The following is a 57,671-nucleotide window of genomic DNA, read 5'->3' as shown; positions in this document are numbered from 1 at the left end:
CGACGCCGTACGTGTGCAGCAGAGCCATCAAGTCGGGGACCCGCACCGGCACGCGGCCGTTTTCGATACGACTGATCTTCGCCTTGGTGCAGTCGAGCGCTTCGGCAGCGGCTGAGGTGGACAGCCCGGCAGCTTCCCGGTACTGCCTCAGCTCATCACCCAGCTGCCGGCCCAGGACGGTGGACGGCTGAACGGTGGAGCGTCGTGCGGACATGCAACCTCCCCTGGCGAGCGGCCAGTTTGGCCAAGGCACAGCGCGGGCCGCAACACAACTTCACTCTTTCGTGGCACCAAGAAACGTTGCTCGAAGTAATTGGATGGGTGCAGTCTGCTGAAGGTCCGTTCTCGCACCCTCTGAGGGGTTCGCCATGATCGAGCGTTCGCTTCGCCCTGCCTCCGTGACCCACCGCTTCTCCCGGAACAGGCGAAGCCCCAGCCAGGCGCGGCGGGCCTTCCGAGATTGGGCCGCTGCACAGAAACTCGGTCCCGCGACCGTCGAGGCCGGGGAATTGTTGCTCGGCGAGCTGGCCTCCAATGCGGTCCTGGCCGCCACCGGGCCCGGGCGGCGGATCGAAGTGCGGTTCGCATTGGGCGACGACACCCTGCGGATCGAGGTCTCGGACGCAGGGGACGGCACGCCCATCATCCGGTCACCCCAACCACTCGACGAACACGGCCGGGGCATGGTGCTCGTTGACGCGCTGGCGGACGACTGGGGAGTGACGGGCCGCCCCGGGCCGGGTAAGACCGTCTGGGGTGCTCTTAAAGTCAATGGTCCAGACCCATTGACGTCCTGCTGACGTGGCGCTTACGTTCCTGTGCATCGATTGGAAACTTTCCTAACAGATCGCAGCGGAGCGAGAATCGGGGCGGGCGTGATGGCCACAGGGCAGGGCGGGCAGGGGACTCCTGGTACGCCGCGGGTGTTGCGGGCCATGAACGACCGGGCCGCGCTCGATCTGCTCGTGGCGCAGGGGCCGTTGACCCGGACGCAGATCGGCGCGCTGACCGGGCTGTCCAAGCCCACCGCTTCGCAGTTGCTGGGGCGGCTGGAGGCGGCCGGGCTGGTGCGTACGACGGGCAATGTCACCGGGCGGCCGGGGCCGAACGCCCAGTTGTACGAGGTGAACCCGGACGCCGCCTACGTGGCCGCGCTCGCCGTGGACCAGTGTGGGATCACCGCCGCGGTCGCCGACGTCACCGGGCGCGTGCTCGGTGAGGAGCGGGTCGGTACGGATGCCGTGGAGGAGGACGCGCCGCCCAAGACGGCGCAGCTGGTGGCCTCGGCCGTGGACGGGGCGCTGGACAAGGCCGGGCTGACGCGGGAGCGCCTGCACGGGGCGGTGATCGGAACGCCCGGCGCGCTCGACCCGCAGACCGGTGTGCTGCGGTACGCCCCTCACCTGCCGGGCTGGCACGCGCGGGCGCTCAAGGACGAGCTGGCCGGCGTGCTGGGCGTACCGATCGTGATCGAGAACGACGTGAATCTGGCGGCGGTCGCCGAGCAGCACGGGGGCGCCGCGCAGGACTTCGACGATTTCGTGCTGGTGTGGGCCGACGAGGGGGTCGGCGCGGCCATCGTGCTCGGTGGGCAGGTGCTGCGTGGAGCCACCGGAGGCGCGGGCGAGATCGGCTATATGCCGCTGCCGGGCGCGCCGCTCGCGCGCGGCGGCGACCGCGACGCGGCCCGGCCGGACGCCGGCGGGGGCTTCCAGCGTCTCGTCGGCTCGCCGAGCATCGTGGAGCTGGCGCGGGAGTACGGCGGGGCGGATGTCCGTACGGTCGACGAGGCGCTGGACGACGATCGGGTGCGCGCCGAGGTGGCCCGGCGCCTGGCGACCGGGCTGGCGGCCGTGGTCGCCGTCGTGGACCCCCGGCTGGTGGTCCTCTCCGGAGAGGTCGCGCAGGTGGGCGGGGAACCGCTGCGGGAGCTGGTCGAGGAGGAATTCACGGGACTCGCGCTGCCGCGGCCGGAGATTCGGATCAGCAATATCGAGGGGAATCCGATTCTCACCGGCGCGCTGCACACGGCACTCGCCGAGGCTCGTAACGCCGTGTTCGACACGGCGTGATGAGGCGGTGCGGAGGGCCGGTGACGGCCCGGACGGCCCCCATGGCCCCCACGGCCCCCACGGCCCCCACGGCCCCCACGGCCCCCACGGCCCCCACCGGTCGATTATCCGGCGGTCAGCGCATCCGCCAGACCGAGAACACCAGCATCATGAGCCCGAAGGGCTTCCCGCGTGCCGTACGCGCCCGGGCCACCACCGGCGTCGAGAACTCCGTACGCCCCCGCAGTCGCACCACCCCCTGCCATCCCCCTTGCCGTAAAGGAAGTTCGCCATGCCGCGTCTGCGCATGCGCATCTGCCTGTCAGCGGCGCTCGCCGGGGCCGGTCTGATTCTTTCGGGCTGCGCCAATCCGAGCGTCGGCAGCGATCGCGACGACCCGACCCAGCCCGTCACGCTGAAGTTCTGGCACGGCTGGTCCAATCCGGCCGAGGTGAAGGCGGTCGACGACAGCATCGCCCGGTTCGAGAAGCTGCATCCGAACATCAAGGTGAAGACGGTCAACAACGTCACCGACGAGACCGTGAACCAGGCGCTGCGGGCCGGCGGGGACGACGCGCCGGACGTCGTGTCGTCGTTCACCACCAACAACGTGGGGCAGTACTGCTCGTCGGGTATGTGGGTGGATCTCGATCCGTTCATGAAGAAGACGGGTGTGGAGAAGGCGAAGGTCTTTCCCAAGACGTTTCTTGATTACACGAGTTATCAGGGGAAGCAGTGCGCCCTGCCGCTGCTCGCGGACGCGTACGGGCTGTACTACAACAAGGACGCGTTCAAGGAGGCCGGTATCGAGCGGCCGCCGCGGACCATGTCCGAGTTCAAGCGGGACGCGGCCAAGCTCACGAAGCGCAAGGCGGGCGGGTCGTACGAGCGCGCCGGATTCATGCCCAACTTCCGGCTGTACCAGAACAGTCCGGACCGGCTTTTCGCGCAGTGGGGTCCGACGTACTTCGACAAGAAGGGCAAGGCGCAGCTCGCCAAGGACCCGCGGACACGACAGTTCCTCGCCACGCAGCGAGAGTTGATGGACGCGCAGGGCGGGTATGCCGCGCTGGAGAAGTTCCGTACGACGTTCGGGGACGAGATGTCGCCGCAGAGTTCCTTCATGTCGCAGAAGGCGGCCATGCATATGGACGGTGAATGGCGCGGGCTGATGCTGAAGGAGGGCAAGGCGAAGTTCGACTGGGGGACGGCGCCGCTGCCGGTGCCGGACGACCAGGCGGACACATACGGGCGGGGCTATCTGACCGGCACCGTCGCGGGCATCGCGCACAACAGCAAGCACCAGAACGCGGCGTGGGAACTGGTGAGGTTCCTGACCGTGGACACGGACCAGGTGGTGCGGTTCGCCAACGCGATCCACAATGTGCCGTCCACGTTCGCGGCGCTCACGTCGCCGAAGCTGGATGCCGATCCGTCGTTCCGTACGTTCATCGACATCGCTCGGAATCCGCACAGCCAGGCCATGCCGCCGTCCATCAACGGCGGGCAGTACATCACGGCGTTCCAGGATTTCGCGTACAACGCCGAGGCCGGGAAGGTACCGGATCTCGGCAAGGGGCTGCGTGACCTCGATGCCCAGATAGACGCCGACAATCTCCAGTCCGTGAACTGACGGAGTCCTGCCATGTCCCTCGTCGAATCCCCCGAACGCCCGGCGGCCACCGCGCCGCGCCCGAAAGCTCCCGCGCTGCGCCGTAAACACCGCGGGCAGCGGCTGCGCACCCTCGGTTTCCTCTCCCCCTGGCTGGTCGGTTTCAGCGTCTTCTTCGGCTATCCGCTGCTCGCCACCGTCTATTTCTCGTTCATGCACTACAACCAGATCCAGCAGCCGTCCTTCGTCGGCCTGCGGAACTGGAAGTACGTCTTCACGCAGATGCCGCTTTTCGGGCCCGCGCTGTGGAACACGCTGTGGCTGGTCGTGGTGATGGTCGCGCTGCGCGTGGTCTTCGGGCTGGGCATCGGCCTGCTCGTCACGAAGATCAAGTCGGGGGTCGGCTTCTTCCGTACCGCCTTCTACCTGCCGTATCTCGCGCCGCCGGTCGCCGCGACGGTCGCCTTCGTCTTCCTGCTCAACCCCGGCACCGGGCCGGTCAACGAGATCCTGGAGGCGCTCGGCATTCCGGCGCCCGGCTGGTTCAACGACGCGGCGTGGGCCAAACCGTCGCTGGTCATGCTCTCCCTCTGGGGCATCGGCGACCTGATGGTGATCTTCATGGCGGCGCTGCTGGACGTACCGAAGGAGCAGTACGAGGCCGCCGAGCTGGACGGGGCCGGCGCCTGGGCGAGATTCCGGTACGTGACATGGCCGTCGATCACGCCGATCGTGCTGTTCGCGGTGGTCACCGGGGTGGTACAGACCATGCAGTACTACACGCAGGCGCTGGTCGCCGGGAAGCTGGCCTCCGGCGTCACCATCGGGCCCGGCACGGTCATCCAGCCCGGCTACCCGGACCACTCCACCCTCACCGTGCCGCAGCTCGTCTACTCGCTCGGCTTCCAGAACTTCAACACCGGCGCGGCGTGCGTGCTCTCGCTCGTGCTCTTCGTGATCGCCATGGCCGTCACCACCCTGCTGATGCGCAAGCGCGCCGGCCTGCTCCCGGCGGAGGACTGAACCGACATGACCACGACGACTCTGAGAGCGGGCAGTGCCCCCGCGCGCACCGGCACCACCGACCGGGGGCCCGCCGCGTCCCGCGCCCGCCGCAAGCGGCTGCTGCACTGGATAGCGGTGCATTCCGTCGCCGTCGCGGCCGCGCTGTTCTTCGTCCTGCCGTTCGTGTTCGTCTTCCTGACCTCCGTCATGAGCGACGACCAGGCGATGAGCGGCGAACTGTGGCCGCACGAATGGAACTGGTCGAATTACGCGACGGTGTTCGCCACCCCCGGTTTCCTGGACTGGTGGCGGAACTCGCTGATGTACGCGGGGCTGGGCACGCTGTTCACCGTCGGTTCGGCGATACCGGTGGCGTACGCGCTCGCCAAGTTCCGTTTCCGGGGCCGGCGTATCGCGATGCTGCTGGTGATCTCGACGATGATGCTGCCGCCGCAGGTCATCGTGATCCCCATGTACCTGGTGTGGGCGCAGCAGCTGCACCTGTCCGGGTCACTGTGGCCGCTCATCATTCCGATGGCGTTCGGCGACGCGTACTCCATCTTCCTGCTGCGGCAGTTCCTGCTCACCATTCCGCAGGAATACATCGAGTCGGCGAAGGTGGACGGCTGCGGTGAGGTCCGTACGCTGCTGCGCATCGTCGTCCCGATGGCAAAGCCGGGCATCGCCGCGGTGGCGCTGTTCCAGTTCTTCTACTGCTGGAACGACTACTTCGGACCGCAGATCTACGCCGCGCAGAACCCGGCCGCCTGGACGTTGAGTTACGGCCTCGAATCGTTCAAGAGCGCGCACAACGTCAACTGGAACCTGACCATGGCCGCGACGCTGCTCGTCATGGCCCCCGTCATCATCGTGTTCTTCTTCGCGCAGAAAGCCTTTGTCGAAGGCGTCACGCTCACCGGAGTGAAGGGCTGATCGATTTCATGCTGTCGTCCACCGGGGAGACCTCCCCGTCCACCGGGGGCACGCCCCCGCACCCCCGCCTGAAGATCGCCGTCGTCGGCGGGGGCTCGACCTACACCCCCGAGCTCATCGACGGGTTCGCCCGGCTGCGGGACGCCCTGCCGCTCGCGGAACTGGTCCTGATCGACCCGGCGGCCGACCGGCTGGAGCTGGTCGGCGGCCTGGCGCGGCGGATCTTCGCCAAGCAGGGCCACCCGGGCCGTATCTCGTGGACCTCCGACGTCGACGCGGGGGTGGACGGCGCGGACGCGGTGCTGCTCCAGCTGCGCGTCGGTGGGCAGGCGGCCCGCAATCAGGACGAGACCTGGCCCCTGGAGTGCGGTTGCGTCGGGCAGGAGACGACCGGCGCGGGCGGTCTCGCCAAGGCACTGCGCACCGTCCCGGTCGTCCTGGACATCGCCGAGCGCATCCGCCGCCGCAACCCCGACGCGTGGATCGTCGACTTCACCAACCCGGTCGGCATCGTCACCCGCGCGCTGCTGTCGCACGGCCACAAGGCCGTAGGTCTGTGCAACGTGGCCATCGGATTCCAGCGCAAGTTCGCGCGGCTACTGGGCGTCGCGCCTGAGCGCGTGGAGCTGGAGCACGTCGGGCTGAACCATCTGACGTGGGAGCGCGCCGTACGGGTGGACGGCGAGGACGTACTGCCCCGGCTGATCACCGAGCACGGTGCGGCCATCGCCGAGGACCTGCACATGCCGCGCTCGCTCGTGGAGCGGCTCGGCGTCGTACCGTCGTACTACCTGCGCTACTACTACCAGCACGACGAGGTCGTGGAGGAACTGCGCAGCAAGCCGTCGCGGGCGGCGGAGGTGGCCGCCATCGAGAAGCAGCTGCTGGAGATGTACGGCGATCCGTCGCTGGACGAGAAGCCCGAGCTGCTGGGCAAGCGCGGCGGCGCGTTCTACTCGGAGGCGGCGGTGGCGCTGACCTCCGCGCTGCTGGGCGACACCGGCGACGTACAGATTGTGAACACGGTCAACAACGGAACCCTGCCCTTCCTGCCCGACGACGCGGTGATCGAGGTGCCGGCGACGATGGGGGCCGGCGGGGCGAAGCCGCTGCCCGTACGGCCGCTGGAGCCGCTGTACTCCGGGCTGATCGCCAACGTCACCGCGTACGAGCACCTCGCGCTGGAAGCGGCCCTGAAGGGTGGCCGGGACCGGATCTTCGAGGCGCTGCTCGCCCACCCGCTCATCGGCCAGATCGCGTACGCGGACCGGCTGACCGACGAGCTGATCGCGCACAACCGGGAGCACCTCACGTGGCTCTGAGCAAGGGTGAGGGGGGTGGGGCGGTGCCTTACGGGGGTGATGAGGTGGTGTCTTACGAGGGTGGCGGAACGGTGTCCTCCGGGGGTGGCGGAACGGTTCATCAACCGGCCGGGCCGACCGGAGCCGATACGCATGCCGGCGGGCTGATGCTTGCCGTCGACGCGGGCAACAGCAAGACCGACGTGGCGCTGGTCGGCGCGGACGGGACGGTGCTGGCGACGGCCCGCGGCGGCGGTTTCCAGCCGCCGGTGGTCGGCGTCGCGCGGGCCGTCGGCGACCTGGCGGCGCTGGTGGAAGCGGTACGGGAACGGGCCGGCGTCACCGGGCCGGTGAGCCAGGTGTCCGCCTACCTGGCCAACGCCGACCTGCCCGTAGAGGAGGCGGAGCTGGCCGCGGAGATCACCTCGTACGGCTGGGCCCGTACGGTCACCGTCGCCAACGACACCTTCGCGCTGCTGCGCACCGGGCTGTCGGACCGCGGCGAACCGGTCGGCGTCGCGGTGGTGTGCGGCGCCGGCATCAACTGCGTGGGCCTGGGACACGACGGCCGCACCGCCCGGTTCCCGTCCATCGGGCGGATCTCCGGCGACTGGGGCGGTGGCGGGCACCTTGCCGAGGAGGCGCTGTGGTGGGCGGCGCGGGCCGACGACGGGCGCGGCGAGCCGAGCGCGCTGGCCCGCGAGGTTCCGGCCCACTTCGGGCTGACCACCATGCCGGAGCTGATCGAAGCGCTCCACCTGGGGCGCATTCCCCGGGAGCGCCGTTTCGGGCTGACGCCGCTGCTGTTCGAAGTGGCCGCGTCCGGCGACGCGGTGGCGCGGGCCCTGGTGCAGCGGCAGGCGGAGGAGATCGCGCTGCTGGCGTCGGTGGCGCTGGGCCGGCTGGACCTACTGGACGAGCCGACGCCGCTGGTCCTGGGCGGCGGCGTACTGGCCGCCCGGCACCCGCTCCTGCACGACGAACTGGCCCGCCTGCTGGCGGAGCGGGCCCCGAAGGCGGAACCGCGCGTGGTCACGGAGCCCCCCGTACTGGGCGCGGCCCTGCACGCACTGGACCGGGCCGGAGCGGGGGCGGAGGCGTATGAGCGGGTCCGGGAGGGGTTTGGCGGGGGTGGGGCAGGGGGTTGAGGAGCGGGCGGTGTGGGGAGCTGAGGAGGGGCTTGGCGGGGGGATCTTTCCGGCTGGCGGGGTTCTTCCGGCCGCCGGGGCCCTTCCGCCTGCCGGGCCCTTCCGGCCGCCGGGCTCCTTCCGCCTGGCGGGATCCTTCCGCCCGCCCCGATCGTTCCCCCACTCGGGGGAGTTGTCAGGCGGGATCGTTTCGGCGGCGGGAGCGTTGCCCAGCGCCTCGGCCCCCGACGCGACCGCCGTCCGCCCTCCCACGTACAGGCCGGGTGGGACCCGTCGGGGGGCGGGTTCCGCCCTCGCCTTCCGGCCGCTGGCGGGTGCTGCCCGCGCCTCGCGGCCGGGAGCGAGCTCGGTCCGGGCCCCGCGGCCGAGGCGGGTTCCGCTCACGCCTCGCAGTCGGGAGCGGGTTCCGTCCGTGCCCAGCGGCCAGAGTCCGGATTCCCCGCCGTATACGGCGATTTCCGTACACGCGTGTCCTTTCGGGAACCGTTACCGACGAGCCGTGCGTGGTGGAGGGCGGGGGAACACGGATGCCCGCCGGGCGGGAGGGTTCGGCGGGGCCCGATCCGCACATGATCCAGGCAATAACGGTGTGGTTGTCAGTCCCTGCGGCCATACTGACTGCTGGCCGTGCAACTGTTCCCGTGCGCCCGTCGCACGGGGCCGGGGCCGCCGTCCGCGACCAGGGGGAGGTTCCGTGTCCAACCCGCAGACCGGCACTGCGCCGCCGTCCGGCCACGCCCCCGTCCCCGGCCCCTCCGCCGCCGGTTCGGGCACCTTCGCGGGGCCCGGTTCCGCCCTCTCTTCGGGTACGGGCGCGGGTGCGGGTGCCGTCCGGCGGCGTACGGCATGGGCCGACGGCGTGGACCAGCTGCGGGCCGCCGCCACGACCGAGCCCGGCCGGCTGCGGATCATCGGGGCCGTACTGGCCTTCCTGGTCGTGGCGTTCGGTGCCGCGACGGCCTGGCAGGTCACCGACCGGGCCGCTGCCGCGCGCGACGTGGTGGAGCGCAGCCAGCCCCTGAGCGCGGACGCCGCGGACATCTACCGCTCCCTCGCCGACGCCGACACCACCGCCGCGAGCGGCTTCCTGGCGGGCGGCAAGGAGACCCAGGCCACCCGCAACCGGTACGAGGCCGACATCGCCATGGCCGCGCGGCTGCTGGCCAAAGCAGCGTCCAACACGAGCGGTTCGGACACCGCCGCCCGCCAGATCGGGAAGCTCAACAGCCTCCTCCCCCGGTATACGGGCCTGGTCGAGACGGCCCGCACCAACAACCGCCAGGGCCTCCCCCTCGGCGGCGCCTACCTGCGCTACGCCAACGCGCAGATGCGCGGCGAACTCCTCCCGGCGGCTCGTGAGTTGTACGTGGCCGAGACGGCGCACCTCAGGGCGGACTACGACTCGGCGAAAGCGTGGCCCTGGCTGGCGCTCTCCGCCGGCGTGGTGGCGCTCGGCGCTCTCGTCTGGGCCCAGCGGCGCAACTATCGCCGCACGAACCGGGTGTTCAACCACGGCCTGCTGGCGGCCACGACCGCGTCCGCCGTCGTCCTGCTGTGGCTTGCGGTCGGCCATTCCGTGGCCCGCGCGGGCCTGAACACGTCGTACGAGGACGGCGCCCGCTCGCTGAACGTCCTCAACGAGGCGCGCATCGACGCCCTCCAGGCCCGCGGCGACGAGAACCTGACCCTGGTCGCGCGCGGCGCCGTGGTCACCAAGGACCAGCAGGACTTCTACGAGGTCGGCTACCGCACCGGCATGAAGGACCTGGCGGGCGCGGGCCGGAGCGGCGCCGCGGCGGCGGACAGCAAGCTGGGCTCGGCCCTGGCGCTCGCCGACGACGACGCGGGCCGGCGCCCCGTACAGGAAGCGGTCGAGACCGTACGGCAGTGGCAGGCGCGGCATGCCGAGGCCCGCGCCGCCGATGACCAGGGCGACTACGACCGGGCGCTGGCCAAGGTGATCGGCGGCGGCGCGGCGACCGGGCAGTCCTTCGACCGGGTGGACACCCAGCTGGCCGGCGCGCTGGACCACGAGCAGCGACAGCTCAGACAGGCGGCCGACGACGGGCGCGGGGCGCTGACGGGGCTGGTGACGGGCGCCGTGGTGCTGGCCCTCCTGGGGGCGACGGGCGCGGTGCTGGGCATCGGGCGCAGGCTTTCGGAGTACCGGTGATGGGGCGGCCTGGTGATGGGGACATGACGACGCGGGCGAGAGGTTTGCGGAACCTGCGGGCCGCGCTGGCCCCGGTGGCGGCCGGGGTGTGCGTGATGGCGGCGACGGCCGCCGTCCTCATCCCCGTCCTGGGCGGCGGCGACGGCCCGGCGCCCCGCCCCGCGCCGTACGGGACGCACAGCGCCCGCGCCGACGCCGCGGCGGCGGACTGCACCCCCGCCAACGCCGCCGCGAGCCTGCGGCCCTCCCCTGAGGGCGGCCCGGCGGTGGACCGGATCAAGGCCCGGGGGCGGCTGATCGTCGGTGTCGACCAGAACACCTACCGCTGGGGCTACCGCAACCCGGCCACCGGCGATCTGGAGGGCTTCGACATCACCCTGGCGCGGGCGATCGCCGAGGACATCCTCGGCCCCGACCCGAAGATCACGTTCCGGGCGATCCCCACCAGCCAGCGCATTCCCGCGCTCCAGAAGCGCACCGTCGACCTGGTCGTACGGACCATGACGATCAACTGCGCCCGCAAGCGGCAGGTGGCCTTCTCGACCGCGTACTTCCAGGGCGGCCAGCAGGTGCTGGCGCCCATCAACGCGCGGATCACGGGCTTCGACGACTCACTGAAGGGCAAGCGGGTCTGCACGGCGGCCGGTTCGACGGGCGAGACCCGGCTGGCCGAGGAGCGGCACGGCGCCCGGGTCGTGACCGTACCGAACCAGCTCGACTGCCTGGTGCGCCTCCAGCTCGGCGAGGCCGACGCGGTGGTGACGGACAACGCGCTGGCCGCGGCGCAGGCCGCGCAGGACCCGACGGTGCAGCTGAAGGGGAAGCCGTTCACCGACGAGCCGTACGGCGTCGCGGTCAACCGCGCCGACACCGACCTGGTGCGGCGGGTCAACCAGGTGCTGGAGAACTACCGCGAGGGCGGCGGCGGGAGCCGGTGGATGGCCGCCTACAGGCAGTGGCTCCAGGCGGACCTCCCCGGCATATCCAAGGCGCCCGAGCCCCAGTACAGCGACTGATCCGTGCGGGGGCCGGGCGAGCGCCGCGTACGGGGCGGCGCGTGGCGGGACCGGCGATGTGCCGCGTCAACGGGCGGCGCGCGGCGGTGCCGTCGGCAGATGGCGGGGCGAGGCGCCCTGCCATGGAACGGCGTTCGCCCGCCGGTGGCGTCACCATGGACAGAGCCCGCGGGGCACGGAAGGGGGAAGGACGTGAGCACGGGAGGACAGGCGACGCCGCCGGAGGCAGCAGTGCCGCCGGACCGCGGGCGCCGCGACCGCGGGCGCCGCGACCGCAGCCGTACCGCCGTACGACCAGCCGCGACGGACGCGACGGCCGCCGCGCACCACACGCACTTGGAGAGGTGATCGATGGGGGTCCCCGGATCCTTCCCCGGCTCGCCGGGGAAGCCCCACACCCCGGTGATGGACCGGGAGGAGGTGGACCGTGCCCTGGGCCGGCTCGCTGCCGAGTACGAGGCGATCGAGACCTCGCTGCTCGCCCTCCAGGACCACGCGGGCCGCCGCCTCCTGGAGGGCGCCGAACTCACCGGCGTCACCAAGGACCGCTGGGCCGCCACCGAACAGTCCATCACCGTCCTGTGGGCACACTTCGACGCGTACACGGCAGCCCTCACCGCCGCCCGCGAGCTGCGCGCCCGCCGCCGCTGGCCGTCCCCCGACGACCTGGCCGAACTGACCGAACTGCTCCGCGGCGCCCGCGTCACGGTCCCCGGCGCGGCCACCACGGGCACCGCGCAGTTCGGCGGCCCCGCCCGGCTGAGCGAACAGTTCAGCCTGGAGGAACTGGTCGGGCGGATGAACACGCTGTACGCGGCGGCGCTGGACGTCATCGTCTCCGCCGACGCCGTATGGTCCGCGCTGCCCGCCCGGATAGACCTGCTCGCCGCCGAACTGCGGCGCACACTGTCCCTGGCGCGGTCGGTCGGCGTACGCCCAGGGGAGCACCCGGCCGGCGACGACCTGGAGCGGATCACCTACGAACTGACGCAGCTGCGCGCCCAAGTGATCTCCGACCCGCTGGCCTTCTGGTCCCCGGACGCCGACCGCAGCGCCGCGCCCGGCGGCGGCCGCCCGGACACCGCCCGCTACGACCGCGCGGCACGCGCCCTGGAGGACGCCCGGCGGGAGATCGAAGCCGTACTGGACGTACGGCAGGACGCGGAGCGGCGGCTGATGCAGCTGCGCGACGTGCTGTCCCGGGCGGACCGTACGCTCACCGAGGCGCGGCAGGCGCGCGGCGAAGTGCTCGCGAAGATCGCCGCATCCGAGGTGCCCGCCGTCAGCGGCCCGCCCACCGCGCTGCACGAGCAGCTGACCACCGCCGCCGAGTACCGCCGGCACGCCCAGTGGCACCGCCTCTCGCCCCTCCTCGACAGCCTGGAACAGCGCGCCGAGGACGAACTGCACCGCGCCCGCGAGTCCCTGACGGCGGTCACCGCGCCGCTGGCCGTACGGGCCGAGCTGCGCGGGCGCCTGGACGCGTACAAGGCCAAGGCCGCGCGGCACGGCCTGGCCGAGGACCCGCTGCTGACCGAGCGGTACGACGTCGCGCGGCGCATGCTGTGGAGCGCGCCGTGCGACCTGCGGGCGGCCGAGCACGCGGTGCTGCGCTACCAGCAGGCGGTGGCCGAGGCACTGCTGCCGCCGGACCCGGGCCCCGGACCGGCGGACGGACCACAGGGGGAAGCATGACCGAGGAGCACACCGGCGGCGCCCCGTGCCAGCGGCGCGACTGCCCCGGCACATACGAGGACGTGGGCGCCGGCGAACTGTACTGCGACACGTGCGGACTGGCCCCGGTCGTGTCGCCGGACGGGATGGTGGGGTCGCCGCCTACGGGGGTTACGGCGGGGCGGAGGGGCCGGGACTGGGGTTCGGGGGGTGGCGGTTCTCAGGGGTCTGAGGGCTCCGGGGGTTCCGCGGGCTCCGGGGGCACAGGCCCCGACGGCTCCGGATCCACCGGCTCCGCCTCCGGCGAAGGCCGGACCTCCGCTTCCGCGCGTTCCGCGACCTCGCGCCGCTCCGTCTCCGGCCGGCTCTCCCGCTCCCTGTCGGGCACCTCGACGCGCTCGATGCCGGTGTCCGTGCGCAGCGCCGGCCGCGGCAGCGGCTCCGGACCGGCGCGCGGGCGGCTGGGCGCCGGGCTGGTGTCGGTGCCGGAGGTGCCGCGGCCCGATCCGCGTACGGCCGTCCTGGAGAACCCGGAGGTCCCCGAGCGCAAGCGGTTCTGCAGCCGTAGCGACTGCGGCGCCCCGGTGGGGCGGGCGCGCGGCGACCGGCCCGGCCGTACGGAAGGTTTCTGCACCAAGTGCGGCCACCCGTACAGCTTCGTGCCCAAGCTGCGCCCCGGCGACGTGGTGCACGGCAGCTACGAGGTCGTCGGCTGTCTGGCGCACGGCGGCCTGGGCTGGATCTACCTGGCCATCGACCGCGCGGTCTCCGACCGCTGGGTGGTCCTCAAGGGCCTGCTGGACACCGGCGACGAGGAGGCGCTGGCGGCGGCCGCGTCCGAGCGCCGCTTCCTCGCCGAGATCGAGCACTCCAACATCGTCCGCATCTACAACTTCGTCGAGCACCTGGACCGTACGACCGGCAGCCTGGACGGCTACATCGTCATGGAGTACGTCGGCGGCAAGTCCCTCAAGGACATCGCCAACGAACGGCGCACACCGCACGGGCGCCGCGACCCGCTGCCGGTCGAGCAGGCGTGCGCGTACGGCATCGAGGCCCTGGAGGCGCTCGGCCACCTGCACAGCCGCAACCTCCTGTACTGCGACTTCAAGGTCGACAACGCCATCCAGCAGCACGACCAGCTCAAGCTGATCGACATGGGCGCGGTCCGCCGGATGGACGACCACGAGAGCGCGATCTACGGCACGATCGGCTACCAGGCGCCCGAGGTCGCCGAGTCGGGCCCGTCCGTCGCCTCCGACCTCTACACGGTCGCGCGCACCCTCGCCGTGCTCACCTTCGACTTCCAGGGCTACACGAACGTCTTCGTGGACTCGCTGCCCGACCCGGACCACATCGAGGTCTTCCGTACGTACGAGTCCTTCTACCGCCTCCTGGTACGGGCCACCGACCCCGATCCGGCGCGGCGCTTCTCCTCGGCGGAGGAGATGGCGGAGCAGCTGACGGGGGTGCTGCGGGAGGTCGTGGCGCTCCAGACGGGCGAGCAGCGGCCCTCGCTGTCCACGCTGTTCGGGCCGGAGCTGCGCGTCGTGGACACGGATGTGGTGGCGCGGGCGGAGGGGGACACCTCCCTGCTGGGTGCCCGTACGGTGGCGGCCGGACGGCGCCGGGCGGGCGCCAACGGGCGTACGGCGTGGCCGTTTCGACCGGGCCGTCGCTCCGGGAACGCGGTCGTCGGTCCGGCCACCGGCATCGGTGCCCCGGGCGAGATCGGCGGCGGGGGGCCTTCCGGCGTCCCGGCCACCGTCGGCGGTACGGGATCCGGCAGCGGTTCGGGCATCGTGGCCGGCCCGGTCGCGGCCCCGGCCGGGCGGGGCACCCAGCCCGCCGTTCCCGCCCAGGTCGCGTACGAGATCACCTCGGCGACCGGCCCGCGGGCGGAGGCCGGCGGGGCGCGCGGTGCGCCCGTGCTGCGCCCGCTCGACATCGGGCTGGCCGTCCTCGCCCTGCCCGTACCGCGCGTCGATCCCGCCGACCCGAACGCGGGCTTCCTGGCCGGGCTGCTGGCCGCCGCCCCCGCCGAGCTGATCGGCGCGCTGCGCGCGGCCCCCGCCGACACCATAGAGACGCGGCTGCGAAAACTGCGCGCCCACTTGGAGATGGGCGACGGCGCAGCGGCCCTGCGCGAACTGCACGCCATCGAGGCGGAGCCCGACCGGGACTGGGCGGCGGACTGGCGGGTCGTCTGGTACCGCGGCCTGGTGGCGCTGACGAACGACGACCGCGAGACGGCGGCGCTGTCGTTCGACGCGATGTACGACGCGTTCCCCGGGGAGTCCGCGCCGAAGCTGGCGCTCGGCATCTGCGCCGAGGTGCTGGGCCAGCTCGACAACGCGGCGGAGTACTACCGGCTGGTGTGGGCGGCCGACCACAGTTATGTGAGCGCGGCGTTCGGGCTGGCGCGGGTGCGGCTCGCGGAGGGTGACCGGGCCGGCGCGGTGGCCGCGCTCGAATCCGTACCGGAATCCTCCATTCACTACACTGCCGCGCGCATCGCGGCGATCCGGGCCCGGCTGCGGCAGCGCTCCGCCAAGGACGCACTCCTGGAGGACCTGCGGGCGGCGGCCGGGGAGGTCGAGCGGCTGGCGGAGTCCGGGCTGGACGCGGAGCGCCGCGAGCGGCTGACGACCGAGGTGCTGGGCTGCGCGCTCGACTGGGTACTCTCCGGTAGCCGCGGTGCCGAGCAGCGGGGGCGTACATTGCCGTCCGGGGCTCAGGACCCCGGTTCCGGCGGCACCGCCGCCCGGCCCGGTCTGCTCGGCAGCGCACTGGACGAACGCGGCCTGCGCTTCGGCCTGGAGCGGTCGTTCAGACTGCTCGCGCGGCTGGCGCAGCGCGGCGAGGAAAGGATCGAGCTGGTGGAACGGGCCAACCGCTTCCGCCCCAGGACGTGGGTGTGACATGGGTGTGACAGGGCCGTTCCGGTGTGCGAGCTGCGACGAGCCGCTCGAACCGGGGGACAACTACTGCGGGTTCTGCGGCGCCGACGTCGTGGCCCCCGCCGGACCGGACGGTACCGGTGACCGCCCTACGGTCCCGCTGGGTGACGCCGCGGGACATGCCGCGCCCGGAGCGGCGGGACCGGCGGGGTCGGTGACGCTGCCGGCGGGGTTCTTGATGCCGGGGGCGGTGGAGGCGGGAGGTTCGGGACAGGCGGCCGGTCCGGGCGAGGTTTCGGGGCCGGTCCAGGCTCCGGAGCCGGTCCAGGCCCCCGGCCCGGTTCCGCCGCCCGTGCCGGTGGCCGCTCCCACGCCGAGCCCGGCTCCGCCGTACGCGCACTCCGCCGCGTACGGTGCGCAGACGCCCGCGTACGGTTCGCAGACGCCCGCGTACGGCGCCCGGACCGCCGCGTACGGTACGCAACCCCCTTCCGCACACGGCGCCCAGGCCGGGCATGACGGCAACGCCCCATACGCGCCCGGCGCGACCGCCCACCCGAACGGCGCGGCGCCCGGCCCGCACGCCCCCGTACCACCACCTCCGCCCGGCTACGCGCCCGGTGGACCGCAGGCGGACGCGCAGTCGCGGCCACCGCACGCGGAGGCGAGCGTTCCGCCGTCGTCCGGCCCCGCGCCGGGCCCGCACGGTGACGCGCCGGATCCCCGGGTCGTCGGTTACGGCGCCGGTGCCGAGTCTTCGCACGGCCCTTCGGGCGACCGTACGCCCGGCGCGTCGGGGGAACCGGTGCAGCCTCCCCAGTCACCGGGGGCACCGCTGCCGACCGGTCCGGCCTCCTCCCCCGAGCACCAGACCCCCGCCCAGGGCACCCGTATCTGCTCGGTGTGCCACGCGGGGACGGTCGCCCAGGACGGCTACTGCGAGAACTGCGGGCACGCGCAGCCCCGCGAGCGCGACCACATGGAACGGGAACTGCCGGGCGTGGCGGCGGTCAGCGACCGGGGCCACCGCCACCACCGCAACGAGGACTTCTTCGCGATCTCCGAGGGGACGCTGCCGGACGGTTCGCCCGCGGTGCTCGCGGTCGTCTGTGACGGTGTCTCCTCCGCGTCCCGGCCCGACGACGCGTCCGCCGCCGCTTCCGGGACGGCGGCCCGGTCGCTGCTGGCCGCCCTGCCTGCCGGTACGCATCCGCAGCGGGCCATGCACGACGCGATCATCGCCGCCGCCAAGGCCGTCAACGCCCTGGCCGCCGCGCCCCACCAGCCCCAGCAGCACGACCCGTACCGTCAGCAGAACGCGCCCGCCTGCACGTTCGTCGGCGCGGTGGTCGGCGGCGGGCTGCTCGTCATCGGCTGGGTCGGCGACAGCCGCGCGTACTGGATCCCCGACGACCGCAGCGCCGCCCCCGTCCGCCTCACCGAGGACGACTCGTGGGCAGCGCAGATGGTCGCCAACAACCTGATGTCGGAGGCCGAGGCGTACGCCGACGACCGCGCGCACGCGATCACGGGCTGGCTGGGCGCGGACGCCTACGAACTGGAGCCGCACACCGCTTCCTTCAAGCCCGACGGACCGGGTGTAGTGGTGGTGTGCACGGACGGGCTGTGGAACTACGCCGAGGCCGCGGAGCAGCTCGCCGCGGTGCTGCCGGCCGACGCCCACGACCGGCCGCTGCACAGTGCGCGGACCCTGGTCGCCCACGCGCTCGCGGGTGGGGGCCACGACAACGTAACGGTGGCGGTAGTGCCGTTCCCGGCGCCACGGTGACGGGCAGGATCGGCCTGAGCATGTGACGTGAGCGTGCCGCCCGCCCGCGCGGCGGCACCGGCGGCCGGAATCCGGGGAGCTTCCGGCCGCGTCCGGACGTTCCATAGAGGCGACCGCCACCGCACCACCACGAGTACGGCGCCAACGGGGGGATGATCACGGGGACTTCCGCCCGACCATGTGTCTCGTCACCGCCGGGCGGCCTCCGCACCGGAGCCGCGCGGCGGACCGAAGGAGCGGAACAGATGGCCAATTTCGCCAAGTCCAGCGTGCCGCGGTTCTCCGCAGAGGTGTACCAGAACGAGTATCTGCCCGAGGGCGGGCGCGAGGTGAACGCCATCGTCACCGTCACCGCCACCGGCGGCGGCACCAGCGGCGGCCTGCCGCTCTTCGCCGCCGGCACGGACGCGGGCGGCCTCGGCGCCGCGCGCGGCCCGGAAAGCGCCGGAGCCGCCCGGCACGCGGGCGTCGTGATCATGGTGGACTGCTCCGGTTCGATGGACTACCCGCCCACCAAGATGCGCAACGCGCGCGAGGCGACCGCCGCCGCGATCGGGACCGTACGGGACGGTGTCGCCTTCGCGGTGGTGGCCGGCACCCACCAGGCCGCCGAGGTGTACCCGGGCGGCGGTCGGCTCGCCACCGCGGACCCGACCACCCGCGCCCAGGCCAGGGAGGCGCTGCGCAAGCTGAGCGCCGGGGGCGGCACCGCCATCGGCACCTGGTTACGGCTGGCCGACCGGCTGCTGACCGACGCGGACGTCGGCATCCGGCACGGCATCCTGCTCACCGACGGCCGCAACGAGCACGAGTCGCCCGAGGACCTGCGCGCCACCCTCGAGGCCTGCGCCGGGCGCTTCACGTGCGACGCCCGCGGCGTCGGTACGGACTGGGAGGTCAAGGAGGTCACCGGCATCGCCGCCGCGCTGCTCGGCACGGCCGACATCGTCGCCGATCCGTCCGGGCTGGCCGCCGACTTCACGCGGATGATGGAGGCCGCGATGGGCAAGGAGGTGGCCGACGTCACCCTGCGGCTGTGGACACCGCAGGGAGCGGAGGTCGCCTTCGTCAAACAAGTGGCACCGTCCGTGGCCGACTTGACCGGCCGCCGTACCGAATCCGGCCCGCGGACCGGCGACTATCCGACAGGTTCCTGGGGCGACGAGTCCCGCGACTACCACCTCTGCGTACGGGTTCCGGCCGCCGGGGTGGGCCAGGAGATGCTGGCCGCGCGGGTCTCCCTCGTCCTCCCCGAGCCCGGCGGGTCCGCACCGCGGACACTGGCGCAGGGTCTCGTACGGGCCGTCTGGACGGACGATATGGCCGCTTCGACCACGATTAACCCCCAGGTCGCCCATTACACGGGACAAGCCGAACTGGCACAGGTCATCCAGCAGGGGCTGGATGCCCGCAAGTCGGGTGATGCGGACGGCGCAACGGCCAAGTTGGGACGAGCCGTACAACTGGCGAGCGCGTCCGGGAACGAGGACACTGCGAAACTGCTTGCGAAGGTGGTGGACGTCGTCGATGCGGCGACCGGTACTGTGCGACTGAAGGCGAAGGTCACGGAGGCGGACGAGATGACGCTCGAAACGCGCTCGACCAAGACAGTTCGCGTCAAGAAATAACAAACTAGACGTACTACCGAACACAATCGGTACTGAGGGGGAAGATCCGACATGCCGACCTGCCCGAACGGCCACCAGTCGGTGGCCGAAGACTGGTGCGAGGTGTGCGGCCACCGGATGGCGGGCGCTGTTCCCCCGCCGCCCTCCCTGCCCGCGGGATTCCTCAACACGCCACCGGCCGGCCAGCCGGCCCCGCAGGGCGGGCCGGGGGCGCAGGGCGGATCCGGCCCTCAGACCGGTCCGGGGCCCCAGGGGGGTCCGGGGCCCCAGGGGGGTCCGGGGCCCCAGGGGGGTCCGGGGCCTCAGGGGGGTCCCGGCGAGACGGGTGGTTCCGGGGCTCCGGGCGGCTTCGGTGGTCCCGGTGACTCCCAGGGCGGGCAGGGTTTCCCCGGCGGCTCTCAGGGTGGGCAAGGTTTCCCCGGCCCCGGCCGGCCCCCGGCACCGGCGCCCCAGAACGCAGCACCTCAGAACGCGGCACCTCCGGCTCAGGCCCCTCAGGGACCGGCGTCTCAGGGACCCGCATCCCAGGGCCCGCCGCCCGCGCCACAGGGTGGGCCCATAGGACAGGGTCCGGCGGCGCAGGGGCCGATGGGCCAGGGCGGCCCCGGCCCGGCGCCCGCGCCCGGTCCGCAGGGCGGCTCCGGCAGCCAGGGCGGACAGGGCGGTTACGGCTTCCCGCCCCCGGCCTCCGGCCCGAGCACCCCGCCGCCTCCCCCTCAGGGTTTCGGCCCCGACCAGTCCGCCCAACCGGGCCCGCCCCCGCCGCCGAACCCGCAGGGCCAGCCCGGTCAGCAGGGCCAGCCGGAGCTGTGCCCGCAGTGCCGTACGCCGCGTGAGGCCATGGCTCCGTTCTGCGAGGAGTGCCGCTACAACTTCCTGACGCACTCGGCGACCTCGTACGCCCCGCCGCCGCCCGCCCCGCACGGCGGCCCCCAGGGCGGGCAGGGTGGTTACGGCTTCCCGCCGCCGCAGCAGGGTCCGCCGACCCCGCCGCAGCAGTACGAGTACCAGGGCTCGCGTCCGTCGCAGATCAACCGTCCCGCCGAACCGCTCGCGCCCGAGCAGTCCGGCCAGTTCGGCATGCCCCCGCAGGGGGGCCAGCAGGGACCGGCCGGCCAGACTGGCCACCCCACTCCGCCTCCCCGGCAGCAGCAGCCGGGCCAGCAGCCCGGCGCGCCCACAGGGCAGCCCGGCCCGACGCTCCCGCCCCGCGCAGCCGACGACGACTGGCCGCTGCCGCCGCCCAGCGCGCAGGCCGCACCTCCGCCGCCCGCGCAGCCGGGTCCGCAGGGCGGCCCGGTGCACAGCCAGGGCGGGCGGGCCGGTCAGGGCACTGGCGGGCAGGGCGGTTACGGCTTCCCGCCGCCGCAGCAGGGCCCGCCGACCCCGCCGCAGCAGCAGGGTCCGTACGAGTCTCAGCAGCCTCCCCAGCAGCAGCCGCAGGCTCCGTTCGAACCCCAGCAGGCCGCGCAACAGGGCCCGCCGCAGGCTCCGTTCGAGCCGCAGCAGACCGCACAACAGGCTCCGTCGCAGGCCCCATTCGAGCAGCAGCAGCCCGGCCCGTTCGGCCAGCCGCCGCAGCAGCCGGGCCCGCAGCAGCAGCCCGAGCAGCAGTGGAACGCCCCTGCTCCGGGCCCTGCCGCGCCGCCCGGTCCGCCGCCGGTCGTCGGTGACGGCTGGGTCGTGGCGATCGCACCGGACCGCGAGTACTTCATGGCCATGATGGGCCGCAGCGGCCCGGAGGCGGCCGGCCTCAACCTGCCCGCGTACTCCCCCGAGCAACAGGTCCCGCTCGCCGGCGGCCAGATCACCATCGGCCGCCGCCGGCACAGCACGGGCGAGTCCCCGGACATCGACCTGGGCCGTCCCCCGGAGGACCCGGGCGTCTCGCACCAGCACGCCCTCCTGGTCCAGCAGCAGGACGGCAGCTGGGCGGTGGTCGACCAGAACTCCACCAACGGCACCACCGTCAACCTCGCCGAGGACCCCATCCAGCCCTACGTCCCCACCCCGCTCCACGAGGGCGACCGCGTCCACGTGGGTGCCTGGACCACGTTGACCGTCCGCCGCGCGTAACAGCGGCACTGGAGAGCGTCGGCAGCAGCACGCGTGCTGCTGCCGACGCTCTTTGATGTCCGGCGAGCGCGCGCCGCGTACAAGATCACCCTCCACCCAACTGCCACCGATGGGGCCCGCCCGGCGAGTCAAGCCAGGCGTACTGCTCGCTCCCGTCCACCGTGACGCCGAAACGCTCACGCCGCGGACGGTCTTCGCGCCGCCACAGGCCGAGGATCTCGTCCAGGGGGAGGCTGCCGGCGGCCAGCGACCACAGGAAGTGGAACCGCTCGTCGCGGAGCGCTTCGCGCGGCAGAGCGTCGCGCGGGGCCCGGCGCCTTCCGCCGGCGGGGGCGGGTTCCGTGCCGGTGGGGGTACGGACAGGGGTGCGCAGCGGTACGAAGTACGCGGGCGTGGCCAGGAAGCGGCCCTCCGCCCGTACGGCTTCGGGCTCCGTGACCCGGAGCGCGATCAGCCCGGTGGCGAGCGGGGCCAGGACGAGCGCACCGGCCGTGCACTGTTCGATCCACGCGGTGGGGACGGACGGCAGCGCGCAGGTGGCGATGATCCGGTCGTACGGTGCCCGCTCCGGGCAGCCGAGGGCGCCGTCGCCGGTCACCACGGCGGGCCGGTATCCGGCCGCGGCCAGCCGGTCCCGTGCCGGGCCGGTGATCTCCTCGTCCAGGTCGACCGTGGTCACCCGGTCCGTGCCCAGCCGGTGCGCCATCAGGGCCGCGTTGTAGCCGGTGCCGGTACCGACCTCCAGGACGCGGCACCCGCTGCCGGTCCCCTCCCGCTCCCCGACCCGCAGATCCTCCAGCATCATGGCCATCAGCGACGGCTGGCTGCTGGAGGACACCAGCTCGCCGTCCCGCATGTACGTCGCCAGCGCCGTGTCCGTATAGACGCCCTCCAGCCAGCGCGCCCGCCGGTCCGGATCGTGGTCGGAGCCGGACAGCCGCTGGTAGCCGCGGGCCGTGGCCACGAAGAAGTACGGCACGAACAGGTGCCGCGGCACCTCCTCGAAGGCCGCGCGCCACCGCGGGTCCCCCAGGTGACCGCCCGCCCTGATCTGCCGGACCAGCTCGGCGCGTGCCGCGGCCGTCGGTTCGCGGTCCGACCGGGGACCGGGCTCTGTACCGCTCATGTCCCCACTGTCCTACGTCGCAGGTCCTCGGCCGAGCCGTCCGGCACCGCCGAGCCGTCTGACACCATGGACGGGTGAACAAGATTCCGCGCGGCACGCTTCAGGAACAGACTTTTTACGAGCAGGTCGGCGGCGAGCCGACCTTCCGCCGCCTGGTGCACCGCTTCTACCAGGGGGTGGCCGAGGACCCGCTGCTGCGGCCGATGTACCCGGAAGAGGATCTGGGACCGGCCGAGGAGCGCCTCGCGCTCTTCCTCATGCAGTACTGGGGCGGACCCCGCACATACAGCGACAACCGCGGTCACCCGCGCCTGCGCATGCGGCACGTTCCGTTCAAGGTCGACCGCGCCGCCCACGACGCCTGGCTCAAGCACATGCGGGACGCGGTGGACTCCCTGGAGCTGTCCCCCGAGCACGAGACGCAGCTGTGGAACTACCTGACGTATGCGGCGGCTTCGATGATCAATGCCGCTGATTGAGCGTTCACTGATCGATACTGACCGTTCGCTGAACGGTACGGCTGGCTGTGCTGGGCATGGGGCTCGAAGCCATCAGGGCCGGGTACGGAAGTGATCTCCGTACCCGGCCCTGACGCACGTCCAAGGCGGCTGCCCGTCCTCCTCAGGCCGGCATGACCGGCAGCGCGGCCGTCCCGCCCGTACGCACCGCGACCGATCCGTACGGCGTCCGCAGCCGCAGCCAGCCGCCCGCGGCCAGCAGCGTCAGCGACGGCGGCTCGGCCAGCGCGGCCCCGGCGGCGTGTCCGGTGCCCGGGTGGCCGTGACCGCCCGCCTGCGCTTCGGCCCGTACGGGACGCAGGAAGCCCAGGGACTGCGCGGCGTGTGCGGCGCGCAGCGGCAGGTGGGTGTCGCCCAACGTACGGGACCAGATCTCGCGCCCGATGCGGTCGCGCTCGGCGCGCGTACGGCGCTCCGGCGGCAGCGCCTCGTCCCGGGCACGGAACTCGGCGACGGCCAGCGCCACGGTCCGGCCGAGCGCCTGCGGCGACGGCAGCCCGGGCACCTGCTGCCAGCCGCCGCGCGGCGGCAGGACCCCGGCCCACGGCGGGCCGGTGACGGGGGCGGGCAGCGTCAGGCTGTCCGTCGGCTCGTCGATGCCTTCGAGCAGGTCACCGGCGGACACCGTGAGGTCGAGACCGGCGCCGGGCAGGGCCGCGGCCGGCGCCAGGCGGGCCGTACGGATCGCCAGCACCTCGAAGGACGGCGGGCGGCCGAACACCGCGAGCACGCCGTCCCCGGCCTGCAACCGCACCGCGGCGGCACGGTCGTAGTGGATCAGCCGGGCCAGGAAGGCGGCGAGATCCGCCGCCTCCCCGGCATCGGCCAGGCGCAGCGCCGTCATGCGGCGACGGCCCCCTCCTGCTGCTTCGCGTCGTCACCGGCGCCGTCGTCCAGGTACTCCCGGAGGAACGACTTCTCCTCCGCGGTGATCCGGCGGGGCCGCTGCTGGGCGAAGTCGTAGGGGACGACCACGGTCGAGGCGCGGACGTACACCGTCTCCTCGTCCTTGATCTCGTACGCGATCGTCATCGACGCGGCGCCGATCTTCGTCACCCACGACTCGACGGTCACCGGCGCGTGCCGGTGCACCAGCGGCCGTACGTAGTCGATCTCGTGGCGGGCCACCACGGACCCGCCCGAGAAGGACGCGCTGCCCTCGCCCGGCGCCAGCCGCCACATGAAGTCGATCCGCGCCTCTTCGAGGTAGCGGACGAACACCGCGTTGTTGACGTGGCCGAAGGCGTCCATGTCCGACCAGCGCAGCGGGCAGGAGTAGAGGTGTCGCACGCGGCTCAGCCCCGGGTGAGCTTCTTGTACGTGGCACGGTGCGGACGGGCCGCGTCCGGGCCCAGCCGCTCGACCTTGTTCTTCTCGTACGACTCGAAGTTGCCCTCGAACCAGAACCACTTGGAGTCGCCCTCGTACGCCAGGATGTGCGTGGCGACGCGGTCCAGGAACCAGCGGTCGTGGGAGACGACCACGGCGCAGCCGGGGAACTCCAGCAGCGCGTTCTCCAGCGAGGACAGGGTCTCGACGTCGAGGTCGTTGGTGGGCTCGTCGAGGAGCAGCAGGTTGCCGCCCTGCTTGAGGGTCAGCGCCAGGTTCAGGCGGTTGCGCTCACCGCCGGAGAGCACACCGGCCGGCTTCTGCTGGTCCGGGCCCTTGAAGCCGAACGCCGACACATAGGCGCGGGACGGCATCTCGACCTGGCCGACGTTGATGTAGTCCAGCTCGTCCGACACCACGGCCCACAGGGTCTTCTTGGGGTCGATGTTGGAGCGGTTCTGGTCGACGTAGGAGATCTTGACCGTGTCGCCGACCTTGATGCTGCCGGAGTCCGGCTCCTCCAGGCCCTGGATCATCTTGAACAGCGTGGTCTTGCCGGCGCCGTTCGGGCCGATCACGCCGACGATGCCGTTGCGCGGGAGGGTGAACGACAGGTCGTCGATCAGGACCTTGTCGCCGAACGCCTTGTTCAGGTGCTCGACCTCGACCACGACGTTGCCCAGACGCGGGCCCGGCGGGATCTGGATCTCCTCGAAGTCCAGCTTCCGGGTCTTCTCCGCCTCGGCCGCCATCTCCTCGTAACGGGTCAGACGGGCCTTGGACTTGGCCTGACGGCCCTTGGCGTTGGAGCGCACCCACTCCAGTTCTTCCTTCAGACGCTTCGCACGCTTGGCGTCCTTCTGGCCCTCGACCTTCAGGCGGGTCTGCTTCTTGTCGAGGTAGGTGGAGTAGTTGCCCTCGTACGGGTGCGCACGGCCGCGGTCGAGCTCAAGGATCCACTCGGCGACGTTGTCGAGGAAGTACCGGTCGTGGGTGACGGCGACGACGGTGCCGGCGTACTTGGCGAGGTGCTGCTCCAGCCACTGCACGGACTCGGCGTCCAGGTGGTTGGTGGGCTCGTCGAGGAGCAGCAGGTCGGGGGCCTCCAGCAGCAGCTTGCACAGCGCCACGCGGCGGCGCTCACCACCGGAGAGGTTGGTGACCGGCCAGTCGCCGGGCGGGCAGCCCAGCGCGTCCATGGCCTGCTCCAGCTGGGTGTCCAGGTCCCAGGCGTTGGCGTGGTCCAGGTCCTCCTGGAGCTTGCCCATCTCCTCCATCAGCGCGTCGGAGTAGTCGGTCGCCATCAGCTCGGCGACCTCGTTGAAGCGCTTGAGCTTGTCCATGAGCTCGCGGGCGCCGTCCTGGACGTTCTCCAGGACCGTCTTGGACTCGTCCAGCGGCGGCTCCTGGAGGAGCATCCCGACGGAGTAGCCCGGGGACAGGAACGCGTCGCCGTTCGACGGCTGCTCAAGACCCGCCATGATCTTCAGTACCGTCGACTTGCCGGCGCCGTTGGGCCCCACGACACCGATCTTCGCGCCAGGCAGGAAGTTCAGCGTCACGTCGTCAAGGATGACCTTGTCGCCGTGCGCCTTGCGCGCCTTGCGCATCGTGTAGATGTACTCAGCCAAGAGAAACCGTCCGGCAGTCTGGATCTGTCATGGTCAATGCGGCTCCGCCGCGTGGGCCGATGAGCGGCTCCGCCGCGCGAGGGCAGATACACCCCATCTTGCCGTACGGCCAGCCCACGATGGAAACGAGTACCTTACGGAGCCGGGGCCGGGGGTGTTTGCGGGGGTGTGAGCGGGGGCGCAAAAGCGGGGGTCCGGCTGGGCGTGCCGTGTCCTGGGCCTGCCGGCCGCCATGATCGGGAGTCCGCGCCGCCGCCGTGATCGGGAGGGGGTCCGGCCCTCCCTACCCTTCCCTGCCCCTTCCTTTCGCGTCCCGTCCGGGCCCGCCGCCGCATACGACGGCCGCCCTCCGTGGCCGAGGAGCCGTTTCGGCTCGGCTACGGAGGGCGGTGCGTGGGGTGCGTACGGTTACGGGTCGGGGGGGGCGTGCGGTCACGGTTTCGGTCCCGAGTCCGCGTGCGATCGCGGTTACGGTCCGGGTCCGCGTGCGGTCGCGGTTGCGGTCCGAGTTCCGCGTACGGTCTCGGGCTCGGCGGGCCGCCGCTCTCACGTGGTGGGCGGGTGTGGCCGCTCACGCCGGGGGCGGCTCGCGCTCCATCGGTCCGGGCGGCTGCTCACCCGACTCCGTCGGCCCGGCCGGCTGATCATCCCAACTCCGTCGATCCGGCCGCCGGATCACTCCCACTGCGCCGGTCCGGCCACCGGGGTGCTCTCGCACTCCGATGGCCGGATGACATCCGCGCCGTGCTTACTGGGTGACGCCCGCCTTCTTCTTACGGAGGAAGAAGACCGCGCCGCCGCCGACCACGACCAGCGCGACCGCGACGCCCGCGATCACCGGGGTGGCGCTGCTGGAGCCGGTCTCGGCGAGGTCGCCGCCGCCGGTGGTGCCGTTGGTGCCGGAGCTGCTGCCGCCGGCCGTGGCCGGGCTGGGCTGCGACGAGGGCTTACCGGGGGTGGTGCCGGCGGTCTTGCAGTCGAGGACCCCGGTGAAGGTCTTCGTGAAGCCGCCCTCGCCCTTGATCGTGATCTCGTACGCCTGGTCCTCGCCGACCGGGACGGTGATCGTCTCGGACTTGCCCGGCGCGATCACGTGCTCCTTGCCGGAGAGCTGGAAGCGGAACGGCGCGTCGCCCTTGTTGGTGGCCGTGACGTCCACGCCGCCCTTGGCGCAGTCCTTCTCCGCGGTGACGGCCGGGGCCGCGCCCTGCTTCTTCCAGGAGGCGGTGGCGGTCGCGGTCGCGGTGGACTCGCTGGAGCCGGCCAGGATCATGGTCTGGCTCTTGACGCGACCGACGCTGCCGGTGAAGGCCCGGCCGACCGACACCTTCGTGGCGGCCTGGGCGGTCAGCGACATGGCGCCGTCCTTCGTGCCGGCCGGCACGTCGAAGAAGAGCTTGGTGCCGTTGGACGCCTTGGTGACGGGCTTGCCGTCCGCACCGACCACCTTCACGCCGGCGGGGGCACCGGCGGCCGGGGAGACGGTGACGCTGCCGGCGTTGGTGTGCACCGTGACCGGGCCGAGCTTGCTGCCGGACTTGCCGGAGACGGCCGGCGGGTCCAGCTTCAGCGACGCCTCGGGCTCGGAGAGGCTCTGCGCGCTCTTCTCCAGGTAGTCGGCGAGCTTCTCGGCCGCGGGGTCGACGGCGTCGACCTTGACGTGGTCGGAGAAGCGCCAGATCGCGACCTGCGTACCGGCAGCAGCGGTCTTCTCGCTCAGGCTCGGCGCACCGGCCTTCTTGGCGAGCGAGGCCAGGTCGTTCACCTGGGGGTACGAGTTCTGCAGGATCCAGCGGATCTTGCCGGCGTCCTTGTTGTCGTGCAGCGAGGACGCGCTCCAGGGCACCTCCTGGTACTTCGCCATCTGCTGCGTCGGCGTGCTGATGTCGATGCAGTACGTCTGGAGGATGCCGCCGTGGTCGACCTTCATCTCGAAGAGTCCGGCGCCGATCTCCTGGTCGCGGCCGTTGGCGTGGAGCACCGCCTGGCCGTAGGTCTTCAGACCGTCCAGCGTCGCGCTGGCGCCCCCGTGAGCGGGCGTCGTCTCGTCCGCGGCAGCGGGACCCGCGGTCGCTATCGCACCCGCCGCGACCAGGCCCGACGCCAGGACCGCGGCGGCAAGGCGGGCTGCGCCCCGCCTCTTCACTGAAATCATGAATTTCCCCTCTGGGCGAGGCGGGATCGATTGGGGAGAAGCCTCGCCGGAATGAACCCAAGGAACTCAACAGCCGAATACATCAGCCCCCGTGAGTACTCGTGAGTACCCGTCGGATCCTAGAGAGCGGGCGCAACAGGGTCCCCCGTAATACCGTCCCATAAGCGATCCGAATCGCAATCGTTATCGACTACACCCCACTTGACCTGGCATTATCGACAAATCTCCGGGACTTTCCGGGCACTGACGCCTTCTCAGGCTTATCGCTCACCGAGGTGGCCGGGGCGGTACCGGAAGTGGTAAAGAGACGGCTCCCGGTGGCGCTCCGATCACGCATTGTCAGGCCCCGGCAACAGCGTCCTCCGAAGCGGGGATTGCGGCCGGTACGCCGCGGCCGTCCACATCCGGCGGTGACTTGTCGCCCAATTCGACGCCGGTGCGCGGGGGCGGGCTGCTGCCGCCCACAGACCCGGATGCCGCTCCGGCCGCTTCCCCGGGTTCTGTCCCAACTGCCGTCCCGGGCAGCGGGCCGACCGCCGGCTCCGGAGACGTCCAGTCAGGTTCGTTCGGTACGCGATCCAGCGGCGCCTGCGGTGCCGACCCACGCGGAGGCGGTGGGACCGGTGGCGCCGGCGCCCGAACCTCGGGCACCCACCCTTCGGCGGACGGCACCATCGCCTCCATACGCGGCCGGACGACCCGACGCCACGCGGAGGTGCCGCGCGTCAGGTCGTGCCCGACCGCCACCGCGTCGACCTCGACCGACACCCGCCGCTGTCCGCCCTTGTCCTCGGGCAGTTCCCGATCCCACACCCGCATGCGGCCGTGTACGACGAGGGGTTCGCCGCGTGAGACCGACGCGGCGACGTTGTCCGCGAGCGTCCGCCACGCGCGGACCGTGTAGAAGCTCGTGTCGCCGTCGACCCAGCAGCAGCGCTCCTTGTCCCAGCGCCGCGTGGAGGTCGCCAGGCGGAACCGCACCATCGGAACGCCCGCCGTGGTCTGCCGGTGCTCCACCGCCGTCGCGGCGTTCCCCACCAGCGTCACCATCGTGTCGTACATCGTCATCAACTCCCCCGTCACAGGCCCCCGGCGGGCCCCCGGCCCGGTCCCGGGCCTGTTCGCGTGGGACCCATGCTGCACGGATTCGCCGATGCCCGCCGGGGCCTGTGCGTTACCGCCGAGTTGTGGACAACTCCGTCACCCGACCGGGTTGCCCACCCCGACGGGCCGTCACCGTCGCGCCCCCGCTCACAACCCCGCCGCCACCGCGTACTGCTCCCGCACCTCCCGGTAGCGCAACAGCTCGGCGGCGACCGGTTCCAGCACCGCGGCCCGTCCGCAGACCGCCGCTGCCGTACGCAGCCGCCGCTCCGCCTCCTGGCCGTACCGGCGGGCCGGACCGCGCCCCGCCACGCCGCACGCCCACGACAGCGCCGGGCCGCCCGCCGTCCCGATGCCCGCCACCAGCAGCGCGGAGAACCACTCCCCCGCCTCGACCGCGCCCACCGCCACAGCCAGCAGCCACAACACCCCGGTCACCTGCAACAACGCCAGCAGCCCCTGTGCGACGCCGGCCACCGACCACCACCGCGGCCGTACCTGCGGCCCGGCCCGAAGCGCTCCCTCGGAGACCGCGGCCGCCCGGTCCAGCGCCTCCGGCAGCCCCTCGGCGCCCCGGGTCGCCGCCTCGCGCACCGCCTGCGCCCAGGGCCCGGGCAGCCCCTCCGCCGCCTCCCCCGCCACGGTCCGTACGGCCTGTTCCACCAGCGGCCGCGCCGTCGCCCGCCCGTCCACCGGAACCCAGCCGCCCACCGTCGCGCACGCCTCGTCCCCGCCCGCGTCCACCTCCGTACACGCGTCCCGGTGCCAGAGCCGCGACGCCCCCGTACGTCCCGGACTCGTACGCCCGCCGCCCGGCCGTCCGCCCCGGCCGCGCGCCCCCGCCCGTCTGCGCAGCCGTAGCCGCGACCAGGGCGTGCCGCACGCCCGCTCCGCATGCCGCAGCCAGTCGCGCTCCGCCGCGCTCCCCATCGCTCCGGCGCCGACCGCCTCGGCGAGCCAGTCCTCGAACTCCTCCCGGGCGGGTTCGGTCAGCCCGTACCGCCCGTCCGTCACGTACGCGGGCCACAACCGGCCCGCCGCCGCGTCCACGTCCGCGGTCAGCCGCCGGTCCGCGGCGCCCCGCTCCGCGACGAACTGCCGCAGGGTCTCCCGCAGCTCTCCGACGCCCTCCCCCGTGGCCGCCGACAGCGCCAGTACGGCCGCGCCCGGTTCGCCGTGCTCCCCGAGGGCCAGCCCGTCCTCGTCCAGCAGCCGGCGCAGGTCGTCCACCACCTGTACGGCGGCGTCTCCCGGCAGCCGGTCCACCTGGTTGAGTACGACGAACGTGACCTCGGCATGGCCCGCCAGCGGCCGCAGATACCTTTCGTGCAGCACCGCGTCCGCGTACTTCTCCGGATCGACGACCCAGATCACCGCGTCCACCAGTTCCAGCATCCGGTCGACCTGCTCGCGGTGCCCGACGGCTGCCGAGTCGTGATCGGGGAGGTCCAGGAGGACAAGGCCGGGCAGTGCGGGGGCGCCGGGTGCCGGCGCGTACCGGCGGCGCGCCGACACGCCGAGCCGGTCCAGCAGCGCTTCCGCGCCCGGCCATCCGCCGGACCACACACACGCCACCGGTTCCGCGGTCGTCGGCCGGCGCGCGCCCACGTCCGACCGGTCCGCGCCCACGAGCGCGTTGAACAGCGACGACTTGCCACTGCCGGTTGCCCCGGCGACCGCGACGACGGTGTGCTCACCGGACAGCTGGTACCGCTCGTCCGCCGCGTCCAGCACGCGCCCCGCCTCCGCCAGCGTGGCCCCATCCAGCCGCGTCCGGGACAGCCCGATCAGCTCACGCAGGGCATCCAGCCGCGGCCGCAGCCGCTCCGCCGGGGAACGCCGCTTCCTGGAGGGCGCGGGCCCGTACTCCTGCATCTCCGGCAGGCGGTCCCGTCTGCCCCGCGGCTCCTGTACGGGCTCCCCCGTCTCCTTCAGTACGGACAGTACGGCTTCGAGTTCGTTCTCCCCCTCATCCTCCCACTCCTGCCAGTCACGCTGCCTGCGCCACTCGTCGTCGTCCAGCCACTCGTCCTGCGCGAGCCACTGGTCCCGCTCGTCCCACTCCTGCGACTCGGCCCAGTCCCGCCACGCAGGGCGCCCTCCGCCGCGCGACTCCGCCCCCGCTTCCGGGGCGGGGCGGCGCCCAGCGCCGTGCTTCGTGTCGGGGCCGTTCGCACGGCGGGCGATCAGGCCGTCGTTCCAGGAGGTGGTGGAAGTGTCGGGGGCGCTGGGGGGCGGGGTGGTTTCCGGGGTTGGGGGATCTGAGTGCGGGGCGGTGGCCTCTGAGGTCGGGGCAGGGGCGGAGGTGTCCGAGTCGGAGGCGTCCGAGCAGGAGGCGGGGCTCGGGTGCGGGTCCGGGGCCGGGCTGGAACTCGGGTCCGGCGCCGTTCCACCCCGAGCGGACATCGTTGCGTCGGTGCCCGTCACCGCTTCGGCGCCCACCGTCACTCCGCTGCTCGTCCCCCGTTCCTGGGCAGCCGCTGCCGTCGGCTCCGCGACCCAACCCGTCTCCCGGCCGGGCTCCACAACCGGCTCGGGCTCACCCTCGGGTGCGCTCTCGTGTACGCCATCCCCACCCGAACGCCCTACAGAAGCAGTCACCGCGTCACCCTCTCCTTCTGAAGCAGAGACAGCGCGGCGATCAGCGCGGCCTGGTGTTCCGGCCGTACGCCCAGCGACTCCAGCGGCGCCAAGCGCCGCTCCCGTTCGCCGTCCAACGCGCGCTGAAGGTACGTTTCGAGCAGCCGGCCGCCCCGGTCGCGCAGCCGTAGCGCTGCCTGAGCCCCCATCAGTTCCGCGAGCGCATCGCCCGCCGTACGGGCCCGCCGGCCGCCCAGCAGCGTGGTGGCCAGCAGGGCCGCCGCTTCCTCGGGGTCGGCCGCGGCCCTGGTCCGTTCTCCGGCCCGCACGGTCCCGCGCCCCGTACGTACGCCGCGGGCCGCGCGGGCCTCCCGTACGCCCTCCTCCGCCAGTTCCTCCAGGCAGCGCCGCCAGCGCCGTACGACGACGCCCAGGCGGGCTGCCGAGGCCGCCACCTCCGCCACCTCGGCCAGGGGCGCGTCGGCCGACGCGGGGTCCCGGCGCCACGCGTCGGCGGCCCGCTCGTCGGCCTGTTCCACGGCGCAGCGCAGCAGGGAGGTGAGGCCGTGGGTGAGCGCGTCCAGGAGTTCGTCGGGGCGGCCGCCGAGTTCGTGGTCGCGCCAGTGGGCCCGCGCGTCCCCGGACAGCACCTCCCCCTGTTCGATCTCCCGCCGCACCCGTGCCGCCGCCTCCTCGTACGCCTGCTCCACCTGGTCGGCCAGCCGGACCGCGGCCGCGTGCTGGGCGGCGGAGGCACCGGCGAGGGCAGGCATACGGGAGCGCAGCGAGGCGAGGACCCCGGCAGTGGTACGGGCTGCCGCCGCGTTCCGTACCGCGGTGTCCTGGGCGTGCCGCTCCAGCCAGCGCCGCAGCGCCGCGACCGCCGTGGCGGGCAGCAGGCCGCTGCCGCCGCCGGCCGACTCGGGCAGTTCGGGGATGGTGAAGCGGGGCACGTCGCCGAGCCCGGCGCGGGTCAGCAGTGCCGCGTACCGCGCCGAGATGTCGGAGGCGATCTGGTGCGGCACCCGGTCCAGCACCGTCACCAGCGTGACGTCGTACTCCTTCGCCGTACGCAGCAGGTGCCACGGCACCGCGTCCGCGTACCGGGCGGCGGTGGTGACCAGGACCCATACGTCGGCCGCGCAGATCAGCTCGGCGGCCAGTTCCCGGTTGCGCGCGACGAGCGAGTCGATGTCCGGGGCGTCCAGGAGGGCCAGGCCGCTGGGGAGCGCCGGGTCCGTCTCGATGCGCAGGGGCGCCACGCCCGCCGCGCGCACCATGCCCACCGCGCTCCCGGCCCCCGTCGGCCCGCCGGGGCCACGGGCCACGGCCGGGCCGCTCGCGCCCCCGCCGCCTTCGGAAGCCGATTTCCCGCCCGCCCGGGAGTCTCCGCCCTCGTACGGCCCCGCCCCGCCGTACGGCCCCGCCCCGCCGTACGGCCCCGCCCCGCCGTACGGGCCCGTTTCGTCGTACGGGTGCGTTTCGACGTACGCACGCGTTTCGTCGTACGGGCCCGTCCCGTCGTACGCCTCCATGGCGTCGGGGCCGTCCTGCACGGGCACCCGCACCCGGGTGAACTGCGGCAGTACGCGCCGGTCGGCGAACCAGTGCCGGTCGTCCGGATGGCATACGAGCACCGGCGTACGCGTCGTCGGCCGCAGCACGCCGGCCTCGCTGACACGACGGCCGACCAGCGAATTGACGAGCGTGGACTTGCCGGCCCCGGTCGATCCGCCGATGACCGCGAGCAACGGGGCCTGAGGAGAGCGCAGCCGGGGCATCACATAGTCGTCGAGCTGGTCCAGCAATTCGGACCGGGTGCGCCGGGCGCGGGCGGCGCCGGGCAGTGGCAGCGGGAAGCGCGCGGCGTCGACGCGGTCGCGCAGCGCGGACAGAACGTCAAGGAGCCGGGGTTGTACGTCCAAGGTTGCCACAGGTGCAGAATGCCCAATTTTGGCGGGTTTTTGAAGCGTATAGCCCTCTGTGCGCGCCGCGTAAATCGGTACAGAACGGGATCAGCGACGCATGAGGCAGTCGCGATCAGAGGGGCGCAGGCATAACGAGTGCACAACACCCGACGCGTGAGGCGCCAAAAGCGATGCAGAATTCGTACCTGCCTGCGATTATCGGGACCGCTTCACCGAACCTCCACAACGTGCCACGGAGGTGAAGCAACCGGGACGAGGCACACGGAGCCCTATCCTTGTCGGCGGCCCGTGATCCACGCCCACCATCTGGCCCCCGTAGCTCAGTGGATAGAGCAGGTGCCTTCTAAGCACTTGGCCGCAGGTTCGAGTCCTGCCGGGGGCGCACATCCCTCACCGCCGGGCGCCCGTGGGTACGGCGGTGTGAAGACGCCTCGCCGGTCACCGCGTCTTCCGTGACTCTTCGTAGGGCCGTGGCGGCAGGTGCCGACGCGCTACCGCTGCGCGCCCCGCCACCCGCCCGGCGTACGACGTCGCCTACTTCCCCTGCTCGCGCTTCAGCGCCCGGCGTTCGCGGGCGTTGGGGTGGCGGATCACCACGCCCGCCATCCCGACGGAGCCGGTGAGGCGGATCAGCGGGGTGTCCGGGAGCCGGTCGGGGGTGGTCTTGTTCCTGAGGGCGCCCGTGCCGGTGGTGATGCCGTCGGTGTCCGCGGCCCAGCCCTCGGGGATGATCACCGTGACGCCCGCCATCTCGCCGTACACCTCCACCTCGACCTCGGGAAGTCGGCACTCGGTGCGTGTGAAGTCGAGCCGGACGCCGCCCATGCCGCCGTGCGCGGTGATGTGCGCGGGCACCCGCCAGCGTCCCGTACGGGCGGCGCCGTGGAAACCGCCCTTGAGGACCAGCGGCTCGCCCGGGTCCAGTACGGAGGCGGAGCGGGGCAGGTCGGCGGTGAGCGGGGCCAGGTCGGCGAAGGTCTTAGCGGTGAGCGCCTGTTCCAGCCGCTCCTCCAACTCGTCGAGGTCGAGACGGCCCTCGGCCGCCGCCCCCCTGAGCTGCTCCACCACCGCGTCCCGGTCGGAGTGGGAGGCGCGCAGCTCGCCCCAGGCGGCGGGTTCCGGAGTCTTGGCGGTCATGGGGCCGATGATACGAACAAAGGGGCGCCGTAGGGCGCGTGACGATTGCGCTCGCGCCGTCCCGGGGAGCGCGTGAGCGTTCGTCCGCGCCCCATGGGGTGCTGGCACCCAGGCGTACAGGAGGGTTTGCCCCACCACGATCCGGGCCCTGGCCCGACTGTGTTCCGCCGCTCCTCGCACCAGCATGGAGGTCGATCGGCGATCGCCTTCATGACGGACTTCCGGCCGGCCCGCGGCACCCCGCGGGCCGGCCGTGTGCGAGGAGAGGAATGCTGCCATGCCGCGTCCCACCGGAAGACCGGGTGCCGGAGCATGAGCCTGGACGAACGGTCCCGCCCCCGTACCCCGCGCCCCTACCCGGCCACCGGCGGCCCCGACCCGGTCCTGCGTGACCGGGCCGTCGACGGACTGCGGGCGCTGGCGCTGCTGGCCGTGCCGACCGGTCACTGGCTCGTCGGCGGGTTCGTCCGTGACGCCGACAGTTCGCTGCACAACGCCAGCCCGCTGTCCTCGTTCGCCCCGCTGGCGCCGATCACCTGGGTGCTCCAGATGCTGGGCATCTTCTTCCTCGTCGGCGGCTACGCCTCCGTCCTGTCCTTCCGACGCGCCGCCGAGCGGGGCGCGACACCGGGCGACTGGCTGCGCGGCCGCCTGGCCCGGCTGTTGCGGCCGGCCGTCGGCGTCACCGCCGTCTGGGCCGTGCTCGCCGCCGTCCTGTACGCGGCCGGAGTGCCCGTCACGACCCTGCACACGGCCGCCACCCTGGTCGTCCAACCGCTGTGGTTCGTCGGTGTGTACGCGATGGTGACGGCGCTGACCCCGTACTGCATGGCGGCTTCGCGGCGGCTCGGGGGCTGGGCGGCGGCACCGCTGGCGGCGGTCATCGCCGTCATGGACTTCCTGCGCTACGGGCCGTTCGCCGACTCCATACCGTACTGGGTCACGCTGATCAGCCTGATCCCCGGCTGGATGTTCGGCTACCAACTGGGCGTCTCCTGGGGCGAGAAGCGGCTCGGCAGGCGCGGCGCCTGGCTGCTGTTCGCCGGGGGCACGGCACTCTTCGCGCTGCTGCTCCTCGTCTTCCACTATCCGGCGAGCCTGGTCGGCGTCCCCGGCCACGACCGTACGAACTCGCACCCGCCGTCGCTGCTCGTCATCGCCCTGGCCGCGGCGCAGTCCGGCGCGGCGATCCTGCTGCGCGACCGAATAGCGGACCTGCTGCGACGGCCCGCGCTGTGGGCGCCGGTCACGGCCGTCAACCGGTCCGCGATGACGATCCTGTGCTGGCACCAGACGGCGATGCTCGCGATCGCCGTACCTGCCTCCTTCGTCGGTACGACGGTGCAGGGCCTGACCACCGCCCCGGACTTCCCCACCTGGATGGCGACCCGCCTGCCGTGGCTGCCGCTCTTCGCCGTCACGCTCGTGCTCATCGCCCGGGTGGCGAGACGGCTGGAGACGCCGTGGACTGGGGTGTCGCGGGGGCGGCGGGTGTGCGCGGGGGCGCTGGCGGTGGGGTTCGCGGCGTTCGCGCTGCGGTTGACGCTGGTCTAGCAGCGGGGGGGGTGGGGTGGGAAGAGCTGATGAAGCGTGAATGGGAGGTACCACTCCGCGCCGGAGTGGTACCTCCCATTCAGTACGCGTACTCAGTCGGCCATGGCCTCCGCCAGGCTGCGGGGCCGCATGTCGGTCCAGTGCTCCTCGACGTAGTCCAGGCACGCCTGACGACCCTCCGGACCGTACACGCTCTGCCAGCCGGCCGGGATCTCCGCGAACGCCGGCCACAGCGAGTGCTGGTTCTCGTCGTTCGTCAGGACGTGGTACTGCGCCTCCGGGTCTTCGAAGGGGTTCGTCATGCGGGTGACCTCTCGGTGAAGGAGTTACCGGTGAGATTTGGATTATGCGGGAGGAGGCGCCGGTACCGAAGCGCAAGGGAGGGATTTGGGAGTAATTGGGATGGTTCGAGAGGGGCGATGGCCGCCCGATGGCGTGCTGCGATCGCCTCGGGTTCTTCGTACCCCACGGGTTCCCCCGAACCCCTTGAGTCTCCTGCTTCCTCGCCCCCCTCACCCCCCCTGACTCCCCGAACCTCCCGAACTCCTGAACTCCCCGATTCGCAGCTTCTGCCGGGCTCGCGGGCGTCGCTCCCGTGCAGATGTAAGCGCTTACTCCTGGGCTTTCCGCTCGGCTTGTACGGCCGGCCACCCGGCAGTCGTCTCGACCCTCCACGAGCGGACGGACCGGCTCAGCTCACCGCCAGCGAATGCAGATACCGCATCAGCGTCATCAGCACGTCCCGGCTGGAGGACCGCAGCCGGGCGTCGCACTCGACGATCGGCACCTCCGGGGGCAGGTCGAGGGCGCCCCGTATCTCCTCGACGGGGTGGACGGGCGCGTCCGGGAAGGAGTTGATGGCGACGACGAACGGGACGCCGCGTTCCTCCAGGCGCCCGATGACGTCGAAGCTGACCTCCAGGCGGCGGGTGTCGACGAGGACCACCGCGCCCAGCGCGCCGTCGAACAGGCCGTTCCACAGGAACCAGAAGCGCTGCTGGCCCGGCGTGCCGAACAGGTACAGCACCAGTTCCTCGTTGAGGCTGATGCGGCCGAAGTCCATCGCGACGGTCGTCGAGGTCTTGCGCTCGATGCCGACGATGTCGTCCACGCCGACACCGGCCTGGGTCATCGTTTCCTCGGTGGTCAGCGGGCGGATCTCGCTCACCGAGCCCACCAGGGTCGTCTTGCCGACCCCGAATCCGCCCACGATCACCACCTTGACCGCGGCCGCGGCGGTCTCGGGCAGTTCGTCCTCGCTCCGCGGCCCCTGGGCGGGGTGTTCGACGAGCGTCTCAGAGCTTTTGAAGTCCATGGATCACCGCCTCAATAAGGGCACGGTCGGGAAGTTGGGCGGGCGGCACGGGCGCGCGTGCCACCACCCGCCCGTCGGCCAGCAGGTCACCGAGCAGGACGGTGACCACGCTGACCGGCAACTGCAGGTAGGCGGAGAGTTCCGCCACGGAGAGCGGGGAGTGGCACAGCCGGATGATCGACGCCTGCTCCGGCTGCATGCCCGGTTGCGGGCCGGTTTTCGACACGATCAGCGTGACCAGGTCGAGAGAGGTGGTGTGGCCGGAGGCGCCGCTGCGCCCGCCGGTGATCACGTAGAGCCGCTCGGGGCTCTGGTCCTCCCAGTCCTGGTCCGCTCCGCTCATGCCGTGTCCCCGCTTCGCCCTGCCGTGCCCCCGTGCGGCCCCGGCCGCCTGCCGATCCGTTCGCCGCCCTGGATCATGCGCCCTGTCCGTCGTGGCGCGGTGGGCTGCTGAGGTGCTCGCCGATACGGGCCACCAGGTCCCGCATCCGCTGCCCTATCAGCCCGGCGTCCACACCCTCATCGGCCAGGACCGCCAGATAAGCGCCGGCGCCCGCGGCCATCAAGTAGAAGAAGCCACCGTCCAGTTCGATCACGACCATGCGCATCCGGCCGTCGCTGTGCGGAAACTCCGCGGCCACCGCGCCCGCCAGGCTCTGCAGGCCGGCGCAGGCCGCGGCCAGCCGGTCGGCGGTATCGGTGTCCGTACCGTACTGGGCCATGCGCAGGCCGTCCGAGGACAGCACGACCACGTGACGGGTCTGCGGAACGCTCTCCGCGAGGTCCTTGAGCATCCAGTCCATGTTGGGCCGGTGCTGAATCATGGCTACTCACTCTTTTCCGACGACTCGTCACTCTTCTCACTGGCTGCACTTGCGGCACTGACTGAAGTCCCCGTACCGGCCGCGGGGGCCGGGTTGCCGGTCCGGTCGGTGACCGGGCCGGACTGCTCGGCGGGCGGGTCCGGGCGCAGGTGCCCCGGCCGACCCGACGTATCCGTGTTGCCGAAACGTTCCGGCTGGCCCGTCTGCCCCGACGCGTTCGCCTGGCCCGAGGCATTCGCCCGGCCTGACTGCCCCGACTGTCCCGAGTGACTTTCGCCGGACAGACCGCTCTGGAACGCGGCGAGCCACATGCCGGGCTGCACCGGCGCGGCGCTCTCCGTCCCTCCGGTGGAGGGAACGGCGGGCGGGGAGGCGGCGGGAGCCGCGTGCGCACCAGGGGTCGCCGGGGGCACGGGCGCGGTGGCACGGGACTTGCGGCGCCGCTGCGGCAGCCCGTTGGCGGTCCGCTCGGTCACCACGGGGAGGTCATCCTGGGTCTCCTCCCGGACGTCGTCCCGGAACTGCTGGGGCACTGCCGCTGCGGCAGGGGGCATCGACGGCGCGAACGGAGCCGAAGCCGGGGGCTGGGCTTGAGCCTGGGGCGGGAAGCCGTTCTGGGCTTGAGCCTGAGCCGAGAAGCCGTTCTGGGACTGGGTCGGGAATCCGTTACGGGCCTGGGCCGCCGGTACGGACGGGGCCGGTGCGGCGTGCCGGGGGCCGGTGGCCTGCGGGGCCGCGCTCACCTCGCGGCGCTCCGTACGGGCCGTACGCGGGCCGGAGGACGCGCCGATGCCGTGCGCGCGGCCGGTCGCGGCGGCCGTGGTGATCAGGTCCTGCGGAACGATCAGCACCGCGCGCACACCGCCGTACGCGGAAGGCCGCAGCGAAACCTGGAAGTTGTACGCCTGCGCCAGCCGACCGACCACCGCGAGGCCGAGCCGCGGAGTCTCGCCCAGGTCGTTGACGTCGATGCCCTGCTGCGCCTGCTGGAGCATCCGCTCGGCCCGCTTGCGGGCCTCCTCGCTCATGCTGACGCCGCCGTCCTCGATCTCCACGGCGATACCGGACTGCACCTCGACGGCGGTCAGGTGCACCCGGGTCTGCGGCGGGGAGTAGCGGGTGGCGTTGTCGAGCAGCTCGGCGAGGGCGTGGATCAGCGGCTCGACGGCGGTACCGACGACCGCGACCTCCGACACGGAGTGCAGCTCGACGCGCTGGTAGTCGATGATCCGGGACATCGCGCCGCGCAGCACGCTGAACAGCGGAACCGCTCGGCTCCACTGGCGGCCGGGGCGCGCGCCACCGAGGACGGCGATGGAGTCGGCGAGGCGGCCGATCAGGGCCGTACCGTGGTCCAGGCGCAGCAGGTCACCGAAGACGTCCGGGGACTGGCCGTGCCGGTCCTCCATGTCCCGCAGTTCCTGCGCCTGTTGGTGGACGATCGCCTGTACACGGCGGGCGATGTTCACGAACGCGCGCTGGGCGGACTCGCGGAGGTCCTCCTCGCCGACGACGGCGTCGAGAACGGAGCGCAGTACGGCCTGGTGCGCCGCGGTGAACTCGGGCGTCAGACCCGCCTCACGCGCATGACGCGTGATCCGCTCGGTCATCGCGGCGTACACGTCCTCGGGGAACTCGCCGTGACTGAGCCGGGCCACCACCTCGGGCAGCAGTTCCTCGGCCAGCCGGACGGTCTCGGCCTCCTGCCGGCCGAGCGCGGCCTGCTGGGTCGCGGTCCGCTCACGCAGCGCGGCGAGCGCCCGGCCGCGACGGGAGACCTCACCGGTCACCAGCGCGACCGCCACGGTGGCGACCGCGCCGATCCAGATGACCGGCGTGCTCGCCTGCGAGGGAACCGTCGCGGTGGCGACGGCCGCGGCCACCGCGGTGGCCGCGGCGGGCAGTATCCACGCGAGAACCGAGGTAGGACGCGGCCCCTCGGGCGACGATCCTTCTCGAACCATCTGCACCCTAAAACCCTCAAAACATCGACAGATCACAGGACGTCTAGCGGGCCCCAGCTCCCCGTATGGCGCCGCCACAGAGTGACCTGCGGTAACTGCCTTCATACACTGGGCCGGTAGTAGCATAACCGCCTTTGATCAAGGACTGACGCCAGGTCATGACTCGTCAGTAGCGGGCGGATCGGGGCGCTCCGCCAGGGGCGTTGGTCCTTTGTTCGCCCTCTGTCGGCGACGCGTACGGACCTGGCCAAGCGGACCGGCCGATGAGCGAAGAACGCCGCCTCCGCATGTACGTACAGGTGCCGCGCGAGGAGGCTCGCCTTGAGGGCGCCCCTTGGCGGGCTTGGATGAGGCGTCTCGACGGGGTGCGCGGGTGATGATGAGGGCATGACACCCCCGACCCGGTTCCGCATGTACTACGAGGACGAAGACCTGTGGCTGTACTTCGAGACGGACGAGGAGGGCTGGGCAGCCCGCCATATCGAAATCCGCGGAAAGGACGCCCACCCCGTGACGGCTGCCTCCCTGGACGAGGTGCTGCACCTGCGTGACCACGCAGATGTCCCAGCAATGCTCCGCTACGAGCACCGATACGGAGTCCTGGCCGAGGGCTCTCTGGACGGCTGGCAGGACCAGCCCCACGCGGCCGAACTGACGGCGGAAGAGTTCGACTGTCTGTGGACCGAGGCGAGGCGGACTCTGGAGGCTCGGGCTGAACCGGCTGAACCGGCCGGGCTGGCTGGACCGGCTGGATTGGCCGGATTGAGCGGACTGGCCGGACTGGCCGACGAGGCTCCGTAGACGGTCGCTGTTCTCGTGCAGCTCCTGCGTGCTCAGTCCGCCGGCTGCACCCTGGTGCAGCGCCCGCCCGAAGCCGTCGCCCTCCTGGCGTCGACTTACTTCAACGACAACAACGGGAAGTCCCCCGCCCCCTGTCTCAAACTTCGGGACTCGCTTATGGAGCCATTGCGTTAACCGGTCGATCGGAGGCGCCCGGAGGGTGGGCCGGGGGGCGAGCGGTGGCGTGGGGGGGCAGGCGAGTGGTGGCGCTTGCAGGCGGCCGCGTATGCCGAGCGAGTTGGTCCGGGCCGGGAGGCCGCAGGGGTGGGGCGGGCGGGGGTTGCACCTCTGGGCGGGGCCTTCCGGGGGGCCTCCCCCCCGCCCCCTCCCCCTCACCCCCGCTCGTCGGCCCCATATGTGCGCAGCTCAACGGCTGCGGATATGTCCTCGCCCTCTTGGAGCATCGCGGCTACGGCCTGCGGATCGTTCAGCAGGGCGTTGCGGGCGTCGATGGCCTCCTGGGTAGGTGGGGCCAGGAATTCGCCGGCTCGGCGGCCGCCCTCCTGGCACTGTGTGACGAAAGGCCGCAGCAGTTCCTCGTAGCGCGCGAACGCCCGGCCGTGGTCACCGCCGGCCGCCGCCAGTTCGCCCGCGAGGACGTACGCACCCACGACGGCCGACCCGGTGCCCATGCCCCCGACGGTGGCGCCGTACGCCGCATCGCCGAGCAGGGCTATTCGGCCCGTGGACCAGCGTGGAACATCCACCCGGCTGATGGAGTCGAAATAGAGCCCGTCAGCGCCCCATACCGTCTGCGCCAATTCCTCCGTCCGCCAGCCGCCTCCCTCGTACGCCCGGGCTATCAGCTTCTTCTGTCTTTCCGTGTCCCGTCGGTCGTAGGTCAGCTCATCCGAGGCGAAGACGCAGAACGTCTCGCCCGCATATCCCGGCTCGTCCGCCCGCCTGGCCGTACGGCCCGCGCTGATGAACCGGCCGGGCTCGTTGTAGCCCACGGGCCGGGATCCGAAATCTCTGCTCTCGGCCGGTAGGTCCCAGCCCGCTATGTAGTAGCCGAGGTGGCTGACGAACTCTTCCTCCGGACCAAAGGCGAGCCGCCGCACGGTGGAGTGCAGGCCGTCCGCGCCGATCACGAGGTCGAATGTGCGCGGGGCTTCCCGTTCGAAGGTGACGTGCACACCGTCCGCCATCTCGGTCAGGGAAGCTATGGAATCGCCGAAGACGTATTCGACAAGCGGCGCACCCGCTTCGCCTCCCTTCTCCGGGAGCGGTTCGGTAGCACGGTCCTCCGGCCCGTCAGCGCGGCCGTGACCGTGACCGTACAAGCTGTGCTCATAAAGGATGTGAGAGAGGTCGGAGCGGAGGAGCTCCACTTCTCCTCCGGCGAACTCCGGTGGTAGCGCGGCAATTTCACGTTCGCGCTCGTCAATAAAGCTCATCGGGCTGCCGCCGGTGCGATGCCGCCGGATCTCGTCCAGCACCCCCATCCGCTCCAGCACCGTCAGACTCGCACCGCCGCGGAAGTCGACCGCGAATCCACCGCCGCGCAGCGCCGGGGCCATCTCGATCACGGTCGGGCGGTACCCGTAGCGCCTGAGCCAGTACGCCACGGCCGGGCCGGCGACGCTAGCCCCCGAGATCAGCACGGTCGGTCCGCCGACCGTGCACGTCGTTTCGTACGCCATCACACGCTCCCCACGTTGAGTCGTCACTGCGACATAAAAAACTGTATCCGCCGGACACTGTTTTGTATACCCCGGACACAGTTTTAGGATGCGGAGGTGGGCGAAGACGGGACGAGCAAGAAGATCCAAAAGAGCCGGAAGAGCCGGGACGCCGAGGAGAGCAGTGGGCGGTCCGGGCAGGTCCCGGAGGTGGCGGCCGATGTGTTCGCCGAGCAGGCGGGAAGCATCGAGTTGCTGTGGGGCGGTCGCGGGCGGCCGAGCCGCGGCCCCAAGCCCGCGCTGAGCCTGGACCGGATCACGCGGACGGCGATCGCGCTCGCCGACGCGGGCGGGCTCGCGGCCGTCTCCATGCAGCGGATCGCGGGCGAACTGAACTTCACCAAGATGTCCCTCTACCGCTACGTCCCGGGCAAGACCGAGCTGGTCGCCCTCATGATCGACACCGCGATGGGCGAGCCGCCCGCCCTGCGCACCGACTCGGACTGGCGGCCCGCGCTGCGCGAATGGGCCGACAGCCTGTCCGCCGTCCTCCACCGCCACCCCTGGCTGCTGCCGGCGATGATGGGCTCCCGCGTCATGGGCCCCAACGAGCTCGGCTGGGTGGAGAGCGCACTCGCCGCTCTCGCCGACACCGGCCTGGACGGGGCCGAGAAGCTGGACGCCGTGGTCGTGATCAACGGCCACATCCGCACCCTGGCCCAGGTCGCCGCGTCCATGGGCGTGGGCAGTACGCGGACAAAGAGCCCCGAGCAGGTCATGAGCGCGGCGCTGAACGAACTCCTCGCCGGCCGTTCCGACCGCTACCCCGCACTCACCGCCGCCGTCGCGTCGGCAGCGGCCGACGACTCCCACGACCAGGCACTCGAATTCGGCCTGGAGCGGATCTTCGACGGCCTGGAGAGTTTCATGACCCGTCGAGCGGCGCAGCGCCCCGAGGCCGAGCCCGGATCAGTGTCCGGCACTCCCTGAGACGACTGTCCCGTGTCACCGAAGTTTGATCTTTGCCACCGAAGGTTGATCATCAGTAAGTTCGTGCCATCGAAGTTTGATCGGCATGGGGTGCTGGTGATCAGGGGTGGCGGTGGGGGAGCTTGCGGACGCGTACGCAGATCCAGACCTTGGGGCGTTTGACCTGGGGTTCTTGGAGGATGGTGTACGGGTCAGGCGGTCGCTTGCGGCTTGCTGGGGCGTCCGTTTCGAGCGGGCGGCGCCGGTGCGTCCGTTCCGCTGGCCCCAGGGCGGGAGGAGCTTTGCGGGTTGGTACTTCTGCGCGACCACGGGTGAGCACATCGGCTACGAGTCGTGGCTGGAGCGGGACCGGCTGATCCTCCTGGATGCCGATCCGCAGGTGACGGGGATCGCGTCGCAGCCGTTCTGGCTGCACTGGCACGACGGCCGGCGGCGCCGGCACGCTCCTGACTACTTCGTACGCCTTGCGAACGGGCAGGGCCGGGTGGTGGATGTCAGGGCCGCCGATCGTGTCGATGAGGCGGCGGCGGAGGCGTTCGCGGCAACGGAGCGGGCCTGCCGGGCGGTGGGCTGGGAGTTTGTCCGGGCCGGGGTCGCGGATCCGGTGCCGATGGCGAACATGCGGTGGCTGTCGCGCTATCGCCGACGGCGGTGCCTGCGCCAGGACGTCGCCGGTCGGCTGCTGGAGGTCTTCAGCGAGCCGCAGCCGTTGCGTTCCGGGGCCGCGGTGGCGGGTGATCCGCTGGTGGTCTTGCCGGTGCTGTTCCATCTGCTGTGGTCCGGCGCCCTGGTGACGGACATGATCTCGCGGCTGTTGGGTTCCGACTCCGTGGTCCACACGGCAAGGGGGCAGTGATGGGACGGCTCAAGCGGCCGGAGGGCCTGGCGGTCGGGGAACGGGTGCGGTTCGACGGACAGGTCCGTCTGGTCCTGGCGGTTTCGGGCCGGTCGGTGACGCTGTCGGACCTGGGCGGCACACCGCGGGCTGTTCCGCCGGCTGTGCTGTTCGCCGACGGTCAGTTCGAGGTCGTGGACAGCTCGGGACGGAGGCCGCTGCCGCCGGTGTCCCTGCTGGAGACGCTGCCGCAAGCGGTGCTGGAGAAGGCCCTGTGGTGGGAGGGCCACATCCTGGAGGTCCTGCATGGCCTGCCTCCGGACGCGGATGCGGGCACGGAGCCGAAGCCTCAGTACGCCCCGTCGCGTTCGCTGACCGCACGCGAGCGTGCGAAAGCTGCCGAACTCACCGGGGAGGGGCACAAGGTGACCGCGGGCACCGTTGCAAACTACCGGCGCCGCTACGAAAAGGACGGGGTCATCGGTCTGGCCGATCACCGGCCGGTCCGCAGGACGCCACGGTACGGCGCGGTGGACGACGCGGTGGTGGACGCGATGCGCCAGGCGATCAGCGAGGCCACCGACGCCTCGACCCGCACCGGCACCTTCCTGCTCTGGCGGACCGAGCAGATCCTCAAAGCCGATGAATCCGGCCAGGAGACGAAGCTGCCCTCACGCCGCACGCTTTACCGGCTGCTGGACAAGCTCACCACTGGCACCCACACCACCGGCTCGGCGAAAACCCGCAGATCACGGGCTCATGGGGCGACCGCTCCGTTCGGCGAGTTGCCCGCGTTCGCGCCGGGCGAGGTGATGCAGATCGACTCCACCCCGCTGGACGTGCTGGTTCGCCTGGACGACGGAGTGGCCGGCACCGTCGAGCTGACCGGCATGGTCGACGTCGCGACCAGGACGGTGACCGCGGCGGTGCTGCGGCCCACGACGAAGGCGGTCGACGCCAGTGTGCTGCTGGCTCGCACGGTCACCCCGGAACTGATGCGGCCGGGCTGGGTCGACGCCCTGCGGATGTCCCGCTCGGTGCTGCCGCACCGGCGGCTGCTGCCCCTGGACGAGCGCCTGGAGCACGCCGCTGCCCGGCCGGTGATCGTCCCCGAAATGATCGTCTGTGACCACGGCAAGGCGTTCATGTCCCGCAACTTCCTCGCGTCCTGCCGCTTCCTTCAGATCGATCTCCAGCCCGCGCATAAGGGCTCGCCCTTCGAGAAGGGCACGATCGAGAAAACGCTCGCCTCCGTGGGCACCCTGTTCACCCAGTTCCTGCCCGGCTTCACCGGCAATACGACCGAGCATCGCGGTCGGCACTTGGAACAGCAGCCTCTGTGGTCCCTGCTGGAACTGCAGGAACTCCTGGACGAGTGGATCGTTGCCCACTGGCAGAACCGCCCGCACGACGGGCTGCGGGACCCAGTCAGCCCGGGCCGGTCGTTCACGCCCAACGAGAAGTACGCCGCACTGGTCGAAGCCTGCGGCTACGTCCCGGTCGCGCTCAGCGGCGACGACTACGTCGAACTGCTGCCCTCGCTTTGGCGGGCGGTCAACGACTACGGCGTCACAATCAAGCGCCGCACCTACGACAGCCCGGCCCTGGCCGGCCTGCGCCGCCAGCACTCCGGCATCAAGGAGAAGAAGGGGCTGTGGGAGGTCCACCACGATCCCTACGACGTCTCCCGGATCTGGGTACGCGACCATCACGCGGGCAGCGGCTGGATCGAGGCCACCTGGAAGCATCTGCACCGCGTTCCGGTCCCCTTCGGTGAACTGGCCTGGGACCACGCCTCCCAGGGCCTGCCCGAGGCGACCGAGGCCGAGATCGCCAACGCGGTCGCCGCCCTGCTGGCCAAGGCCCATGCCGGCCCCGGCCAGCAGGCGAAACCGAAGCGGACCGCTCGCGACAAGCGGGTCACCGCCCGCACCCGCGCCGCCGGGCCCGCCGCTCCTCTCCCCGCGGCCCCGGCCGAGCCCGAGCCCGCCGTCCCGCAGGCGCCCGGCGAGGACACCGAGCCGCTGGCCGAAGTGATCCCGCTGGGACTGTTCAATCCACTCGAAGATCCATGGAGACGCTCGTGACCTCTGCCGGCCACATAGCCGACGCCGCCGTGAACACGGCGGACGATCAGGCCGGGTTCCAGCTGACCACTCGGCAGGGATGGCGCCGCTTCACCGCTGACGCGCCCGCACCGCCCGCGCTGCTGAGCGCGGAGAAGTACGAACGGCTGGAACCGCTGGAGCGGCAGATCTACGACGAGAATCGGCTCGACCATCATGCCCGGCTGCGGGTGGTCGCCACTTCCGCAGTCCGCCACACCGTCACCTGCGGCCGCCGGCTGGTCCTGCTCAACAAGCATGCGATCAGCGCCCGCCGCGGCCTGATCGTGTCCGGCCCCGCCGGCACCGGCAAGACCATCGCCATCACCCAGCTCGGCCGGGCCCACGAACTTCTCGACCAGGCCCGCCACCCGCACGCCACCGACCGCATCCCGGTCGTTTACATCACCGTCCCGCCTGCCGCGACCGCCCGCATGGTCGCGGCCGAGTTCGCCCGCTTCCTCGGGCTGCCGGTCCGCCGCAGTTCCAACATCACCGACATCATCGAGGCCGTCGTCGGCGTCTGCACCGACACCCGTACCGGACTGGTCCTGGTCGACGAACTCCACAACGTCTCCCTCACCAGCCGCACGGGGGCCGAAGTCGCCGACACCCTGAAGTACTTCTCGGAGCGGATCCCGGCGACGTTCATCTACGCGGGCATCGACATCGAAAACTCCAACCTGCTGTCCGGGACCCGCGGCCAGCAGATCGCCGGCCGGTTCACGCTCATCCCCACCACCCCGTTCCCCTACAACACGGAATGGCAGGGCCTGATCGCCACGCTGGAAAGCACCCTTCTCCTGCACCACCACACGCCCGGCACTCTCGCCCGCCTGGACCGCTACCTGCACGACCGGACCGGCGGCATGATCGGTGCCCTGTCCCACGCGATCCGCGGAGCCGCGATCGACGCCATCCTCACCGGCAGCGAAGCCATCACCAAAGACTCTCTCGCGGCCATCCCGCTGGACCACTCCGCGCAGTCCCTGGCCCACAGCCCCATCAAGGTCCGCCGGTGAATCACCACTCGAACAGACCGCTTGCCCCGCTGCCGATCAACGTCCGCCCCCGGCTCGGCGAGACCACCATCCACTACGTTCAGCGTCTCGCCCGCGCCAACCACCTCAAGCCCAGCTACCTGCTCAGCATCCTCACCATGCCGTCGAACACCAAGACCGGCAGGGTGAAGCTGGACAGGCTGGCCACCCTGAGCGGACGCACCACGGACGTTCTGAAGAACACGCTGGCGGACACCGCTCCGGCCCGTCCCACTCGGGTGTATATCCACACCAAGGCCACTATTCGCATCGAACAAACCGCTTCCAGCAAGGCCCGCAGCCACGGGTTCAACATCGTGGGACAGATCAAGGAAGACGCCCGCAGGAACAAGGGCACTCTGCGGCAGATCGCGGACAAGTGGGGGCTGCCACGCTGGCTCATCAGGAGAATCCTCAGCCCCCACTTCCCCGAGCGGACCTCTGCAAGGTCAACGCTCTCTGAGCGCCTCTACTCCCAGCTCGTTGGTTACCACGAACAGGGCAAGACGGCTTATCAGGCATGGCACGACCTCTTCGACAACCAGGACACCTGGGTCCCCGTCTCCTCCCTCCAACAACGCTTTCGGCTACTCGACCTGGAACGGAGAACAGCCCGAATGGATCAGTGACCCAGGCCACTCGAACTTCGGTGGCACAGGACACCCACTGCTACCCCACCGCAGCGGCACCGCGGCCCGCCGAACTCGTCCAGGCCGCGTGAGCAGCCATGCCGGCACCCAGGATTCAGGGCAGGGTGGGGGCCTTGTCGGTGTCCGGGGGCGGCAGGGTGGTGGTGCCGTCGACGATGTCGCGGGCGAGGTCGACCAGGCGCAGGTGGTGGTGGCGGGCGTGGGCGCGCAGGCGGTGGAAGGCGGTGTCGGGGTCGGTTTCGTGGCGGGCGGTCAGAAAACCTTTGGCCTGTTCGATGACGGTGCGGGTGTCCAGGGCCTTTTCGAGCTGGGCGCGGACGGTGCGATGCTCGTCGAGGGTGGTCTGCTGGAGCAGGGAGATGGCGGTGGCGTCCGCCAGGGCCCGGGCCAGGTGCCGGTCGGCTTCCAGCAGCGGGCCGGGCGTGCGGCGGAAGAGGTTCAGCACGCCGAGGGTGTCGCGGCGCAGCCGGATCGGGGTGGCGTGCACGGAGGTGTAGCCGGCGCGGTGGGCGCGGGCACTGAAGCGTGGCCAGCGCGGTGAAGGTGACGCGGTGAAGGTGTGGTCGACGGGGACGGCCTTGTCGAAAGCGGTGCAGCAGGGGCCTTCGGCGGCGTCGAGTTCGAAGAGTTCGACCAGGCGCACGCGTTCGGAGGAGGCGGCGACCAGGCGCAGCGGCCCGCCGGGCACGGCGAGCATGACACCGGCGTCGCCGATGTCGAGCAGGTCCATGCAGTGTTCGGCGACGCGGTAGAGGAACTCGGCGGGGTCGAAGTCGTCGACCAGGGTGTCGGCCAGGTCGATCAGCGCGGCGGTGATCCGCGCCTCACGCGGCAGCCGGGGCGGCCCGTTCGACGAAGACGGATCATCCGGCGGGGGAAAAGGCGAACTGGTCATGACGGCCTCCGGTCGGGACGGTGCCAGCAACCGGGGCCGGAAGCACGCTACGGGGGCTGGGTGGAATACCACCCGCCGAGGCGCTGACCTACCGCCAAACTACTCCCCTCCAGGAGCGCGAACCAGCCACACGGCACCTTCCACGTCATGCCTCCGGGCGCCACCTCACCGGGCACGGCCACCCGCATACAGGCCGACTGCCCGGCTCACTTGGCATGTCGGCCTCACAAGCAGGTTCTTACGGCTCAGTCACCTGGCTCGATGAGGAGGTCGACGGCCGAGTAGTAGGCGTGCGGAGTGTCCCCGATGTTCCACACCCCGAGGACGGTGTGACGGCCGGTGAACCCGCCAAGGGGAACGATGTGCTCCACAACGTACGGCGGGGTCGTGTTGTGGCTGTCGAACGTGGCGAGCACGGTGTTGTCGGCCGTGATCATGACGTAGTCCCACGTCAAAGTGCGGCGGGGTGCCGTGAGCGTCCATGTGAAACCGATTTCGGGGACACCCGCCGGAACCGTGAAAAAATGATCCGCGAACAGGCTGTCATCGTTCAGCTCGGGAAAGCGGGCGCCGTCCCCGTTGGGGAGAAAGGAACCCTTGGGGCCTTCGACGCTCTGCGGCTCGTACTGGACGTCTCCGACACCGGGGATTTCACCCAGCCGCCCGGGCCTGGCGGCTGGGAGGGACAGTGATGTATCCGGACACAGGCTCTCCTGCTGGGTCATGAGATAGGTCGCCCCTGTCTACCCCTGTTCCCTGCTCGCCATTCCCGACAGTTCTCGGACCACCCTGACGAGGGGCTGCCGAGCGAACAAGAACCGCCCACAGTCCGTCTTTTCCGGTCAATCCGGCCTCTACGTGACAGATGCGGTACCCACTCCACGCCCGCACCCAGCGAACACACCCCGATCATCCTGGCCCGACCGATCACGGTCAGTCCTCGGTGCCGTCGTCGTCCTCGTCGAGCCCGGGTGCCTCCGGGGCGCGCAGCGGCCTCAAGGCCCCGCCTGCCGGAACCTGGGCGGTGAAGCTGTAGCGGCCGAGCACGTTGAGGTTGCGGTCCTTGAGCGGGGAGAGCCGGGCGACGCCCTCGTCGCGGATCTCGTGGCCGCCACCAGGTGAGTGATCTGAACCACTCAAACTTCGATGGCACTGCTCAATCTGCGTTGTCATAGGACAACGACGCCGAGCAGCTCGCCGACACAACGACGGCGCCCCACTGAAAGGGCGGCAACACCGCAACTCAAGCACCGCCCCACCGCCTCACCGCCCCGCCCCCCTCAAAGCTCCTCACCAGACAACAGCGGCTCAAAGCGCTCATAAGCGCCATAGTCACGAAAGTGCCGCGCATACAGATCGGCGTCCTGCGTCAGGTCCTCATCGAGTGCCGCGCTCACGTCCACCACGCGCTTCAGGCTCCAGGACACCGTTTCGCCCCGGTCATTGAGGTAACTGGTCTCCCGGGAACGGGCTCTGCGCTCGGCCCGCTTCCGGGCGTCCGCCTCGTCCGTCGCGTATACGAGGACCACGCTCTCCTCGTACAGCGGATCACTGCCACCCGTGCTCGGCGACTCCATCAGTACGACCGCGATGTGCGGCCGTAGCCCCCTGACCGGGCCGCCTTCCCGTTCGGCGTCGGTCGCCAAAACACACTCCGTCTCCTCTGCCGCCGACCGGCCGTGCGCGACGGCCCAGCGGCGCGGCGGTACGGACTCCGTCCGCACCCGTTCGGCCGGTTGGAGGACCTTGGGATGCAGCATCGGAGTCAGCTTCCGCTGCCGGACGCGGGTGTGGACACCCTTGCGGGCCAGGTCACGCCACGGACAGCCGGGCACCCCGCCGCCCCCGCTACGGCGAGCAAACCCGGCCCCCTACCGATCGAAAACGCCATCCCGTTCGGCATGACCGTTCCTTCCAGGGCGAAGGTTACGCACCGCGACCGGCCTCGCAGCCGGCGCAATCATCTTCACCCGTTCCGGGGGTTACCGCACGTCGACGCGTCCGGCGGCCTACGGACGGGAAGGCGCCACGCCCGCGCCGCTCACCGAGAGCCACCTATACAGGGACAGCTCCCGTACGCACGCACCTTCCCCTCAAAGCCGCACAGCCTTCCGCGGCTGCTCCATCGCCCCCGCCAACAGTCCCTGCAGCGAAGCGAATTCGTCCACGCACCGCCCCGTGCCGTTGACCACGCAGTCCAGCGGGTCGTCGGCGACCACCACCGGTACGCCCGTCTCCTGGCGCAGCCGCTGGCTCAGGCCGCGCAGGAGTGCGCCGCCGCCGGTGAGCGCGATGCCGTGCTCGATGATGTCGCCGGAGAGCTCGGGCGGGCACTCGTCGAGGGTGCGGTGCACGGCCTGGACGATGGCGTCCACCGGTTCGGCGAGCGCGGAGCGGATCTCCTCCTCGGTGATCTCCTGGATGCGCGGCAGGCCGCTGACGTGGTCGCGGCCGCGCACGGTGTAGGACGTGCGGCGCTCGGGCTCGCCCTCCTCGTCCACGTCGACCGGAGTCCAGGCCGCGGAGCCGATCGCGATCTTGATGTCTTCGGCGGTGCGCTCGCCGATCGCCAGGGAGTGCTTCTTCTTGACGTACGACATGATCGCCGCGTCCAGCGCGTCGCCCGCGACCCGTACCGACTGGGCGGTGACGATGCCGCCCAGCGAGACGACGGCCACCTCGGTCGTCCCGCCGCCGATGTCCACCACCATGCAGCCGACCGGCTCGGCGACCGGCAACCCGGCCCCGATCGCCGCCGCCATCGGCTCCTCGATCAGGTGCACCTCGCGGGCGCCGGCGCTGCGCGCCGAGTCGATGACGGCCCGCCGTTCGACGCCGGTGATGCCGGAGGGCACGCAGATCACGACGCGCGGCCTGGAGAAGCGGCGGGTGGGCAGCGCCTTCTTCATCAGGGCGCGCAGCATCTGCTCGGCAGCGTCGAAGTCGGCGATCACGCCTTCCTGGAGGGGACGCATCGCGGTGATGCCGGACGGCGTACGGCCGATGGTGCGCTTGGCCTCCGTCCCGACGGCGATCACCTCACCGGACGCGTTGACGGCGACGACGGACGGCTCGTTCAGGACGACGCCCTTGCCGCGTGAGTAGACCAGGGTGTTGGCCGTGCCCAGGTCGATGCCTATGTCGTACGTACCGGACGAAGTGCTGGACGCCATGGGAGGTTCGCTTGCTCTCTCTCGACTGGACGACAGGGCCCCGCAGGCGGCGCCCCCGAACATCGCGCCCCCGGGCGGCACGCGTGGCTCGCGGAGCAGGTGGCACGGGAGACCCACCGGGCTCGTCAAGCTCGCCAATGGCGCCATTTGCGGGCAATTATCAAGACTACAGGCGCCGCCGAACGGTTCCGGGTGGCACGTTTCAGCTCGGCGGGGACGACGGGAGCCGTACGGACCGGGAGGCCGCGGTGGAGGTCCCCCGCGCCGCGCGATTCTTGCCGCCCGGCCCCCGCGACAGCGCCTCGGCCAGGTCGTCCAGCGCGTCCAGCAGCAGTTCGGCGCCGCGCAGCGCGACCCCGCGCGTTTCGGACCGGGCCTCCCATTCTTCCCATACGGAGCGCAGCGCGCTCCAGTCCAGGCTCCTCCGCTCCCGTACGGCCTCGACCGCGCGCGGCAGCGACTCGCGCAGTGCCTCCGTGAAGGCGTGTGCGCCCGGTGAAGGCTCCGCCTCCTTGTCGGGGAGGTGGGCCTCCAGAATCATCGTCACCCGGCCCATCGTGGACAGCGCGGACTGCGCGGCCGCCGCCGCGCTCAGCGACAGCCCTCGGTGGCGGACCGGTTCCTTCTCCGCGCGGGATTCGCTCTCCTCCCAGGCGGCGCGGGCCGCGCGGGCGTCCAGGAGGGCTTCGCGCACCTGGCGGGGGCGGCGCTCGGCGGGCCGCGCGTAACTGTCGAACACGGCGATGGCGTACCGGCCGTTCGCCTCCAGCCACTGGGCCAGCCGTTCGCGCAGCCGTGGCGTCTCCCAGGCGGGGAAGATCGCGTACGACAGCATCGCCAGGAGTCCGCCGACGAGGGTGAGGACGACGCGTTCCTGGACGGTCTGCTCCCAGCCGGCGCCCGCGATGCCGAGCAGGAAGACGACGTAGGCGGCGACGCACGCCGAGGTCACCGACACTCCCGTACGCATCAGCAGGTACATCGCCAGGACGCACACGACGGCCAGCGCCGCGCTCACGTACAGGTTCGGGTGGGTGAGGCCCATGATCGTGCCGCCCACCGCGACGCCGACCAGGGTGCCGATGAAGCGGGCGACGCCGCGCGCGTACGTCTGCCCGAAATCGGGCCGCATCACCATCACCGAGGCGAGCGGCGCCCAGTAGCCGTGCCCGAAGGGCAGCGCCTGGCCGATGAGGTAGCCGGCGGCGGCCACCGCGCTGACCCGCAGCGCGTGCCGCAAGAAACGGGAGGACCAGCGCAGCTCACGGCGTACGGAGCGCAGCGCCACCGGCACCAGCTTCGGCACGCTCGGGCGCAGCAGGTGCCCGCGTTCCGCCTCGGTGGTGGGCCGGGTGGCCTGGACGGGTTCGTCGGTGAATTCGACGGCGTCGGCGAGCAGCGAGATCAGCCGCAGCGCGGAGCGGCGGGCGGCGCCGGTCAGCCGCGGCCCGTCGCCGTCCTGCGGCATTTCGAGGGTCGCCATCGCCTCGGGCGGCAGCCGTACGGGCTTGCCGCGCCGGATGGCGGTCGCGACGGCGTCCAGTACGGTGCCGGCCGCGCCGAGCAGTTCCCGCGCCCGGTCCCGTTCGGGGCCCTCTACGGGGGCGCCGACGACCGGGTCGGCGAGCGAGGCCAGGACCGGCCTGACCTGTTCGGCCAGCGCCCGCGGACCGTGCAGCTGGACCGGCCGGCGCTTGGCCTGACGCGGGGTCACCGCGGAGGCGAGGCGCGCGTCCATCAGCGGCTGCGGGTCGAAGGGGGCGACCGGGTCGTGCCGCAGCCGTCGTGCGTAGTCCGCCTCCGCGGCCAGCGCGTCGGCGAGCGCGTCGCGCTGCGCGCCCCAGGGCCGTACGGGGAAGAGCACGATGAGCGCGGCCTGGACGAGTCCGCCGAACGCGATGAGCGCCGCGTGTTCCAGCGCCCCGAGGATGGAGGTCGGCAGTGTGACGGTGACGAGCATGACCGAGACGGTCTGCGTGCCGACCAGCCCGGAGACCGGCCCGACCGACCAGGCCAGGCCCGCCAGGAAGGTCCACAGGGAGAGCAGGACCAGGAAGCCGACGATGTGCGCGGCGGCCAGGTAGCCGAGGAAGGTGGAGACCGAGAGGCCGCCCGCGACGGCGAGGGCCAGCACGGGGCGCGGGCGCCAGCTGCGCTGGAAGGTGGCGATGCCGGCGGCGAACGCGCCGAAGGCCGACGAGACCGCGAGGGCGGGGCTGCCGAGGTAGAGGCACAGCCCGATGACGATGGCGACACCGACCGAGCCGCGGATCGCGATGAGCGGGGTGAGCTTGGCCTTTTCGATGGTCAGCCCGGAGCGGGCGGTCTTCATCAGCGCTCGCGACCAGGTCATGTGTCCGAGAATACGGATTCGGGGACGGTGAACCGGAATGATCGGCGCCGGTTCCCTGGCGGGTCGCGGGCCGTGTCCCGGGCCGGATCCCGCGCTTTAACCCGGCCCGTTCGCGGGCAGGCATGGGCTGCTCCGCGTCGTACGCCGCCGCCTCGCCCACAGTGATTCGCCGTGAAAATCACCGTAAAGCCCGTTTCCGCTGCGGGTAAACCGCCCAGGTCAGCGGCGGATCGGCCGGTACGGACGGGTTTTCGCGGGCAACGCAACCTGCCGCGACGGGAAACCCCGGACCCGGCCGCACCCTCTTGCTCACCAGCCGGATACCCCCGGCCCGCTCAGCAAGGAGAAGGTCCCGTGCGCAAAGCCCTGCTCACCCCCGTGGTCGTAGTGACCACCCTGGCCGCCCTCGCCGCCACCGCCGGCTGCGGCTCGGGCGGCTCCGACAAGGACGGGCCGGTGCGTTTCGGCAACGCGACGGGCCCCGGCTCGGACGGCGCCACGCACCCGGGCAAGGGAACGCTCGCCCAGATGCCCACCCACCCCATCAGCTTCAAGGAGCAGCGCAAGGTCGGCGGCGCCGGCGACGGCACCCCGATCGGCGTGGCCACGTATCACGGCCCGAAGTCCGGGTTCACCGGCAAGGTGTGGGTGTGGGCGCCGCCGGAGTACTACGAGAAGAAGAACGCGGACAAGGGGTTCCCGGTCCTGATGGCGCTGCCCGGCGCCGAGGGCTACCCCGTCAACTACTGGATAGGCGGCGATCTCAAGCTGGAGGAGAACATCGCGCAGTGGTCGAAGGAGGGCAAGAGCCTGCCCTTCATCGTCGTGATGCCGGTGCTCAATCCCAACGCCAAGCAGTACTACGACGCCAGCGACATCCCCGGCCAGCCGAAGATGGGCACCTGGCTGAACGAGGACGTGCCCGACTTCGTCCGGCAGAACTTCCGTACGCTCAAGGGCCGCGACGGCTGGGCGATCATGGGTTCGTCGTCCGGCGGTTTCGCCGCGCTGAAGAATGTTCTTCAGCACCCGGGGACCTTCAAAGCAGCGATACCGAGCGGTCCCGACATCGTCCCCGACTCGCCGCTGTGGCGCGGGCACGCCAAGGAGGAGCGGGAGAACAACCCCGAGGTCCTGGCCCAGCGCCTGATCAACAAGGGCGGGCCCGAGGTCTACCTCGCCTTCCAGGACGGCACCAAGGAGTCGACGATCGTGCCGAAGGTCAAGAAATTCATCGCACGGTACGGCCGCGGCCCGGTCAAAACGCGGCTGCAGATGGTGGCCGGCGGCATGCACGGCGCCGACACCTATGTGAAGGGCATGGGCGAAGGCACGATGCAGTGGGTCAGCGCGCACATGCAGGGGCCGGCGGAGTAACCCTGCCTCTCCCCCGAGCCGCCCACCGCATCGAGTCCCCTCCTCCTCGTCCCGCGCCTCACACCGAGCAGGAGACGTCCAGCAATTCGATGGGCCGCGTGGCGTCCAGGTCCACGTACGCGGTGAAGTTCTGCTTGCGGTTGCCGCTCCAGTACGTGGTGATCGTCGCCCAGCCGACCCTTGCGGACTGCGCGGTGGTGACCTTGCCGACGGTGATGTTGCGCGGCGTGTTCTGGGCACACAGCAGCAGGTCGTAGTCGGGTGTCTCGGCGGCCTTCTTCTTGAGCTCGGCGGAGACCTGGTGCTCGCGCTGCCAGGCGCTCGGGCCGTGCTTTCCGTAGAAGGAGACCAGGAAGCGGCGGATCTCCTCGGCGGTGTAGCGGCCGTTCGGATCGGTACGCAGGTCCGCGCTGGACGGCTGTATGGAGGTGCTCTGGGTGGCGGCGGCAGCCGGAACGGCGGACGCGGCGGTCAAGGTCAGGCCGAGAGCGACGGCGGTCGCGGTGGCAACGACGGTGGCGGTGGTGCGCGAAGCGTGACGGAGCATGAGATGTCCTCGACTTCCGACTTCTGTTCTTTGTGCGCATTGCCGGTCTTCACCGACTGAGACAACCGGGGCCGCCCCATGGTTGCGTGGCACCGCACACGCCACCCGAGTGGCCCAACGGCCCTGCCGCCCGCGAGCGCGACGGCGGATTTCCGCCGGTACCTGACGGCCGCGGGCGCTTGGCTGGCGCCATGACACAGCGCGCCGCGAGCACACCCCCGTACGCGTACGAAGACGACAGCGCCCGTACCCGCGCCGTACTGGAGCGGTTCTACGAGGCGGAGCGGGCGTACGTCGCGGCGGGCGGCCCCGGCCGGGCGGATTTCTCCGCCCTCGCCGCCTGCCTGGCCCCGGACGTCGTCCTCCACCAGTCCCCCGGCCTGCCGTACGCCGGCGCATGGCGCGGCCCGGCGGGCATGGAGCGGTTCATGGCCGTGATGGGCAGGCTCTGGCGGTCGATGGAATTCCTGGAGCAGCGGCAGCTGGTGGACGGGGAAGAGGTCGTCGTCACCAGCCGGGTACGGTTCACGGCCCGCGCCACGGGGCGCGTGCTGACGACCACGATCGTGCAGCTGATGACCGTACGGGACGGCCGTATCCGCGAAGTCCGGCCGTTCTACTGGGACCCGGCGGCGGTGGCGGAGACCTGTGGGCAGGACGCGGTCAGGGAAGTCTGCGGCCGTGAGGCGGGGGCGGAGCCCTGCGGCCCGGGGACCGGTCACCCGGCCTGACCAGCACTCCGCCCCTCCCCTTCCTACGACACGATGTCCTTC

General features: G+C 71.7%; 48 protein-coding genes and 1 tRNA gene (2 of these 49 only partly in view). 25 read left to right on the top strand and 24 right to left on the bottom strand.

Features of this window, described 5'->3' with window-relative positions:
* A protein-coding gene (locus CP984_RS26640) for a helix-turn-helix domain-containing protein (protein ID WP_003982429.1) crosses the window boundary here: on the bottom strand, window positions 1-214 show its 5' end (the start). The gene continues 674 nt to the left of window position 1, outside the view; the window shows 214 of its 888 coding nt (coding positions 1-214); it begins with the start codon at window positions 212-214; its stop codon lies beyond the left edge, outside the window.
* Window positions 215-368: 154 nt separating this feature from the next.
* Here CP984_RS26640 and CP984_RS26635 point away from each other — a divergent pair, with 154 nt between their 5' ends.
* The 14 genes from CP984_RS26635 to CP984_RS26565 all read left to right on the top strand — a co-directional run bounded on the left by CP984_RS26635 (window position 369) and on the right by CP984_RS26565 (window position 21,306).
* A complete protein-coding gene (locus CP984_RS26635; RefSeq protein ID WP_003982428.1) occupies window positions 369-800 on the top strand; it encodes an ATP-binding protein in 432 nt (143 codons plus the stop codon).
* A gap of 135 nt (window positions 801-935) precedes the next feature.
* Window positions 936-2,072: an ROK family transcriptional regulator gene (locus CP984_RS26630; RefSeq protein WP_003982427.1), complete on the top strand. Its 1,137-nt coding sequence runs from the start codon at window positions 936-938 to the stop codon at window positions 2,070-2,072.
* A gap of 271 nt (window positions 2,073-2,343) precedes the next feature.
* Complete coding sequence (locus CP984_RS26620) at window positions 2,344-3,684, top strand: ABC transporter substrate-binding protein (RefSeq protein WP_003982426.1); 1,341 nt, start codon at window positions 2,344-2,346, stop codon at window positions 3,682-3,684.
* 12 nt (window positions 3,685-3,696) lie between these two features.
* The gene (locus CP984_RS26615; protein ID WP_003982425.1) at window positions 3,697-4,686 is read left to right on the top strand and encodes a carbohydrate ABC transporter permease; all 990 of its coding nucleotides are present in this window, start codon (window positions 3,697-3,699) and stop codon (window positions 4,684-4,686) included.
* A 6-nt stretch (window positions 4,687-4,692) separates the two neighbouring features.
* Entirely contained in the window at window positions 4,693-5,601 is a 909-nt protein-coding gene (locus tag CP984_RS26610) for a carbohydrate ABC transporter permease (protein WP_003982424.1), read from the top strand.
* Window positions 5,602-5,669: 68 nt separating this feature from the next.
* Complete coding sequence (locus CP984_RS26605; RefSeq protein ID WP_030179695.1) at window positions 5,670-6,923, top strand: 6-phospho-beta-glucosidase; 1,254 nt, start codon at window positions 5,670-5,672, stop codon at window positions 6,921-6,923.
* 146 nt (window positions 6,924-7,069) lie between these two features.
* A complete protein-coding gene (locus CP984_RS26600) occupies window positions 7,070-8,050 on the top strand; it encodes an N-acetylglucosamine kinase (protein WP_003982422.1) in 981 nt (326 codons plus the stop codon).
* Window positions 8,051-8,744: 694 nt separating this feature from the next.
* The gene (locus CP984_RS26595) at window positions 8,745-10,223 is read left to right on the top strand and encodes a hypothetical protein (RefSeq protein ID WP_003982421.1); all 1,479 of its coding nucleotides are present in this window, start codon (window positions 8,745-8,747) and stop codon (window positions 10,221-10,223) included.
* A 23-nt stretch (window positions 10,224-10,246) separates the two neighbouring features.
* A complete protein-coding gene (locus CP984_RS26590) occupies window positions 10,247-11,239 on the top strand; it encodes a glutamate ABC transporter substrate-binding protein (RefSeq protein ID WP_030179692.1) in 993 nt (330 codons plus the stop codon).
* A gap of 351 nt (window positions 11,240-11,590) precedes the next feature.
* Entirely contained in the window at window positions 11,591-12,934 is a 1,344-nt protein-coding gene (locus tag CP984_RS26585) for a hypothetical protein (protein WP_003982419.1), read from the top strand.
* Window positions 12,931-15,834 carry a serine/threonine-protein kinase gene (locus CP984_RS26580; RefSeq protein WP_030179688.1) on the top strand — a complete coding sequence of 968 codons (2,904 nt, stop codon included), beginning with the start codon at window positions 12,931-12,933 and terminating at the stop codon, window positions 15,832-15,834. The genes CP984_RS26585 and CP984_RS26580 overlap by 4 nt, the downstream gene beginning before the upstream one ends.
* 1 nt (window position 15,835) lies before the next feature.
* The gene (locus CP984_RS26575; protein ID WP_003987357.1) at window positions 15,836-17,602 is read left to right on the top strand and encodes a protein phosphatase 2C domain-containing protein; all 1,767 of its coding nucleotides are present in this window, start codon (window positions 15,836-15,838) and stop codon (window positions 17,600-17,602) included.
* 245 nt (window positions 17,603-17,847) lie between these two features.
* Window positions 17,848-19,230, top strand: coding sequence for a vWA domain-containing protein (locus CP984_RS26570; RefSeq protein ID WP_030179684.1), 1,383 nt, complete (start codon window positions 17,848-17,850; stop codon window positions 19,228-19,230).
* A 588-nt stretch (window positions 19,231-19,818) separates the two neighbouring features.
* Complete coding sequence (locus tag CP984_RS26565) at window positions 19,819-21,306, top strand: FHA domain-containing protein (RefSeq protein ID WP_078955464.1); 1,488 nt, start codon at window positions 19,819-19,821, stop codon at window positions 21,304-21,306.
* A gap of 85 nt (window positions 21,307-21,391) precedes the next feature.
* Here the strand turns inward: CP984_RS26565 and CP984_RS26560 are convergent, their stop codons facing one another.
* Window positions 21,392-22,432, bottom strand: coding sequence for a methyltransferase domain-containing protein (locus tag CP984_RS26560; RefSeq protein ID WP_003987372.1), 1,041 nt, complete (start codon window positions 22,430-22,432; stop codon window positions 21,392-21,394).
* Between the two features lie 74 nt (window positions 22,433-22,506).
* On the opposite strand from CP984_RS26560, the gene CP984_RS26555 reads away from it, so the two are divergent.
* Window positions 22,507-22,911 carry a globin gene (locus CP984_RS26555; RefSeq protein WP_003987371.1) on the top strand — a complete coding sequence of 135 codons (405 nt, stop codon included), beginning with the start codon at window positions 22,507-22,509 and terminating at the stop codon, window positions 22,909-22,911.
* Between the two features lie 142 nt (window positions 22,912-23,053).
* Here the strand turns inward: CP984_RS26555 and CP984_RS26550 are convergent, their stop codons facing one another.
* The 7 genes from CP984_RS26550 to CP984_RS26515 all read right to left on the bottom strand — a co-directional run bounded on the left by CP984_RS26550 (window position 23,054) and on the right by CP984_RS26515 (window position 33,674).
* A complete protein-coding gene (locus CP984_RS26550; protein ID WP_030179678.1) occupies window positions 23,054-23,794 on the bottom strand; it encodes a hypothetical protein in 741 nt (246 codons plus the stop codon).
* Window positions 23,791-24,240 carry an acyl-CoA thioesterase gene (locus CP984_RS26545; RefSeq protein WP_003980085.1) on the bottom strand — a complete coding sequence of 150 codons (450 nt, stop codon included), beginning with the start codon at window positions 24,238-24,240 and terminating at the stop codon, window positions 23,791-23,793. Before CP984_RS26545 ends, CP984_RS26550 begins: the two co-directional genes overlap by 4 nt.
* A 5-nt stretch (window positions 24,241-24,245) precedes the next feature.
* Complete coding sequence (gene ettA, locus CP984_RS26540; protein ID WP_003980086.1) at window positions 24,246-25,910, bottom strand: energy-dependent translational throttle protein EttA; 1,665 nt, start codon at window positions 25,908-25,910, stop codon at window positions 24,246-24,248.
* A gap of 748 nt (window positions 25,911-26,658) precedes the next feature.
* A complete protein-coding gene (locus tag CP984_RS26530) occupies window positions 26,659-28,065 on the bottom strand; it encodes an LAETG motif-containing sortase-dependent surface protein (RefSeq protein ID WP_030179671.1) in 1,407 nt (468 codons plus the stop codon).
* A 339-nt stretch (window positions 28,066-28,404) separates the two neighbouring features.
* Window positions 28,405-29,133, bottom strand: coding sequence for a single-stranded DNA-binding protein (locus tag CP984_RS26525; RefSeq protein ID WP_003980088.1), 729 nt, complete (start codon window positions 29,131-29,133; stop codon window positions 28,405-28,407).
* Between the two features lie 183 nt (window positions 29,134-29,316).
* Complete coding sequence (locus CP984_RS26520; protein WP_078575603.1) at window positions 29,317-31,575, bottom strand: YfjP family GTPase; 2,259 nt, start codon at window positions 31,573-31,575, stop codon at window positions 29,317-29,319.
* A 191-nt stretch (window positions 31,576-31,766) separates the two neighbouring features.
* Window positions 31,767-33,674, bottom strand: a complete 1,908-nt coding sequence (locus CP984_RS26515; RefSeq protein WP_003980090.1) for a dynamin family protein — start codon at window positions 33,672-33,674, stop codon at window positions 31,767-31,769.
* A 312-nt stretch (window positions 33,675-33,986) separates the two neighbouring features.
* On the opposite strand from CP984_RS26515, the gene CP984_RS26510 reads away from it, so the two are divergent.
* Window positions 33,987-34,059, top strand: a tRNA-Arg gene (locus CP984_RS26510).
* Between the two features lie 152 nt (window positions 34,060-34,211).
* On the opposite strand, the gene CP984_RS26505 is transcribed toward CP984_RS26510, so the two are convergent.
* Window positions 34,212-34,814 (bottom strand): DUF1707 SHOCT-like domain-containing protein, encoded by a 603-nt coding sequence (locus CP984_RS26505; RefSeq protein ID WP_003980091.1) that lies wholly within the window; start codon window positions 34,812-34,814, stop codon window positions 34,212-34,214.
* Between the two features lie 312 nt (window positions 34,815-35,126).
* On the opposite strand from CP984_RS26505, the gene CP984_RS26500 reads away from it, so the two are divergent.
* Complete coding sequence (locus CP984_RS26500; protein WP_003980092.1) at window positions 35,127-36,368, top strand: acyltransferase family protein; 1,242 nt, start codon at window positions 35,127-35,129, stop codon at window positions 36,366-36,368.
* 92 nt (window positions 36,369-36,460) lie between these two features.
* Here the strand turns inward: CP984_RS26500 and CP984_RS26495 are convergent, their stop codons facing one another.
* The 5 genes from CP984_RS26495 to CP984_RS26475 form a co-directional block, all read right to left on the bottom strand.
* Complete coding sequence (locus CP984_RS26495; protein WP_003980093.1) at window positions 36,461-36,670, bottom strand: MbtH family protein; 210 nt, start codon at window positions 36,668-36,670, stop codon at window positions 36,461-36,463.
* A gap of 389 nt (window positions 36,671-37,059) precedes the next feature.
* The gene (locus tag CP984_RS26490; protein ID WP_003980094.1) at window positions 37,060-37,683 is read right to left on the bottom strand and encodes a GTP-binding protein; all 624 of its coding nucleotides are present in this window, start codon (window positions 37,681-37,683) and stop codon (window positions 37,060-37,062) included.
* Window positions 37,664-38,026 (bottom strand): DUF742 domain-containing protein, encoded by a 363-nt coding sequence (locus CP984_RS26485; RefSeq protein ID WP_003980095.1) that lies wholly within the window; start codon window positions 38,024-38,026, stop codon window positions 37,664-37,666. The genes CP984_RS26490 and CP984_RS26485 overlap by 20 nt, the downstream gene beginning before the upstream one ends.
* 73 nt (window positions 38,027-38,099) lie before the next feature.
* Entirely contained in the window at window positions 38,100-38,507 is a 408-nt protein-coding gene (locus CP984_RS26480; RefSeq protein ID WP_003980096.1) for a roadblock/LC7 domain-containing protein, read from the bottom strand.
* 2 nt (window positions 38,508-38,509) lie between these two features.
* Window positions 38,510-40,471 (bottom strand): sensor histidine kinase, encoded by a 1,962-nt coding sequence (locus CP984_RS26475; protein WP_078575604.1) that lies wholly within the window; start codon window positions 40,469-40,471, stop codon window positions 38,510-38,512.
* Between the two features lie 387 nt (window positions 40,472-40,858).
* Between CP984_RS26475 and CP984_RS26470 the strand changes: the two genes are divergently transcribed.
* Entirely contained in the window at window positions 40,859-41,272 is a 414-nt protein-coding gene (locus CP984_RS26470; protein WP_003980098.1) for a hypothetical protein, read from the top strand.
* A 371-nt stretch (window positions 41,273-41,643) separates the two neighbouring features.
* On the opposite strand, the gene CP984_RS26465 is transcribed toward CP984_RS26470, so the two are convergent.
* On the bottom strand, window positions 41,644-42,954 hold the full coding sequence (locus CP984_RS26465; RefSeq protein WP_003980099.1) for an FAD-dependent monooxygenase: 1,311 nt from the start codon (window positions 42,952-42,954) through the stop codon (window positions 41,644-41,646).
* A 96-nt stretch (window positions 42,955-43,050) separates the two neighbouring features.
* Between CP984_RS26465 and CP984_RS26460 the strand changes: the two genes are divergently transcribed.
* The 5 genes from CP984_RS26460 (at window position 43,051) to CP984_RS26440 (ending at window position 48,532) form a co-directional block, all read left to right on the top strand.
* Window positions 43,051-43,923, top strand: a complete 873-nt coding sequence (locus tag CP984_RS26460; RefSeq protein WP_003980100.1) for a TetR/AcrR family transcriptional regulator C-terminal domain-containing protein — start codon at window positions 43,051-43,053, stop codon at window positions 43,921-43,923.
* Window positions 43,924-44,029: 106 nt separating this feature from the next.
* Window positions 44,030-44,779 carry a TnsA-like heteromeric transposase endonuclease subunit gene (locus tag CP984_RS26455; protein WP_003980101.1) on the top strand — a complete coding sequence of 250 codons (750 nt, stop codon included), beginning with the start codon at window positions 44,030-44,032 and terminating at the stop codon, window positions 44,777-44,779.
* Window positions 44,779-46,845, top strand: a complete 2,067-nt coding sequence (locus CP984_RS26450; RefSeq protein ID WP_003980102.1) for a Mu transposase C-terminal domain-containing protein — start codon at window positions 44,779-44,781, stop codon at window positions 46,843-46,845. The genes CP984_RS26455 and CP984_RS26450 overlap by 1 nt, the downstream gene beginning before the upstream one ends.
* Window positions 46,830-47,885, top strand: a complete 1,056-nt coding sequence (locus CP984_RS26445) for an ATP-binding protein (protein WP_003980103.1) — start codon at window positions 46,830-46,832, stop codon at window positions 47,883-47,885. The genes CP984_RS26450 and CP984_RS26445 overlap by 16 nt, the downstream gene beginning before the upstream one ends.
* Window positions 47,882-48,532, top strand: a complete 651-nt coding sequence (locus CP984_RS26440; protein ID WP_003980104.1) for a TniQ family protein — start codon at window positions 47,882-47,884, stop codon at window positions 48,530-48,532. The genes CP984_RS26445 and CP984_RS26440 overlap by 4 nt, the downstream gene beginning before the upstream one ends.
* A gap of 115 nt (window positions 48,533-48,647) precedes the next feature.
* On the opposite strand, the gene CP984_RS26435 is transcribed toward CP984_RS26440, so the two are convergent.
* The 6 genes from CP984_RS26435 to CP984_RS26410 form a co-directional block, all read right to left on the bottom strand.
* Window positions 48,648-49,448, bottom strand: a complete 801-nt coding sequence (locus tag CP984_RS26435) for a GAF and ANTAR domain-containing protein (RefSeq protein ID WP_003980105.1) — start codon at window positions 49,446-49,448, stop codon at window positions 48,648-48,650.
* Window positions 49,449-49,693: 245 nt separating this feature from the next.
* The gene (locus tag CP984_RS26430; protein ID WP_003980106.1) at window positions 49,694-50,173 is read right to left on the bottom strand and encodes a lytic polysaccharide monooxygenase; all 480 of its coding nucleotides are present in this window, start codon (window positions 50,171-50,173) and stop codon (window positions 49,694-49,696) included.
* A gap of 208 nt (window positions 50,174-50,381) precedes the next feature.
* Window positions 50,382-50,588, bottom strand: a complete 207-nt coding sequence (locus CP984_RS26425) for a hypothetical protein (protein WP_003980107.1) — start codon at window positions 50,586-50,588, stop codon at window positions 50,382-50,384.
* Between the two features lie 140 nt (window positions 50,589-50,728).
* Window positions 50,729-51,208, bottom strand: a complete 480-nt coding sequence (locus CP984_RS42210; protein ID WP_003980108.1) for a DUF4288 domain-containing protein — start codon at window positions 51,206-51,208, stop codon at window positions 50,729-50,731.
* 333 nt (window positions 51,209-51,541) lie between these two features.
* Window positions 51,542-52,621, bottom strand: a complete 1,080-nt coding sequence (mreB, locus tag CP984_RS26415) for a rod shape-determining protein (RefSeq protein WP_003980109.1) — start codon at window positions 52,619-52,621, stop codon at window positions 51,542-51,544.
* Between the two features lie 202 nt (window positions 52,622-52,823).
* Window positions 52,824-54,974, bottom strand: a complete 2,151-nt coding sequence (locus CP984_RS26410) for an FUSC family protein (protein ID WP_003980110.1) — start codon at window positions 54,972-54,974, stop codon at window positions 52,824-52,826.
* Window positions 54,975-55,328: 354 nt separating this feature from the next.
* On the opposite strand from CP984_RS26410, the gene CP984_RS26405 reads away from it, so the two are divergent.
* Window positions 55,329-56,351 (top strand): alpha/beta hydrolase, encoded by a 1,023-nt coding sequence (locus CP984_RS26405; protein WP_003980111.1) that lies wholly within the window; start codon window positions 55,329-55,331, stop codon window positions 56,349-56,351.
* A 58-nt stretch (window positions 56,352-56,409) separates the two neighbouring features.
* Here CP984_RS26405 and CP984_RS26400 read toward each other — a convergent pair whose 3' ends face one another.
* The gene (locus CP984_RS26400) at window positions 56,410-56,898 is read right to left on the bottom strand and encodes a hypothetical protein (RefSeq protein ID WP_003980112.1); all 489 of its coding nucleotides are present in this window, start codon (window positions 56,896-56,898) and stop codon (window positions 56,410-56,412) included.
* A 191-nt stretch (window positions 56,899-57,089) separates the two neighbouring features.
* Between CP984_RS26400 and CP984_RS26395 the strand changes: the two genes are divergently transcribed.
* The gene (locus CP984_RS26395) at window positions 57,090-57,629 is read left to right on the top strand and encodes a nuclear transport factor 2 family protein (protein WP_003980113.1); all 540 of its coding nucleotides are present in this window, start codon (window positions 57,090-57,092) and stop codon (window positions 57,627-57,629) included.
* A gap of 23 nt (window positions 57,630-57,652) precedes the next feature.
* On the opposite strand, the gene CP984_RS26390 is transcribed toward CP984_RS26395, so the two are convergent.
* On the bottom strand, window positions 57,653-57,671 hold the 3' end of the coding sequence (locus tag CP984_RS26390) for an ABC transporter permease (protein WP_030183025.1). 860 nt of this gene lie beyond the right edge of the window; the window shows 19 of its 879 coding nt (coding positions 861-879); its start codon lies beyond the right edge, outside the window — the gene reads right to left on this strand; the stop codon is at window positions 57,653-57,655.

The sequence above is a fragment of the Streptomyces rimosus genome (assembly GCF_008704655.1).
Lineage (GTDB): Bacteria > Actinomycetota > Actinomycetes > Streptomycetales > Streptomycetaceae > Streptomyces > Streptomyces rimosus.
The sequence above is the reverse complement of the archived record's forward strand: the minus strand, read 5'-3'. Positions and strand labels throughout refer to the sequence as shown.

Bases quoted from the DNA above. Each gene is read 5' to 3' on its own strand.
- CP984_RS26635 (WP_003982428.1), top strand. From the start codon at position 369: ATGATCGAGCGTTCGCTTCGCCCTGCCTCCGTGACCCACCGCTTCTCC.
- CP984_RS26630 (WP_003982427.1), top strand. From the start codon at position 936: ATGAACGACCGGGCCGCGCTCGATCTGCTCGTGGCGCAGGGGCCGTTG.
- CP984_RS26620 (WP_003982426.1), top strand. From the start codon at position 2,344: ATGCCGCGTCTGCGCATGCGCATCTGCCTGTCAGCGGCGCTCGCCGGG.
- CP984_RS26615 (WP_003982425.1), top strand. From the start codon at position 3,697: ATGTCCCTCGTCGAATCCCCCGAACGCCCGGCGGCCACCGCGCCGCGC.
- CP984_RS26610 (WP_003982424.1), top strand. From the start codon at position 4,693: ATGACCACGACGACTCTGAGAGCGGGCAGTGCCCCCGCGCGCACCGGC.
- CP984_RS26600 (WP_003982422.1), top strand. From the start codon at position 7,070: ATGCTTGCCGTCGACGCGGGCAACAGCAAGACCGACGTGGCGCTGGTC.
- CP984_RS26590 (WP_030179692.1), top strand. From the start codon at position 10,247: ATGACGACGCGGGCGAGAGGTTTGCGGAACCTGCGGGCCGCGCTGGCC.
- CP984_RS26585 (WP_003982419.1), top strand. From the start codon at position 11,591: ATGGGGGTCCCCGGATCCTTCCCCGGCTCGCCGGGGAAGCCCCACACC.
- CP984_RS26580 (WP_030179688.1), top strand. From the start codon at position 12,931: ATGACCGAGGAGCACACCGGCGGCGCCCCGTGCCAGCGGCGCGACTGC.
- CP984_RS26575 (WP_003987357.1), top strand. From the start codon at position 15,836: ATGGGTGTGACAGGGCCGTTCCGGTGTGCGAGCTGCGACGAGCCGCTC.
- CP984_RS26570 (WP_030179684.1), top strand. From the start codon at position 17,848: ATGGCCAATTTCGCCAAGTCCAGCGTGCCGCGGTTCTCCGCAGAGGTG.
- CP984_RS26565 (WP_078955464.1), top strand. From the start codon at position 19,819: ATGGGCCAGGGCGGCCCCGGCCCGGCGCCCGCGCCCGGTCCGCAGGGC.
- CP984_RS26560 (WP_003987372.1), bottom strand. From the start codon at position 22,432: ATGAGCGGTACAGAGCCCGGTCCCCGGTCGGACCGCGAACCGACGGCC.
- CP984_RS26550 (WP_030179678.1), bottom strand. From the start codon at position 23,794: ATGACGGCGCTGCGCCTGGCCGATGCCGGGGAGGCGGCGGATCTCGCC.
- CP984_RS26530 (WP_030179671.1), bottom strand. From the start codon at position 28,065: ATGATTTCAGTGAAGAGGCGGGGCGCAGCCCGCCTTGCCGCCGCGGTC.
- CP984_RS26525 (WP_003980088.1), bottom strand. From the start codon at position 29,133: ATGACGATGTACGACACGATGGTGACGCTGGTGGGGAACGCCGCGACG.
- CP984_RS26520 (WP_078575603.1), bottom strand. From the start codon at position 31,575: ATGTCCGCTCGGGGTGGAACGGCGCCGGACCCGAGTTCCAGCCCGGCC.
- CP984_RS26505 (WP_003980091.1), bottom strand. From the start codon at position 34,814: ATGACCGCCAAGACTCCGGAACCCGCCGCCTGGGGCGAGCTGCGCGCC.
- CP984_RS26500 (WP_003980092.1), top strand. From the start codon at position 35,127: ATGAGCCTGGACGAACGGTCCCGCCCCCGTACCCCGCGCCCCTACCCG.
- CP984_RS26495 (WP_003980093.1), bottom strand. From the start codon at position 36,670: ATGACGAACCCCTTCGAAGACCCGGAGGCGCAGTACCACGTCCTGACG.
- CP984_RS26490 (WP_003980094.1), bottom strand. From the start codon at position 37,683: ATGGACTTCAAAAGCTCTGAGACGCTCGTCGAACACCCCGCCCAGGGG.
- CP984_RS26485 (WP_003980095.1), bottom strand. From the start codon at position 38,026: ATGAGCGGAGCGGACCAGGACTGGGAGGACCAGAGCCCCGAGCGGCTC.
- CP984_RS26480 (WP_003980096.1), bottom strand. From the start codon at position 38,507: ATGATTCAGCACCGGCCCAACATGGACTGGATGCTCAAGGACCTCGCG.
- CP984_RS26475 (WP_078575604.1), bottom strand. From the start codon at position 40,471: ATGGTTCGAGAAGGATCGTCGCCCGAGGGGCCGCGTCCTACCTCGGTT.
- CP984_RS26470 (WP_003980098.1), top strand. From the start codon at position 40,859: ATGACACCCCCGACCCGGTTCCGCATGTACTACGAGGACGAAGACCTG.
- CP984_RS26465 (WP_003980099.1), bottom strand. From the start codon at position 42,954: ATGGCGTACGAAACGACGTGCACGGTCGGCGGACCGACCGTGCTGATC.
- CP984_RS26450 (WP_003980102.1), top strand. From the start codon at position 44,779: ATGGGACGGCTCAAGCGGCCGGAGGGCCTGGCGGTCGGGGAACGGGTG.
- CP984_RS26445 (WP_003980103.1), top strand. From the start codon at position 46,830: ATGGAGACGCTCGTGACCTCTGCCGGCCACATAGCCGACGCCGCCGTG.
- CP984_RS26435 (WP_003980105.1), bottom strand. From the start codon at position 49,448: ATGACCAGTTCGCCTTTTCCCCCGCCGGATGATCCGTCTTCGTCGAAC.
- CP984_RS26430 (WP_003980106.1), bottom strand. From the start codon at position 50,173: ATGACCCAGCAGGAGAGCCTGTGTCCGGATACATCACTGTCCCTCCCA.
- CP984_RS42210 (WP_003980108.1), bottom strand. From the start codon at position 51,208: ATGCTGCATCCCAAGGTCCTCCAACCGGCCGAACGGGTGCGGACGGAG.
- mreB (WP_003980109.1), bottom strand. From the start codon at position 52,621: ATGGCGTCCAGCACTTCGTCCGGTACGTACGACATAGGCATCGACCTG.
- CP984_RS26410 (WP_003980110.1), bottom strand. From the start codon at position 54,974: ATGACCTGGTCGCGAGCGCTGATGAAGACCGCCCGCTCCGGGCTGACC.
- CP984_RS26400 (WP_003980112.1), bottom strand. From the start codon at position 56,898: ATGCTCCGTCACGCTTCGCGCACCACCGCCACCGTCGTTGCCACCGCG.
- CP984_RS26395 (WP_003980113.1), top strand. From the start codon at position 57,090: ATGACACAGCGCGCCGCGAGCACACCCCCGTACGCGTACGAAGACGAC.